The sequence below is a fragment of the Martinezella paranaensis genome, from assembly GCF_014200235.1.
GTDB classification, from domain to species: Bacteria; Pseudomonadota; Alphaproteobacteria; order Rhizobiales; family Rhizobiaceae; genus Rhizobium; species Rhizobium paranaense.
Genome location: NZ_JACHBI010000001.1, coordinates 449,538 through 506,457, shown reverse-complemented (window position 1 = coordinate 506,457; position 56,920 = coordinate 449,538). Strand labels below are relative to the sequence as shown.

53 protein-coding genes and 1 pseudogene (2 of these 54 only partly in view) are annotated in these 56,920 nt (G+C 60.5%); 21 read left to right on the top strand and 33 right to left on the bottom strand.

Features of this window, described 5'->3' with window-relative positions:
• Positions 1–237, bottom strand: the start of a protein-coding gene (locus tag GGD50_RS02480) for an Lrp/AsnC family transcriptional regulator (RefSeq protein WP_107107521.1). Its footprint begins 237 nt before the window's first position; 237 of the gene's 474 nt are visible here — the first part of the coding sequence; the start codon lies at positions 235–237; its stop codon lies off the left edge, out of view.
• Positions 238–382: 145 nt separating this feature from the next.
• Here GGD50_RS02480 and GGD50_RS02475 point away from each other — a divergent pair, with 145 nt between their 5' ends.
• The gene (locus tag GGD50_RS02475; protein WP_107107520.1) at positions 383–1,285 is read left to right on the top strand and encodes a DMT family transporter; all 903 of its coding nucleotides are present in this window, start codon (positions 383–385) and stop codon (positions 1,283–1,285) included.
• A gap of 89 nt (positions 1,286–1,374) precedes the next feature.
• Here GGD50_RS02475 and GGD50_RS02470 read toward each other — a convergent pair whose 3' ends face one another.
• Both GGD50_RS02470 and GGD50_RS02465 read right to left on the bottom strand, forming a co-directional pair.
• A complete protein-coding gene (locus GGD50_RS02470; protein ID WP_245407438.1) occupies positions 1,375–1,908 on the bottom strand; it encodes a GNAT family N-acetyltransferase in 534 nt (177 codons plus the stop codon).
• Entirely contained in the window at positions 1,908–3,572 is a 1,665-nt protein-coding gene (locus GGD50_RS02465) for an electron transfer flavoprotein-ubiquinone oxidoreductase (RefSeq protein ID WP_107107519.1), read from the bottom strand. Before GGD50_RS02465 ends, GGD50_RS02470 begins: the two co-directional genes overlap by 1 nt.
• 287 nt (positions 3,573–3,859) lie before the next feature.
• Here GGD50_RS02465 and GGD50_RS02460 point away from each other — a divergent pair, with 287 nt between their 5' ends.
• From GGD50_RS02460 to GGD50_RS02435, 6 genes are all read left to right on the top strand, one after another.
• On the top strand, positions 3,860–4,648 hold the full coding sequence (locus GGD50_RS02460; RefSeq protein ID WP_107107518.1) for an SDR family oxidoreductase: 789 nt from the start codon (positions 3,860–3,862) through the stop codon (positions 4,646–4,648).
• A 429-nt stretch (positions 4,649–5,077) separates the two neighbouring features.
• Positions 5,078–6,322 carry an efflux RND transporter periplasmic adaptor subunit gene (locus GGD50_RS02455; RefSeq protein WP_107107517.1) on the top strand — a complete coding sequence of 415 codons (1,245 nt, stop codon included), beginning with the start codon at positions 5,078–5,080 and terminating at the stop codon, positions 6,320–6,322.
• Positions 6,319–9,438: an efflux RND transporter permease subunit gene (locus GGD50_RS02450; RefSeq protein ID WP_107107516.1), complete on the top strand. Its 3,120-nt coding sequence runs from the start codon at positions 6,319–6,321 to the stop codon at positions 9,436–9,438. Before GGD50_RS02455 ends, GGD50_RS02450 begins: the two co-directional genes overlap by 4 nt.
• Positions 9,439–9,676: 238 nt before the next feature.
• The gene (locus GGD50_RS02445) at positions 9,677–10,966 is read left to right on the top strand and encodes an Hsp70 family protein (RefSeq protein ID WP_107107515.1); all 1,290 of its coding nucleotides are present in this window, start codon (positions 9,677–9,679) and stop codon (positions 10,964–10,966) included.
• A 55-nt stretch (positions 10,967–11,021) separates the two neighbouring features.
• A complete protein-coding gene (locus GGD50_RS02440) occupies positions 11,022–11,909 on the top strand; it encodes a uracil-DNA glycosylase (RefSeq protein WP_107107514.1) in 888 nt (295 codons plus the stop codon).
• Between the two features lie 142 nt (positions 11,910–12,051).
• Entirely contained in the window at positions 12,052–12,243 is a 192-nt protein-coding gene (locus GGD50_RS02435) for a hypothetical protein (protein WP_107107513.1), read from the top strand.
• Between the two features lie 274 nt (positions 12,244–12,517).
• On the opposite strand, the gene GGD50_RS02430 is transcribed toward GGD50_RS02435, so the two are convergent.
• Entirely contained in the window at positions 12,518–13,393 is an 876-nt protein-coding gene (locus GGD50_RS02430; RefSeq protein ID WP_107107512.1) for a hypothetical protein, read from the bottom strand.
• Positions 13,394–13,728: 335 nt separating this feature from the next.
• Between GGD50_RS02430 and GGD50_RS02425 the strand changes: the two genes are divergently transcribed.
• The 4 genes and pseudogenes from GGD50_RS02425 to GGD50_RS02415 all read left to right on the top strand — a co-directional run bounded on the left by GGD50_RS02425 (position 13,729) and on the right by GGD50_RS02415 (position 20,537).
• Entirely contained in the window at positions 13,729–14,970 is a 1,242-nt protein-coding gene (locus GGD50_RS02425; RefSeq protein ID WP_107107511.1) for an MFS transporter, read from the top strand.
• A gap of 52 nt (positions 14,971–15,022) precedes the next feature.
• Positions 15,023–15,217, top strand: a pseudogene (locus GGD50_RS33325) (hypothetical protein); the annotation flags it as partial.
• 125 nt (positions 15,218–15,342) lie between these two features.
• Positions 15,343–17,991, top strand: a complete 2,649-nt coding sequence (gene pepN / locus GGD50_RS02420; RefSeq protein WP_107107510.1) for an aminopeptidase N — start codon at positions 15,343–15,345, stop codon at positions 17,989–17,991.
• Positions 17,992–18,221: 230 nt separating this feature from the next.
• Positions 18,222–20,537: a PAS domain-containing sensor histidine kinase gene (locus GGD50_RS02415; RefSeq protein WP_107107509.1), complete on the top strand. Its 2,316-nt coding sequence runs from the start codon at positions 18,222–18,224 to the stop codon at positions 20,535–20,537.
• A 1-nt stretch (position 20,538) separates the two neighbouring features.
• Here GGD50_RS02415 and GGD50_RS02410 read toward each other — a convergent pair whose 3' ends face one another.
• The 13 genes from GGD50_RS02410 to GGD50_RS02350 all read right to left on the bottom strand — a co-directional run bounded on the left by GGD50_RS02410 (position 20,539) and on the right by GGD50_RS02350 (position 35,604).
• Entirely contained in the window at positions 20,539–23,496 is a 2,958-nt protein-coding gene (locus GGD50_RS02410) for a bifunctional [glutamine synthetase] adenylyltransferase/[glutamine synthetase]-adenylyl-L-tyrosine phosphorylase (RefSeq protein WP_107107508.1), read from the bottom strand.
• A gap of 133 nt (positions 23,497–23,629) precedes the next feature.
• Positions 23,630–25,045 (bottom strand): sensor histidine kinase, encoded by a 1,416-nt coding sequence (locus tag GGD50_RS02405; RefSeq protein ID WP_183937655.1) that lies wholly within the window; start codon positions 25,043–25,045, stop codon positions 23,630–23,632.
• Complete coding sequence (locus tag GGD50_RS02400) at positions 25,042–25,800, bottom strand: response regulator transcription factor (RefSeq protein ID WP_183937653.1); 759 nt, start codon at positions 25,798–25,800, stop codon at positions 25,042–25,044. The genes GGD50_RS02405 and GGD50_RS02400 overlap by 4 nt, the downstream gene beginning before the upstream one ends.
• A 140-nt stretch (positions 25,801–25,940) precedes the next feature.
• A complete protein-coding gene (locus GGD50_RS02395; RefSeq protein WP_183937651.1) occupies positions 25,941–27,494 on the bottom strand; it encodes a Do family serine endopeptidase in 1,554 nt (517 codons plus the stop codon).
• Between the two features lie 174 nt (positions 27,495–27,668).
• Positions 27,669–28,124 (bottom strand): cytochrome c-type biogenesis protein, encoded by a 456-nt coding sequence (locus GGD50_RS02390; protein ID WP_183937649.1) that lies wholly within the window; start codon positions 28,122–28,124, stop codon positions 27,669–27,671.
• Positions 28,121–30,109, bottom strand: coding sequence for a heme lyase CcmF/NrfE family subunit (locus GGD50_RS02385; RefSeq protein WP_183937647.1), 1,989 nt, complete (start codon positions 30,107–30,109; stop codon positions 28,121–28,123). The genes GGD50_RS02390 and GGD50_RS02385 overlap by 4 nt, the downstream gene beginning before the upstream one ends.
• Positions 30,106–30,555, bottom strand: coding sequence for a cytochrome c maturation protein CcmE (gene ccmE, locus GGD50_RS02380; RefSeq protein ID WP_183937645.1), 450 nt, complete (start codon positions 30,553–30,555; stop codon positions 30,106–30,108). Before ccmE ends, GGD50_RS02385 begins: the two co-directional genes overlap by 4 nt.
• Positions 30,552–31,703, bottom strand: coding sequence for a c-type cytochrome biogenesis protein CcmI (ccmI, locus tag GGD50_RS02375; RefSeq protein ID WP_183937643.1), 1,152 nt, complete (start codon positions 31,701–31,703; stop codon positions 30,552–30,554). Before ccmI ends, ccmE begins: the two co-directional genes overlap by 4 nt.
• Positions 31,704–31,799: 96 nt before the next feature.
• Entirely contained in the window at positions 31,800–32,228 is a 429-nt protein-coding gene (locus GGD50_RS02370; RefSeq protein WP_183937641.1) for a hypothetical protein, read from the bottom strand.
• Between the two features lie 91 nt (positions 32,229–32,319).
• A complete protein-coding gene (locus tag GGD50_RS02365) occupies positions 32,320–33,717 on the bottom strand; it encodes an ATP-binding protein (RefSeq protein WP_183937639.1) in 1,398 nt (465 codons plus the stop codon).
• Entirely contained in the window at positions 33,707–34,378 is a 672-nt protein-coding gene (locus GGD50_RS02360; protein WP_028750821.1) for a response regulator transcription factor, read from the bottom strand. The genes GGD50_RS02365 and GGD50_RS02360 overlap by 11 nt, the downstream gene beginning before the upstream one ends.
• A gap of 136 nt (positions 34,379–34,514) precedes the next feature.
• The gene (locus tag GGD50_RS02355) at positions 34,515–34,763 is read right to left on the bottom strand and encodes a hypothetical protein (protein WP_133706776.1); all 249 of its coding nucleotides are present in this window, start codon (positions 34,761–34,763) and stop codon (positions 34,515–34,517) included.
• A gap of 532 nt (positions 34,764–35,295) precedes the next feature.
• Positions 35,296–35,604 (bottom strand): Dabb family protein, encoded by a 309-nt coding sequence (locus tag GGD50_RS02350; protein WP_183937637.1) that lies wholly within the window; start codon positions 35,602–35,604, stop codon positions 35,296–35,298.
• Positions 35,605–35,800: 196 nt separating this feature from the next.
• Between GGD50_RS02350 and GGD50_RS02345 the strand changes: the two genes are divergently transcribed.
• The gene (locus tag GGD50_RS02345) at positions 35,801–36,130 is read left to right on the top strand and encodes an MmcQ/YjbR family DNA-binding protein (protein ID WP_183937635.1); all 330 of its coding nucleotides are present in this window, start codon (positions 35,801–35,803) and stop codon (positions 36,128–36,130) included.
• On the opposite strand, the gene GGD50_RS02340 is transcribed toward GGD50_RS02345, so the two are convergent.
• Positions 36,108–36,593 carry a YcgN family cysteine cluster protein gene (locus GGD50_RS02340; protein WP_183937671.1) on the bottom strand — a complete coding sequence of 162 codons (486 nt, stop codon included), beginning with the start codon at positions 36,591–36,593 and terminating at the stop codon, positions 36,108–36,110. The two genes, GGD50_RS02345 and GGD50_RS02340, sit on opposite strands and share 23 nt — an antisense overlap.
• 268 nt (positions 36,594–36,861) lie before the next feature.
• Between GGD50_RS02340 and GGD50_RS02335 the strand changes: the two genes are divergently transcribed.
• The 3 genes from GGD50_RS02335 to GGD50_RS02325 all read left to right on the top strand — a co-directional run bounded on the left by GGD50_RS02335 (position 36,862) and on the right by GGD50_RS02325 (position 40,346).
• Positions 36,862–39,057 (top strand): PBP1A family penicillin-binding protein, encoded by a 2,196-nt coding sequence (locus GGD50_RS02335; protein WP_183937633.1) that lies wholly within the window; start codon positions 36,862–36,864, stop codon positions 39,055–39,057.
• A gap of 160 nt (positions 39,058–39,217) precedes the next feature.
• Entirely contained in the window at positions 39,218–39,805 is a 588-nt protein-coding gene (locus GGD50_RS02330; protein WP_183937631.1) for a DUF1214 domain-containing protein, read from the top strand.
• Entirely contained in the window at positions 39,798–40,346 is a 549-nt protein-coding gene (locus GGD50_RS02325; protein ID WP_183937629.1) for a DUF1254 domain-containing protein, read from the top strand. Before GGD50_RS02330 ends, GGD50_RS02325 begins: the two co-directional genes overlap by 8 nt.
• 135 nt (positions 40,347–40,481) lie before the next feature.
• Here GGD50_RS02325 and GGD50_RS02320 read toward each other — a convergent pair whose 3' ends face one another.
• Positions 40,482–40,649, bottom strand: a complete 168-nt coding sequence (locus tag GGD50_RS02320) for a hypothetical protein (protein WP_183937627.1) — start codon at positions 40,647–40,649, stop codon at positions 40,482–40,484.
• A gap of 534 nt (positions 40,650–41,183) precedes the next feature.
• On the opposite strand from GGD50_RS02320, the gene GGD50_RS02315 reads away from it, so the two are divergent.
• The 3 genes from GGD50_RS02315 to GGD50_RS02305 all read left to right on the top strand — a co-directional run bounded on the left by GGD50_RS02315 (position 41,184) and on the right by GGD50_RS02305 (position 43,501).
• Positions 41,184–41,390, top strand: a complete 207-nt coding sequence (locus GGD50_RS02315) for a hypothetical protein (RefSeq protein WP_183937625.1) — start codon at positions 41,184–41,186, stop codon at positions 41,388–41,390.
• Positions 41,391–41,865: 475 nt separating this feature from the next.
• Positions 41,866–42,879 (top strand): DUF2336 domain-containing protein, encoded by a 1,014-nt coding sequence (locus tag GGD50_RS02310; RefSeq protein ID WP_183937623.1) that lies wholly within the window; start codon positions 41,866–41,868, stop codon positions 42,877–42,879.
• Positions 42,880–42,979: 100 nt separating this feature from the next.
• Entirely contained in the window at positions 42,980–43,501 is a 522-nt protein-coding gene (locus GGD50_RS02305; protein WP_183937621.1) for a GFA family protein, read from the top strand.
• On the opposite strand, the gene GGD50_RS02300 is transcribed toward GGD50_RS02305, so the two are convergent.
• Genes GGD50_RS02300 through GGD50_RS02290 form a run of 3 tightly spaced genes read right to left on the bottom strand, consistent with a single transcriptional unit; the run spans position 43,498 to position 46,470 of the window.
• A complete protein-coding gene (locus GGD50_RS02300; RefSeq protein WP_183937619.1) occupies positions 43,498–43,857 on the bottom strand; it encodes a DUF1491 family protein in 360 nt (119 codons plus the stop codon). The two genes, GGD50_RS02305 and GGD50_RS02300, sit on opposite strands and share 4 nt — an antisense overlap.
• Before the next feature lie 47 nt (positions 43,858–43,904).
• Positions 43,905–44,945, bottom strand: a complete 1,041-nt coding sequence (locus GGD50_RS02295; protein ID WP_183937617.1) for a peptidoglycan-binding domain-containing protein — start codon at positions 44,943–44,945, stop codon at positions 43,905–43,907.
• Positions 44,917–46,470, bottom strand: a complete 1,554-nt coding sequence (locus GGD50_RS02290; RefSeq protein WP_183937615.1) for an ATP-binding protein — start codon at positions 46,468–46,470, stop codon at positions 44,917–44,919. The genes GGD50_RS02295 and GGD50_RS02290 overlap by 29 nt, the downstream gene beginning before the upstream one ends.
• A 449-nt stretch (positions 46,471–46,919) precedes the next feature.
• Between GGD50_RS02290 and GGD50_RS02285 the strand changes: the two genes are divergently transcribed.
• Complete coding sequence (locus tag GGD50_RS02285; RefSeq protein WP_183937613.1) at positions 46,920–47,396, top strand: DUF5330 domain-containing protein; 477 nt, start codon at positions 46,920–46,922, stop codon at positions 47,394–47,396.
• Positions 47,397–47,535: 139 nt separating this feature from the next.
• Positions 47,536–47,958 carry a SufE family protein gene (locus GGD50_RS02280; RefSeq protein ID WP_183937611.1) on the top strand — a complete coding sequence of 141 codons (423 nt, stop codon included), beginning with the start codon at positions 47,536–47,538 and terminating at the stop codon, positions 47,956–47,958.
• A 159-nt stretch (positions 47,959–48,117) separates the two neighbouring features.
• On the opposite strand, the gene GGD50_RS02275 is transcribed toward GGD50_RS02280, so the two are convergent.
• The 8 genes from GGD50_RS02275 to GGD50_RS02240 form a co-directional block, all read right to left on the bottom strand.
• Positions 48,118–48,549, bottom strand: coding sequence for a Ros/MucR family transcriptional regulator (locus GGD50_RS02275; RefSeq protein WP_104822432.1), 432 nt, complete (start codon positions 48,547–48,549; stop codon positions 48,118–48,120).
• A gap of 535 nt (positions 48,550–49,084) precedes the next feature.
• Positions 49,085–49,447 carry a monovalent cation/H(+) antiporter subunit G gene (gene mnhG / locus GGD50_RS02270; protein WP_183937609.1) on the bottom strand — a complete coding sequence of 121 codons (363 nt, stop codon included), beginning with the start codon at positions 49,445–49,447 and terminating at the stop codon, positions 49,085–49,087.
• The gene (locus GGD50_RS02265) at positions 49,447–49,815 is read right to left on the bottom strand and encodes a cation:proton antiporter (RefSeq protein ID WP_183937607.1); all 369 of its coding nucleotides are present in this window, start codon (positions 49,813–49,815) and stop codon (positions 49,447–49,449) included. The genes mnhG and GGD50_RS02265 overlap by 1 nt, the downstream gene beginning before the upstream one ends.
• Positions 49,812–50,285 carry a Na+/H+ antiporter subunit E gene (locus tag GGD50_RS02260; protein WP_183937605.1) on the bottom strand — a complete coding sequence of 158 codons (474 nt, stop codon included), beginning with the start codon at positions 50,283–50,285 and terminating at the stop codon, positions 49,812–49,814. The genes GGD50_RS02265 and GGD50_RS02260 overlap by 4 nt, the downstream gene beginning before the upstream one ends.
• On the bottom strand, positions 50,282–51,847 hold the full coding sequence (locus GGD50_RS02255; protein WP_183937603.1) for a Na+/H+ antiporter subunit D: 1,566 nt from the start codon (positions 51,845–51,847) through the stop codon (positions 50,282–50,284). Before GGD50_RS02255 ends, GGD50_RS02260 begins: the two co-directional genes overlap by 4 nt.
• Before the next feature lie 4 nt (positions 51,848–51,851).
• Positions 51,852–52,229, bottom strand: a complete 378-nt coding sequence (locus GGD50_RS02250; RefSeq protein ID WP_183937669.1) for a Na+/H+ antiporter subunit C — start codon at positions 52,227–52,229, stop codon at positions 51,852–51,854.
• Positions 52,229–52,648, bottom strand: coding sequence for a Na(+)/H(+) antiporter subunit B (locus GGD50_RS02245; RefSeq protein ID WP_183937601.1), 420 nt, complete (start codon positions 52,646–52,648; stop codon positions 52,229–52,231). Before GGD50_RS02245 ends, GGD50_RS02250 begins: the two co-directional genes overlap by 1 nt.
• A complete protein-coding gene (locus GGD50_RS02240; protein WP_183937599.1) occupies positions 52,645–55,020 on the bottom strand; it encodes a putative monovalent cation/H+ antiporter subunit A in 2,376 nt (791 codons plus the stop codon). The genes GGD50_RS02245 and GGD50_RS02240 overlap by 4 nt, the downstream gene beginning before the upstream one ends.
• A 226-nt stretch (positions 55,021–55,246) precedes the next feature.
• Between GGD50_RS02240 and msrB the strand changes: the two genes are divergently transcribed.
• On the top strand, positions 55,247–55,672 hold the full coding sequence (msrB, locus tag GGD50_RS02235) for a peptide-methionine (R)-S-oxide reductase MsrB (protein ID WP_183937597.1): 426 nt from the start codon (positions 55,247–55,249) through the stop codon (positions 55,670–55,672).
• On the opposite strand, the gene GGD50_RS02230 is transcribed toward msrB, so the two are convergent.
• From GGD50_RS02230 to GGD50_RS02220, 3 genes are all read right to left on the bottom strand, one after another.
• A complete protein-coding gene (locus GGD50_RS02230; protein WP_183937595.1) occupies positions 55,669–55,821 on the bottom strand; it encodes a hypothetical protein in 153 nt (50 codons plus the stop codon). The genes msrB and GGD50_RS02230 overlap by 4 nt on opposite strands.
• Before the next feature lie 81 nt (positions 55,822–55,902).
• The gene (locus GGD50_RS02225) at positions 55,903–56,334 is read right to left on the bottom strand and encodes a YybH family protein (protein ID WP_183937593.1); all 432 of its coding nucleotides are present in this window, start codon (positions 56,332–56,334) and stop codon (positions 55,903–55,905) included.
• 104 nt (positions 56,335–56,438) lie between these two features.
• On the bottom strand, positions 56,439–56,920 hold the 3' portion of the coding sequence (locus GGD50_RS02220; protein WP_107107489.1) for a GNAT family N-acetyltransferase. 25 nt of this gene lie beyond the right edge of the window; the window shows 482 of its 507 coding nt (coding positions 26–507); its start codon lies off the right edge, out of view; its stop codon occupies positions 56,439–56,441.

Below are 56,920 nucleotides of genomic sequence, written 5' to 3'. Positions count from 1 at the left end.
CTTGGAGTGATGCCCGACCTTGAGTTCGACGAAAACGGTCAAGCCGAGGCCAGCTTCCTTGCGGTCGATATCGGCGCGATAGCCGCGCAGCAGACCCGATTTTTCCAGGTTGCGGATGCGCCTCAGACAGGGCGAAGGCGACAGATTCACCCGCTCGGCGATCTCGACATTCGTAGCGCGTGCGTCCTCCTGCAGGCAGTTGAGGATGGCAATATCGAATTTATCCAGTTTTGGCATTTCTATAAACTTTCTTCGCCTGTATTGGCAGATAATTGCTCATAGCACTTTCTTTGAGCCATAACTAGCAAGGACATGCCTCGGCCTTCGGAGCTATCTTTTCTTCAACCGGATAATGATCCCAACGGTTCGAAAGGATACGTCGATGAGTGCCTTGACCTTCTCCTCCCGCAAGACAATGCCCGCTACGGCCGGCTATGCCGGCGCCATCATTACGGTGCTGATCTGGGCCAACTGGATTCTTGCCACGCGCCACACCGCCGAAACGCAGATGGGCACGATCGACCTCGGCTTGATCCGCTACGGTATTCCGGCGCTGGTGCTCTCTCCCGTCTGGCTGCGCACCGGGCTGTTGCCGAAAGGCGTGCCGCTGAAACTATTGGCGCTCATGGTCTGCGGTTCGGGTGCGCTTTTCTTCCAATTGACCACTTTCGCCATCCACTCCACGCCCGCCGCATCGGCTGGCATTCTGCTCGGAGGCTCGATGCCGCTGGCGACCGCGCTGATCGGGGTGCTGCTGTTTCGCGAGCGGCCGGACATCACCCGTTGGCTCGGCCTCGGCGGCATCGTCGCCGGCGTCGCCATCCTTTTGGCACGCAGCCTTTCCAGCGCGGAAATTTCCTGGGTCAGCTTTACGCTGCTGCCGCTTGGTGCCCTGCTCTGGGCCGGCTACACCCACGCATTCCGCCGCTCTGGCCTGAACGCCATTCAGTCAAGCGCGATCATCGCCATCTGGTCGTTCCTCATCCATGTCGGCCTGGCCCTGATCTTCGGCAGCTCGCTCGCCTCCGTCCCGCTGCCGGAAATCGGCCTGCAGGTCGTAAGCCAGGGCCTGCTTTCCGGCCTCGCCGCCACGCTTGCCTACGGTCTCGCCGTCCAGGCCCTTGGCGGCACGCAGGCTGCCGCCTTCACCGCCATCACCCCGGTTCTCGCCACCTTCGGCGGCGGGCTGCTGCTCGGCGAGCCGCTTGGCATGACGGAGATTGCCGCCGCTGTCGTCACCGGCATGGGCGTTGCGCTTTCAACGGGAGTCTTGTCGAGGAAATAAGGGCAACAATCGGCAAAGGAGAGATGGAAGGCTGCCATCGGCAGCCTTCTGCATTGAGAAAGGCATAATTTGATGCCTGGCGGAAAATCTCAGAACCACAGCGCCATGGCGACCCGCCGATCGGGGTCCGCGCCATGGTCGATCTCGAATTTCAAGGTTTCAAGCAGTCCCGCCGGCATCTCGCCTTCATCCAGCACACGTAATCCAAGCGAGACGTAGAATGGCGCGTTGAACGGCACAAAACGGTCTGTCGTCAGTGTGACGCCTGATGCGCCCCGCTGCCGCGCCGTCTCGATCACGGTCTGCATCAAGCGCCGCCCGACACCCTTCTGCTGCCAGCGCCGCATGACATCGATCTCCAGGACATAGATCGCGCCATCGAGCTCGGAACTCGCGACGAAGGCAAAGGGGTGATCCAGATGATCGACCGCCACGAATAGCAGCCTTGCATCGAGCGACATCTCCAGCGTCTGACGCGGCACGGTCCTACCCTCGTCCTCCCTGCCTAGGGCACGGCCGAGGGTTGCGAAGGCATCGATCTCGATTTCCGCCAGGAAATCCAGGTCAGTGGAACGAGCAAGGCGAATAGTATAAGCGTCTCGCTCCATCTTCCCCGCGCTCATCACATGTTCGGATAAACTGGCCCCTCACCGCCCTGCGGCGGGACCCAGTTGATGTTCTGGTTCGGGTCCTTGATGTCGCAGGTCTTGCAGTGGACGCAGTTCTGGGCGTTGATGACGAAGGTATCCTGACCGTCCTTCTCCACCCATTCATAAACGCCGGCCGGACAGTAGCGGGTCGACGGACCAGCATAGATGTCGTGTTCCGACCGCTTCTGCAGGCCCATGTCCTTGACCTGCAGATGCACCGGCTGGTCTTCCTCATGATTGGTGTTCGACAGGAACACCGAGGACAGCCGGTCGAAGGTCAAAACGCCGTCCGGCTTCGAATAGGCGATCGGCTTGTGCTTGGCCGCCGGCTCCAGCGATTGAGCATCGGTCTTGCCGTGCTTCAGCGTGCCGAAGAAGGAGAAGCCGAACAGCGTGTTCGTCCACATATCGAGCCCGCCGAGCGCCACGCCGACCGCCGTGCCGAACTTCGACCACAGCGGCTTGACGTTGCGCACCTTCTTCAGGTCCTTGCCGATATCGCTGGCGCGCCATTCGTTTTCGATCTCGACCACTTCATCATTGGCGCGGCCGGCCGCGATCGCTGCGGCGATCTTGTCGGCCGCCAGCATGCCGGACAGCACCGCATTATGACTGCCCTTGATGCGCGGCACGTTGACGAAGCCGGCCGAGCAGCCGATCAGCGCGCCGCCAGGGAAGGAGAGCTTCGGCACCGACTGATAGCCGCCCTCGGTGATGGCACGGGCGCCATAGGAGATGCGCTTGCCACCTTCGAAGGTGCCGCGGATCGCCGGATGCGTCTTGAAGCGCTGGAACTCCTCGAAGGGATAAAGATAGGGGTTCTTGTAGTTGAGGTGGATGACGAAGCCGACGGCGACGAGATTGTCCTCGAGGTGATAGAGGAAGGAGCCACCACCGGTCTTCATGCCAAGCGGCCAGCCGAAGGAGTGCTGCACCAGACCCTGCTTATGGTTCTCCGGCTTCACCTGCCAGAGCTCCTTGATGCCGATGCCGAATTTCTGCGGCTCGCGGCCTTTCTGCAGGTCGAACTTGGCGATGAGCTGCTTGGCAAGCGAGCCGCGCACGCCTTCGCCGATCAGCACATATTTGCCCATGAGCGCCATGCCGCGCGTATAGTTCGGGCCAGGCTCGCCGTTCTTCTCGATGCCCATGTCGCCGGTGGCAACACCGATGACGGCGCCCTGGTCGTTATAAAGCACTTCGGTCGCGGCAAAGCCGGGATAGATCTCGACGCCCAGCCCCTCGGCCTTTTCGGCGAGCCAGCGACAGACATTGCCAAGCGATACGATATAGTTGCCGTGATTGTTCATCAGCGGCGGCATCAGCGCATTCGGCAGGCGCACCGAACCAGCAGGTCCGAGGAACAGGAAATGATCGTCCGTCACCTCGGTCTTGAAGGGATGGCCTTCCTCCTGACGCCAGCCGGGCAGCAGGCGGTCGATGCCGATCGGATCGACGACGGCGCCCGACAGGATATGCGCCCCGACTTCTGCGCCCTTTTCGAGCACGACGACGGTGAGATCGGGATTGACCTGCTTCAGGCGGATCGCCGCCGAAAGACCTGCTGGCCCCGCACCGACGATCACAACGTCGAATTCCATGCTCTCGCGTTCAGGCAGCTCGCTAGCGTCAGTCATTCACTCTGTCTCCGATTGGCCGGGCTCCCGTTGATTGGGTGCGGCCTTCTCCCCATTTTGGGCGTCTTCCCCGTTGGCTATCTCTTGTCAAAACGGGAGGGGATTGTCGAGCCGGGAAGCGACAGCCGATCCTCCAATTCGCACAACTGGCGTGAAAATTAAATTCACCTTACGTCAACGTCAATGCCTAGGCGTTGTCCGCTTGCTGTTTATCGGCTTCCAAAAAGCATTCGCGGCATTCTATAAAACTCATTGGAACAATCCGGACAGCATAAGGGGTGAACAAGATGGATCTCGGCATCAAGGGAAAGCGGGCGCTGGTTCTGGCTTCGTCCAAGGGGCTTGGCCATGGCATTGCCGTGGCGCTGGCACGCGAAGGGGCAAATGTCCTGCTCTGCGGCCGCAGCGGCGAGAGGCTGGAGAGCAATTGCAAGGCTATCAATGCGGAAGGGAAAGGTCGGGCGGATTGGATCTGGGCCGATCTCAATGATGAGATGTTCGTCGAAACCGTCAGCAAGGCGGTCACCGAAAAGCTCGGCGGCCTCGACATTCTCGTCAACAATACCGGCGGTCCGACGCCGGGAACTTCGGAAGATATGACCGCCGATAAGCTGGAAACCTATTTCCTGTCGATGGTGGCGCGGGTCATCACGCTGACCAACGCGCTGCTTCCGGCCATGAAGGCGCAGGGTTGGGGCCGTATCCTCACCGTTGCCTCCTCCGGCGTCATCGAACCGATCCCCAATCTGGCCCTTTCCAATACGCTGCGCCCTGCCCTTGCCGGCTGGAGCAAGACGTTGGCGGCGGAGGTGGCGGCACATGGCATTACCGTGAACATGCTGCTGCCGGGCAGCATTGCCACCGACCGGCTGGCCGACCTCGACAATGCGGCTGCCAAACGCAGCGGTAAACGCCTGGAGGAGATCGAAGCCGAGCGGCAACAGCGTATTCCCGCGGGTCGCTACGGCCGGGTCGAGGAATTCGCGGCGACGGCCGCCTTTCTTTGCAGCGAACCCGCAAGCTATGTCACCGGCTCGATGATCCGCTGCGATGGCGGCGCGGCGCGTTCTCTTTGAATACGCGCCCAACGAATGAGGCATTCGTCCCCAGAAAAGCGATCTTCTGAACACAATTACGTGAGAGACGAATTGGCTGGCGCCAAGCCCTAACCCTGCCGCTTCCGGGTAGGTGAAGGCAAAAGACCAGCATTTCTCCGCTTTTATTACATAGCGGCAATCAAAAAATAGTCATTTCGGCCATTTATTGCACTGCAAACGAAAGCATACCGGGAAAGCTTTCCAACTGTTAATTTTTCACCCTGTCGAACAGGTGGTAGGTTACTGCGAACTGGCGTTCATCCATTCACGTTATAGGGACAGAATACCGAACGTTAGCGGTAACGGCGATGTGATGGATTGCGGCGAAACGCGTCTTTTTCGCGCTGCAATAAATCCACCTCAAGGTCACCGCATTTCCTGCAACTCGCCTCGACCGGTTTTTTAAATATGAAGAAATTTTGGCTCTCTCTCGGCCTTCTCGTTGTCGCAGCTCTTGGAGTCTGGAGCTACCGCGACCGTATCCCCTTTATGTCCGCTTTAATCGACAGGGCATCCGCCAAGACCGAGGATAGCAGCAAGGCAGCAGATGCCGGCGGCCACGGCAAGCGTCAGACGGCGGCCCAAATGGTCAAGACCGTGGCGGTCACGAAAACGACGCTCGCCAACGACGTTACCGCCACCGGCTGGGCCGATGCGCAGGATACGACGACGATCGCCGCACAGGAATCCGGCATCATCACCTCGATAGCGGCTGAGGATGGCGCCATGGTCAAGGCCGGCGATCTGATCGCGAAGCTCGATCCGCGCACGGCTCAGGCCGCGGTCGACAAGGACCAGGCAACGCTTGCCAAGGATCAGGCGACGCTCACCGAAGCAGAAGCGGCACTGACGCGGGCCAAGACCCTGCTGAATGGAGCCGGCACGCAGCAGACGGTGGACCAGGCTGTCGCAGCGCGCGATACGGCTGTTGCGACGGTCAACGGCGACAAGGCACAGCTCGCGGCCGATCAGGTTCTGCTCGAGCACACCGAAATCCGCGCGCCCTATGATGGCCGTCTCGGCAATGTCGCCCTCAGCGTCGGCGCTTATGTGAGCCCCGGCACGGCAATCGTATCGATCGCCCAATACGATCCGATCTACGTCAAGTTCCATCTGCAGGAGAGCCACCTGCGCGAGTTGGAGGAGGCGATGAAGGCCGGGACTGTTCCCGTCAGCACCGTACCCCGGTCGGAACAAGGCAAGTCGCGCCAGGGCGCGATGAGTTTTTATGACAATCAGGTCGATGCGGCATCCGGCACGATCCTCGCCAAGGCGAAGTTCAACAATGCCAACGGCGCCCTCTGGCCCGGCCAGTCGGTCAACATCGTCGTACATTTCAACGACAACCAGCCTGTTCTCGTTGCGCCCACCGTTGCGGTCAGCCCCGGCCCGGACGGCTTCTTTGCCTTTGTCGTCAAGGACAACAAGGTGCATATGACACCGGTCACCGTTGCGCGTCAGAACGGTGGATACAGCGCGATCGCCAAGGGCCTTTCGGAAAGCGACCACGTCGTGACCGAAGGACAGGTGCAGTTGAACGACGGCCAGAGCGTCGTCGAGCAATTCAGCGATGCCACGCCGCAGAAAGTCGCCTCGGCTGACGATCAGTCGGGTCAGAAAACCGAAACGATCTCTGTCGGAGCGCAGCAATGATCCCCAGCTTCTGTATCAGGCGGCCAGTGGCGACGACGCTTTTGGCCTTGGGGGTCGTCATGGCAGGCTGGGCAGGCTATCGCCTTGTGCCCGTTGCGGCTCTGCCGCAGGTCGACTTTCCGACCATCAACGTCACCGCACAGTTGACCGGCGCCTCGCCGCAAACCATGGCAACATCAGTTTCGACGCCGCTGATCAAGCAGTTCGAGACCATCCCCGGCATCAGCGAAATCTCGTCGACGAACTCGCTCGGCAACACCAGCATCGTGCTGCAGTTCGACCTCAACCGCGATATCGACGCCGCGGCCGCCGACGTCCAGGCCGCAATCTCGCATGCAACGCGCCAGTTGCCCGACAACCTGACTGTGCCGCCAAGCTATCGCAAGACCAACCCGGCCGATGCGCCGGTCATGCTGCTTGCCGTGCAGAGCGATACGATGCCGCGCAGCAAGCTCGACGAAATCGCCGAAGACATCATCTCGCCGTCGCTGTCGACGCTTCCGGGCGTGGCGGAAGTGACGGTGTTCGGCGCCCAGACATATGCAGTACGCGTCGAAGTCGATCCGGCCAAACTGCAGGACCGCAGCATCGGCATCGATACTGTCAACAATGCGCTGGTCAACGCCAACAGCCAGGTTCCGGTGGGCACTCTGCAGAACAATTCGCAGAGCATGACCATCAACTCGAATACGCAGCGTACCAATGCCGCGGAGTTCCGTTCGCTTGTTATCGCCAACCCGAACGGCGCGCCGATTCACCTCAGCGATGTCGCAGACGTTCAGGACAGCGTGGAAAATACCAATGCCGGTTCCTGGTATGACGGCAAGCGAGCGATCATTCTTGCCATCCAGCGCCAGCCGGATGCCAATACGGTCGATGTGGTCGACGCCATAAACGCCAAATTGCCGCAGCTACACGCGGAAATACCGGCCTCGGTGAAAACAACAGTCATGAACGATTCAGCGCAGCCGATCCGCGACGCGATTTCGGACGTTAAATTCACGCTGCTGCTGACGATCGGCCTCGTCGTGCTGGTGATCTATCTCTTCACCGGTCATGTCACGGCAACGATCATCCCTGGCCTTGCCGTGCCGCTATCGCTAATCGCGACCTTCGGCATGATGTATATTCTCGGATATAGCATCGACAATATCTCGCTGCTCGGATTGACCCTCGCGGTCGGTCTCGTGGTGGACGACGCCATCGTCATGCTGGAGAACATATTGCGCCATGTCGAAGAGGGCATGCCCGTGCTTCAGGCGGCGCTCAAAGGGTCGGCGGAAGTCAGCTATACGATCATATCGATGTCGATTTCGCTGATCGCCGTGTTCATTCCGATCCTGCTGATGGGCGGCGTCGTCGGCCGCATCTTCAACGAATTCGGCATGGTCGTCGCGATCGCCATTGTATCTTCCGCGATCGTGTCGCTCACCGTCACCCCGATGCTCAGCTCGCGCCTGTCGGCGGGCCATGGAGAGCCCCCTTATCCAGTGCGTCTCTTCAACGCAGGCTTCGATTGGACCCAGCGCGGCTATGACAAGGGCGTCGCCTGGTGCCTTCGCCATCGCGGAACGGTGTTGCTGAGCTTCTTCGGCTCGGTCGCCCTCTCGGCGTATCTCTTCAATGTACTACCGGCAAGCTTCTTCCCGACGGAAGACATTGGCCGCCTGACGATCTCGACGCAGGCGCGGCAGGATATTTCCTATCCGGCAATGCAGGATCTGCAGAACCAGGCCGCCGCAATCGTAAAACAGAACTCTGCCGTCGCTCACGTCATGTCGATCGTCGGCGGCAATGTGCGCCAGCCGCTGAACAACGGCACGATGTATGTCGAGTTGAAGGCAAAGGATCAGCGTGAGCCGCTTGACAACACCCTGCGGGAGTTGCGCGCTGGTATCAGCAAGATTGCCGGCCTGAAGGCCTATATCACGCCGCAGCAAAGCCTGCGCTTCGGCGGCCGTCAGACCGCCAGCCAGTATCAGCTCGTCATTCAGGCGCTGAGCGCCGACCAGACCAATCTCTGGGCCAACAAGATCCAGGATGAGATGCGCCGCGACCCGCGCTTCACGGACGTTGCCTCGGACGAGCAAAACAACGCGCTGCAGGCCAATATCGTCGTCGATACCGAAAAGGCCGCGGCCTACGGCATCAACAACAATCAGCTACGCACATCACTGGAAGAAGGCTTCGGCGGTTATGCCGCCGCTCAGATCCAGTCCACCGGCGACAGCTACGACGTCATCGTCGAATACGATACTAGCAAGCCTTGGGATGACCAGAAGCTGCAGGAAATCCAGATTGCCTCGTCAAGTGGCACCCTGGTGCCGCTGTCGAACTTCGCCCATGTCGAACGCACGACCGGCCCGGTCACCATCAACCAGACCGGCCAGCTCGTTTCGACCACGGTGTCCTTCAACCTGCCGGCCGGCGAAGCGCTCGGCGACGCCACCGCGCAGATCGACCAGATTAAGAAGGACATCAACATGCCGGCGGACGTCTTCACGTCCTATGGCGGCACCGCCCAGATCTTCCAGCAGTCGCAAGGCAGCACGCCTTACCTGATCCTTGCCGCTGTCCTGACGATCTATGTGGTCCTCGGCGTTCTCTATGAGAGCTTCATCCATCCGCTGACCATCCTCTCCGGCCTGCCGGCCGCCGCTCTCGGCGCGCTGCTAGCCCTGAAGGTCTTCGGCTTCGACCTGTCGATTATCGCGCTCATCGGTTTGCTGATGCTAATCGGTATCGTGAAGAAAAACGCGATCATGATGATCGACGTGGCGCTGGAAACGCTTCGATCGAGCGCTGGCATATCGCCTGCGGAAGCGATCCATGAAGCCTGCGTGCGCCGCTTCCGTCCGATCATGATGACGACCTTCTGCGCCCTGCTCGGCGCGCTGCCGATCGCCATCGGTGGTGGCGCCAGTTCGGAGTTGCGCCAGCCGCTTGGCATTGCCGTCGTCGGCGGTCTTGTCGTCTCGCAAATCCTGACGCTGTTCATCACGCCGGTGATCTTCCTTGAGATGAACCGCCTGAACGACTTCGTCGGCCGTCTCGGCAAGCGCAAGGACAAGCACCAGCACGAAGAAGAAAGGCCGACCGCCATCGCGGCCGAATGACATCAGACGGGCGCCACGAGGCGCCCGTTTCAGTTTGGCATGATCCGGAACCCGAAACTGCGCAGCCAAAGCTGAGAGCGTTTTTCGGACAAGATCATCGCAAAACAAATGCGCGCTCCGTCTTGCACTTGCAGTCCAGCCATGCCATGACGCGCCCTCTTTACGAAAGGGCGCGTCTCGCGTTCCATAAGGGGCGTTGCCCCATTCCAAAAAATTTTCAGCAGAAGGGAGTGCGGGCATGGCTCGGGCGCTTGGTTTCGACTTCGGCACAACGAACACGGTTTTGGCGATGGCCGATGGCCCGGCGACGCAATCGGTCGCCTTCACCAGCGTCGCCGGCACCGCTGACAGCATGCGTACGGCCCTGTCCTTCATGAAGGATCCGGGACTAGGTGCCGCGGCACTGAAGGTCGAGGCAGGGCATGCCGCCATCCGCCAATTCATCGACAATCCCGGCGATTGCCGCTTTCTGCAATCGATCAAGACCTTTGCGGCAAGTGCGCTTTTCCAGGGCACGCTGATCTTTGCGAAGCGCCACAGCTTCGAGGATCTGATGGAGATCTTCGTGCGCCGGCTGCGCGCTTACGCCGGCGAAGGCTGGCCGGCGGATGTTGGCCGCATCGTCGCGGGCCGGCCGGTGCACTTTGCCGGCGCCAACCCGGACGCGTCCCTCGCCACGGCCCGCTATAACGAGGCGCTGTCTCGCTTCGGCTTTCCGGAAATCCATTATGTCTACGAACCGGTGGCGGCCGCCTTCTACTTCGCCCAGCACCTGAAAGCGGATGCGACCGTGCTGGTGGCCGATTTCGGCGGCGGTACCACGGACTATTCACTGATCCGCTTCGAGACCCATGGTGGAAAGCTGACGGCGACCCCGATCGGCCATTCCGGCGTCGGCATTGCCGGCGATCACTTCGACTTCCGGATGATCGACAACATCGTTTCGCCAGCCATCGGCAAGGGCAGCCTCTTCAAGAGCTTCGACAAGCTGCTGGAAGTACCCACCTCCTACTACGCCAATTTCGGCCGCTGGAACCAGCTATCGATCTTCAAGACCTCGCGCGAATATGCCGATCTGAAGACGCTGGTGCGCAGCTGCCTGGAGCCGGAAAAGCTCGAGACCTTTATCGAGCTCGTTGAACACGACGAAGGCTATCCGCTCTATCAGGCGGTGTCGGCGACGAAGATGGCGCTTTCGGCCAACGAGGAAGCTGAATTCAACTTCCCGCCGCTTGGCAAGGCCGGCCGCAAAACCGTGCGCCGCAGCGATTTCGAAAGCTGGATCGCCGACGATCTCGCCCGCATCGAAGGTGCGCTGGACGACGTTCTGGCGACCACCAACACAGCGCCGGAGGCCATCGACAAGGTGTTCCTCACCGGCGGCACCTCTTTCGTGCCCGCCGTGCGCCGCATCTTCACCGAACGCTTCGGTCAGGAACGGATCGAAACCGGCGGCGAGTTGCTGTCGATCGCCCACGGCCTCGCCTTGATCGGCGAGCGCGACGACATCAGCCAGTGGACGGCGTGAGGGTGGGGAACACCCTGCCCTTTCGTTCTTCCGCTGCTTTGGCTAGAGTTCGCCAATGATCTCCGCCAACGACCTCACTCCGGCCGAACTTGCCGCCCTTCTGCATTTTCATGCGGATGCAGGCGTCGAATGGCTGCTCGAAGAGGAGGCCGTTGACCGTTTTGCCGAATTCGAAGCGATGAAGGCAGCTCGCCAAGGCGCCCGGCCGGTTCAGCCGCGCGTCGAGGCACCCCCGCTCGCCACACGGCCTGCTACGCAGCCGGAACGTCGTCAGGCCATACAGCCGGCCGCCCCGCCGATATCGGCGCGAAGCGCGCCGGCCATCCCTGACGAACAAGCTGTCGAACAGGCCCGATTCGCCGCCGAAAGCGCCCGGTCGCTTAGCGAACTCAAGACGGCACTGGAGGCCTTCAACGGCTGCAACCTGAAAAACAGCGCACGCTCGACCATCTTCGCCAGCGGCAGCGCCGAGGGCCGTATGATGGTGATCGGCCCGATGCCCAGCGCCGACGACGACCGCGAAGGCCTACCCTTTGCCGGACGAACCGGACAATTGCTCGACAAGATGCTGGGCGCCATCGGCCTGCAGCGTGACGGAATCCTGCTCACCAATGTCATTCCGTGGCGCCCGCCGGGGAACCGTGCGCCGTCGGCGCCGGAAGTCGAGATCTGCCGCCCCTTCATCGAACGGCAGATCGCGCTGGCGGAGCCGAAAGCCCTGCTGCTGCTCGGCAATTTCACCGCTCGGCACTTCTTCGAAAGCAACGAAACGATTCACGGCCTGCGCGGGCAATGGCGGGACGTCACGATCGCCGGCCGAACGATACCAGCGATTGCCAGCCTCCACCCTCAGGAATTGCTGACGGCTCCAATCAACAAGCGATTGGCCTGGAATGATCTTTTGACCTTCAAAAATCGCATCACTGCCGAAGTTTCAGGCTAATTTTTCATCAGTGTTAACGGAAGATGAAACTTGCCATGCGTTATTTGCATGGCAGTGTTCCAGCCTTGTGCATTGCAGAATCAATGCTGCATTGCAATATATGCGATGTGTCTTGGGAGGAAATTTGAAAGGAACCAAGGCCATGACTGCTCGTTTCCGTCCTATCCATAGCGGGTTTGATACCCTGCGCCGCGTCATCGTACCTGTGCGCGCCACCAACGGCCATCGCAGCCTCGGCATTGCCGCTAATGAGCAAATGACTGCTCGCGGCACCGGCCTCTCTGCTCGCGTTGCTCGCCCGACCGCTATATTTGCCGACTTTCGTGAGTACTGATACCGTGTCTCTAGGCTTGCGCTCTTTTTTCACCCTTCTCGACTCCGTCGGGCATATCGGCTCCGCCGTGCGCGCAGCCGAGGAATTCGAGCGCTCGCGTGGCCTGCGCACGGCTGACAAAAGCGAAATCAGCCGCGCGCGTGCGGCGGCTGCCGGCATCCCCTTATAGGTTTGAAAAGGGTGGGATCGATGATCCCGCCCCTTTTTGTTTCGGATTTCATAAGAGATTTTCATGAAGAACAGCGCCGGGCCCAGCTCGGCGTTTTTATTTGGCTCACTGCTCTGAAACCGCACACGCGGCTGCCGATTGCGCCCATGCAAACGCTTCATCCACAGTAGCGAGTTTCTCGGCCTGCCAGCGGCAATATTCGTCAAGAAAGTCGCGGGACATCCAAAGGTGAGTCTTTTTCGATTCGTCGTACCAGCCCAAACTGCCACCATCGACGGCCTTGCGCAAAAGGCGCTGTAGATGGGTGCGCGACATCATGAACTGTGCGGCGATTGCCCGTGTATCGATGCGGCCAAGATTGACGCGTCCATCCACTTCGGTGCTCATATCCAGCCGAGAGACGAGATGGTCCATCACCAGTCCCCCGGCTTCCGTCCAGAGAAACAGGCCGACGCGCTCCGGCGGCTCCCGCCAGGCTGTCGTTTCCAGGCAGCGGCGCGCCATACGCGGCTGCGCCAGATCGATCAGCTCCGGATGAGTGGCCAATGTGGCGGCGCGGTTGCCGTCATCGAGCAGATCGAGTGCGGCGAGATTGGCAAGATACCAACTGATCATCGCGGTGTGACTGACTTCGGCCGGCCCATAGCGGCGCGGACGTTTGACAACGCCAGGGACAGGAACGAGGAAGCGATACGTCAGCAGTTCCTCGACATAGCTCAACACGGTGTTGCGGCTTGCGACGCGGTATTGAGTGATCACGTCGCGAAGCTTGACAACGGTGAGGCCCGAACCGGGAACGGCAGGATCATATTCGAGATGAAGCGCATAGGCCGTCTGGGTCAAGAGCCAGCGCTGATGCGAGGCCAACAGGCGTGCGATCCGCGGTCCGCTGTCGTAGCGATCCCGCAAAGCCTCCGCTAAAAAACGCAGGGAGGATACGAATTTGGGATGGCAAGCAAGTTGCTCGACGGAAAAGCTCAATCGGGCCTCCTTATGGCGCCCTTCTAAAAGACCGATCGGAAGGAATTGTTCTCATTTTTTTGAATAAATCTGCGGCTTCAGATCGCAGCTCCGACATCAGATAGCATGCTATAGTTATGTGAAAACACTGTTATCACAAGAAGTTAAACAAATAATTTAACTTTAAAACCATTCTTTCACCATCATCTTTTTTAGACTAACTTGCGAGGTGGGCCACAGATCAACCAACCGCGCCATATGCCGTCGCGATTGATCGCGCATCGTTGCTGGGTTAGAGCAAGATGCGCTTTCACGACGCGCATCTGCTTTAACCAATCGACCGGAATCCCGCTTCAATGCTGGCCAGCCTCGTCTCGATCGCCAGTCTGATGTTGTCAACGCTGTTGATGATGGTCGGCTATGGCTTGATGAACTTCGTCGTCCCGATCCGCTCCGTGGCGGAAGGCTGGTCGACTTTCACCATTTCGGTGATCGCGACTGGTTACACCTTCGGCTTCACCATATCCTGCATCGTCACGCCGCGCTTCGTGCAGCGGGTGGGACATGTGCGCGTCTTCGGCGCCCTGATCTCACTTCTCAGCATCGGCATTCTGCTGTGCGCATTGATGGTCGATTGGCGCGCCTGGCTGGTTTTCCGCTGCATCAGCGGCTTCGGCATCGCCGGCGCCTATCTTATCATCGAAAGCTGGTTGAACGAGCGGGTCACCAACGACAATCGCGCGACGATCTTCTCGGTCTATATGATCACCTGCCTAGTCGGCTCGATCGGTGGGCAATATCTGGTGCCGCTCGGCGATCCCAGCAATACCTCGCTTTTCATTCTCTGCGGCGTCATCTTCGCGCTCGCGATGCTGCCGACGGCGCTATCGACCGCCAAGTCGCCGACGCCGATTCATCAGGCCAAGTTCGACCTGCCGAAACTTTATCGGCTATCGCCGATCGCCTTCGTCGGTTCGCTGCTGTCGGGCGCTCTTTCCGGCACATGGAGCAGCCTTGGCGGCGTCTATACCCAGAATGTCGGCATGAACACGGCCGAGGGTGCGACGCTGCTTGCCTGCGTGCTCGCCGGCGGTGCAGTATCGCAAATGCCGATCGGTCGCATATCGGACCTGATGGACCGTCGCTACGTGATGATCGTCTGCGGCGTCGTCGGCGTCCTCGCCTGTGCCATCATGACCTTGTTCGACGTGCATGCGCAGTTGACGCTCTATATCGCCGGCTTCTTCATCGGCACCGTGCTCTATCCGATCTATGCGCTCAATGTCGCCCATGCCAACGACCGCGCAGCGCCGGATGAATATGTCACCATCTCCAGCGGCATCATGCTGCTTTATGGACTCGGCACGGTCTCCGGGCCGCTGGTCGGCGGCGCGATGATGGAAGTTGCCGGCCCATCCGGCCTTCTCTGGTTCCTGGCTCTCGCCTTTGCGCTCTATGCCGGCTATGCCGGCTGGCGCATCGCCATGCGCAAGCCGAACGAGGGACGCGTCGAAAAGACGGACTTCCAGTCCATATCTCTGCCCGTCCGTGGCAGCAGCGAATCGACGGTCCGCACGATGCAGTCGACGGCCGACTGATCGCCTCGGATCTGTCGGCCAGGAGCCGAACCAAGGACGATCGCATAACGCGGGTAGCTACTACGACAATAACGACACCATCGTCGCTTGTGCCAAGACGCTCGGTTGTGAAGACCATGATGGGCTTGGATGGTATGGTGTCGTCGCAGAGCAAACGGAAGCCGACGACGCGATCAAGGCGGCGTTCAACCTGAAATCAAACGTGGCCTTCCCGATCAAATACTTTGCTCGCCATCACGAATTGTAGCGGCGCCACGATATGACTTTAACTTTGGTTCAGATTTCGATGTAATGATGCGCGCGGATTTGCTTCCGGAGCGCTGCTTCGGATCAACGCCGCCCGCCGCAGTATAAGCCTGATCAGGATAGACCATGCGAACAGACACCGGCCAGATCGTCCATCTGGCAGACTATCGTCCCACCGACTTCGTTCTGGAACGCGTGGACCTTACCTTCGATCTGCATCCGACCGAGACCAAGGTCGAAGCGCGGCTGATCTTCCATCGCCGCGAAGGTACCGACCCCAAGGCACCGCTTGTGCTCGATGGCGACGATCTCAGCCTTTCCGGGCTGCTGCTCGATCAGGTCGACGTTCCGGCCGGGCAATTCGAGGCGACGGCGGAAAGCCTGACAGTTCGCGACTTGCCAGAGAGCACGCCCTTCGAGCTGACGATCACGACCATCATCAACCCCGAAGCCAACACGCAATTGATGGGGCTTTACCGCAGCGGCGGCATCTATTGCACCCAGTGCGAAGCCGAGGGCTTCCGCCGCATCACCTATTTCCCCGATCGCCCCGACGTCCTTGCTCCCTACACGGTCAACATCATCGCCGACAAAGCCGCCAATCCGCTGCTGTTGTCGAACGGCAATTTCCTTGGCGGTGCCGGCTATGGCGAAGGCAAGCATTTCGCCGCCTGGTTCGATCCGCATCCGAAGCCGAGCTATCTCTTCGCGCTCGTTGCCGGCGATCTCGGCGTGGTTGAGGACACGTTCGTCACGATGTCCGACCGTGAAGTGGCGCTGAAGATCTATGTCGAACACGGCAAGGAGCCACGCGCAGCCTATGCCATGGACGCGCTGAAGCGCTCGATGAAGTGGGATGAGGAGCGGTTCGGCCGCGAATACGATCTCGACATCTTCATGATCGTCGCCGTCTCCGATTTCAACATGGGGGCGATGGAGAACAAGGGCCTCAACGTCTTCAACGACAAATACGTGCTGGCTGATCCGGAAATCGCTACCGATGCCGACTATGCCAATATCGAGGCGATCATCGCGCATGAATATTTCCACAATTGGACCGGCAATCGCATTACCTGCCGCGACTGGTTCCAGCTCTGCCTCAAGGAAGGCTTGACGGTCTATCGCGACCACGAATTTTCCGCCGATCAGCGTTCGCGGCCGGTCAAGCGCATCGCCGAAGTCCGCCATCTGAAATCGGAGCAGTTTCCGGAAGACAGCGGGCCGCTTGCTCATCCGGTTCGCCCGACGAAATACCGCGAAATCAACAACTTCTATACGACGACGGTCTACGAGAAGGGCAGCGAAGTCACTCGCATGATCGCCACGCTCCTCGGCCGCGATCTGTTCAAGAAGGGCATGGATCTCTATTTCGACCGCCACGACGGCCAAGCTGTGACGATTGAGGACTTCATCAAATGTTTCGAGGATGCGAGCGGGCGCGACCTGACGCAGTTCTCGCTCTGGTATCATCAGGCTGGCACGCCGCTGGTGACCGCTTCGGGCACCTATGACGCGGCAGCCAAGACCTTCGCTCTTTCACTCGAGCAGATGGTCCCGGCCACTCCCGGCCAGGCGACCAAGGAGCCCATGCATATTCCGCTACGCACAGCGCTTTTCGCCGCGGACGGGGCATTGTTGACGCCGACATCGGTGACCGACGCGGAACTGACCGACGATGTCCTGCACCTGACTGCGCGGACGCAGACGGCCGTCTTCCACGGCATTCCTTCCCGGCCGGTGCTGTCGCTGAACCGCAGCTTCTCGACGCCGATCAATCTTCAGCTCAGCCAGAGCGCCAAGGACCTGGCGCTGATCGCTCGCTACGAAACCGACCATTTCGCCCGCTGGCAGGCGCTGATCGACCTTGGCCTGCCCAACCTGCTGCAGGCTGCCCGCGACGCGCGGCAGGGTAATCCGATCACTTGCGACGCAGCCTTCGTCGACGCGCTTTTGGCGGCTGCAAATGATGAGAGCCTGGAGCCCGCTTTCCGCGCCCAGGCGCTCGCCCTGCCGAGTGAGGCCGACATTGCCCGCGAACTCGGCGGCAATAATGATCCGGACGCAATCCACGCCGGCCGTCAGGCGATCCTCGCACTGGTTGCCGAAGCCGGGAGAAGCGTCTTCGCCGCCCTCTATGACAACATGCAGACATCGGACCCCTTCAGTCCGGATGCCGCCAGCGCCGGACGGAGAGCCTTGCGGAATGCCGCGCTCACCTATCTGTCGCAGTCGGACAACGCGCCGGCTCGCGCCAAAGCAGCCTTTGACGCGGCGAATAACATGACCGACCTCAGTGCTGCCCTGACGATCCTTGCCCACCGGTTTCCGGAGTCGGCGGAAGCCAAGGCAGCCCTCCAGGGCTTCCACGATCGCTTCGCAGAGAACGCGCTGGTCATCGACAAGTGGCTTGCCATTCAGGCGGCTATCCCTGGCGCCGCGACCTTGGAGCGCATCCAGGGCCTGATGGAAACGCCGCTTTTCAAGCGCACCAATCCGAACCGCATGCGCGCCCTCGTCGGCACCTTCGCCTTTGCCAATCCCACCGGCTTCGGTCGTGCGGATGGAGCCGGCTATCGCTTCCTCGCAGAGCAAATCCTCGACATCGACCAGCGCAACCCGCAGTTGGCTGCCCGCATCCTGACCTCCATGCGCTCCTGGCGCTTGCTGGAGCTAGTGCGCGCCGATCACGCCCGCTCCGCCTTGATGCAAATCGAACGCGCCGGCAGCCTTTCGACGGATGTTCGTGATATTGTGGACCGCATCCTCAAGGAATGAATTTTTGCTTGCTCTTGCGAGATCGAGGCGGGTGATTTGAGCCCGCCTTTTTCAGCCGGAACGAGTCCCTTGTAGCCGCGGCTTACCATTGCGAGTACAAAAAAGCACGAAATCGCATATGGTTAAGAAAGTTTTACCCTGCCCTCTGGACAAGGCGAATCACGAGTGATTCATTAGGGTAGATTCGGGCGAGCGGCGCTGCGAATCACACGAGGGACAAGGCTAGAGCGATGGTGGACGTGCGGCGGGCAACCGCGGCCGATGGACGGCTGCGTGTTAATTTCGACGGTCTGAAATCCTGGCATAGCGGCGTTACCGATCGAGCGGGCGTACGGGCGGAGACAGTTTCGCGCCGTTTTCCGCAGGCGGAACATATACTCAAGCGGGTGATCCCCGTCCTCATCGTCTCCTTTCTGATGGTCGTCGCCGCCTCGCATTTCTTCGGCATGATGATGGAGCATGGGCGGATGACCGCGGCCGCTCGCCAGGCGACGTCACTGTCCATCGCCGCGGCGTCCGCAGCCTTCTCCAACGATGCCAGCCTCTTCCAGTCCGGCGACCGAAACGGCGCTGAAAAGAAACTCGCGGCTTACCTTCCGCAGGACCGGCTCGACACCGGCGCATTCATCCTGCTGGTGCAGGCGAGCGGCCGTGTCTTCGGCTCGTCGGCCGCCGGCTCTCCCTATATCGGCCTGACGATCTCGGATTTCTTCCCCGAGGTTTCGACAATCAGAAGTTTTGGCGACCATGCTGGTGTGATCGAGACGATGATCGACGGCGCGCCCTTCTATGCGGCGATTTCTTTAATCGGAGACAAGGGCGATTTCGTCCTCTCGGCCGCCTCAATGGACCAGATCGACAAGCTCTGGCGCGATGAGCTGACGCTCAATGTCACGCTCTTTGCGGGCATTTCCTCCATCCTGCTCGTCATTCTCTACGCCTATTATACCCAGGTGAAACGGGCACGCGATGCCGATGAGATCTTCCTCGAATCCAATCTGCGCGTCGAAACCGCCCTGTCGCGCGGACGCTGCGGTCTCTGGGATTTCGATTTCGCCAGCCGCGAATTCTTCTGGTCGCGGTCGATGTACGACATGCTCGGCCTGCCGGCCGCCGATCGGCCGCTGTCCTTCGTCGATGCAGCCCGGATGATGCATCCGGATGACAACAGCCTGCATGTGCTGGCACGATCGGTCACCCGCGGCACCGCCGGCCAGGTCGATCAGATCCTGCGGATTCGTCACGCTAAGGGACACTATGTCTGGATGCGTGCCCGCGCCCAGGTCATCCGCACCAATTCCGGTCATGTCCACATGATCGGCATCGCCATGGACGTCACCGAACAGCATCGGCTGGCGCAGCGCTATGCCGAGGCCGACCAGCGTTTGGCCGATGCGATCGAATGCACTTCGGAAGCTTTCGTACTCTGGGACAAGAACGACCGCCTGGTCATGTGCAATGGCCACTTCCAGCAAGCTTACGGCCTGCCGGACAATGTGCTGGTGCCAGGCACCGAACGTGCCGTCGTCAACGCCGCCGCGGCCCGCCCGGTCATCGAGCGTCGCATTGTCGATCCCGGCCGCTCCAACCACTCGCAAACGACGGAAGTGCAGCTTGCCGACGAGCGCTGGCTGCAGATCAACGAACGCCGCACCCGTGACGGCGGCCTCGTTTCCGTCGGCACCGACATCACGCAGTTGAAGCGCAACCAGGAGCGTCTGCGCGAGTCCGAGCGCCGGTTGATGGCAACCATCAACGATCTTTCCGCCTCCCGGCAAACCCTCGAGCGGCAGAAGGCGGAGCTTTCGACCGCCAACACCAATTATCTCGCGGAAAAGGAACGCGCCGAAGCCGCCAACAAGGCCAAATCCGAATTCCTCGCCAACATGTCGCATGAGCTGCGCACGCCGCTCAACGCCATCCTCGGTTTCTCGGAAATCCTGCAGGATCAGATGTTCGGCCCGCTGGGCTCCGCGAAATACAATGAATATGCCAAGGATATCCACGACAGCGGCAAGCATCTGCTGAACGTCATCAATGACATTCTCGACATGTCGAAGATCGAGGCCGGCCACCTCAAGCTCTCCTGCGAGCGGATCGATCTTGCACCATTGATCGAGGAATGCCTGCGCTTTACCGCTATTCCGGCCGCCTACAAGAACATCCTCGTCGAACAGCGCATCTCCTCCGGCATCAAGCTGACGGCAGATCGCCGCGCCATGAAGCAGATTCTTCTCAACCTCCTCTCCAATGCCGTCAAGTTCACCAATGACGGCGGGCGCATCGCGGTGCGCACACGCAAGGTCGATGACGCGGTGACGCTGACGATCGCCGATACCGGCATCGGCATTCCAAAGTCGGCACTCGGCAAAATCGGTCAGCCGTTCGAGCAGGTGCAAAATCAATATGCCAAGAGCAAAGGGGGCTCGGGCCTCGGGCTTGCCATTTCACGGTCGCTGACGACCCTGCATCGCGGCCGCATGCGCATCCGCTCACGCGAGGGCATCGGCACCGTGATTGCCATTCGAATTCCTGATCGGAGCTGAGCTACGCCTTCACAACCGATTGGAAAACTTTACGCACCGCTTTCGAAAGCCGCTTGAGTTCCGCTTCCAGCGTCTTGATATCGGGGCAATCGCCGGCGCGGCAAACCAGCTCGATCAGCCCGGAAGGGGCCTTCTCCGGATCGAACGGTCCGTCGACGCAGAGCCGGATCAACTGCGACAGTTCGGTATAAAGATGCAGCGCCTCCAGGGCGAGGTCGAGATCGTTGCGGTCCATCAAGCTGCCGCCGAGCAGTTTCAGCGCCTCGCCGGTGCTGAGGCCATTGGCGTCGATGCCCACGCCCCGGGCGGGCGCGATCAGCCGCAGATATTGCGCGATGAATTCGATATCGATCAGGCCGCCGGGGATGAGCTTCAAGTCCCAAATGCTCACAGGTGGCTTTTCCTCTTCGATCAAGCCCCGCATCTCGGTGACATCCTTGGCGATCTTCGGAATATCGCGCTTGGCCGAAAGCACCTCGCCGATGATCCGCTCCGCATTCAGCACGAGGTCCTCATCGCCGCAGATCAGGCGAGCGCGCGATAGCGCCATATGCTCCCAGGTCCAGGCCTCCCCGCGCTGATATTTCTCGAAGGAGTTGATGCGCGTTGCGACCGGGCCCTTATTGCCGGATGGGCGCAGGCGCATGTCGACTTCGTAGAGCACGCCCTCTGCCGTCGGCGCGGAGAGTGCGGCCATCAGCCGTTGGGTGATGCGGGTAAAGTAGCGCGTCGCGTCGAGCGGCTTCGGCCCGATGGATTCGCTGGCGTCATCGTCATAGTCGTAAAGCAGGATAATATCGATATCCGAACCGGCGGTGAGTTCAAAGCTGCCGAGCTTCCCCATGCCGACAACCGCCACGCGGCCGCCAGGATAATCGCCATGGACAGCCTGGATTTCCTTCATCACCGCCTTCAACGCCGCTTCCACGATCAGATCGGCAAGATAGGTGAAGGCACGGGCGGCCATGGCGCCGGCGATAGCACCCGTCAGCAGACGGATGCCGATCAGGAAGCGCTGCTCCGAGGCGAAGATGCGCAGCCGGTCCAGCACCTCCTCGTAATGCCCCGCCGGCGCCAGAAAGCTGTTGATCCGTTCGGCCAAGTAATCGCGCGTCGGCAGCTCCGCCATCAGGCCGGGGTCCAGCATGCCATCGAAGACATGCGGCTTGGCGGCGATGATTTCCGCAAGTCGCGGCGCCGATGACATGATGTTGACGATGAGCGAAAGCAGCGCCGGATTGGTGCTCAGCAGCGAAAAAAGCTGGATGCCCGCCGGCAGACCCGAGATGAAACTGTCGAAGCGCAGCAGCGCCTCGTCTGCCCGCTTGCTTTCGCCGAACACGCGCAGCAATTCCGGCGTCAATTCGGTCAATCGCTCGCGCGCCTCCACCGATTGCGTGGCCCGATAGCGTCCATAGTGCCATGTGCGGATGACATGGGAGATATCGGAGGGACGCTCGAAGCCGAGGCGGTGCAGTGTCTTCAGCGTATCGGGATCATCGCCCTGACCGGTGAACACGAGGTTGCCGGTCCCGGTCGAAAGCTTGGTCTCCTGCTCGAACAGACGGGCATAGCGCCGCTCCACCGTCTTCAGCGTGGCAACCAACGCCTCGGAAAAGCTGGACAGATCGGAGAAGCCCATCAGGAAGGCGATGCGCTTCAGCTCGGCATCCGTTTCGGGAAGCAGATGTGTCTGCTCGTCCCGCACCATCTGGATGCGGTGCTCGACATCGCGCAGAAACCAGTAGGCCTCCGTCAGTTCGTCGCGCGTTTCCGCGTCGATCCACTTCGCCTTGGTCAGCTCCGCCAATGTTCCCTCGGTGGCACGGCCACGCAGCGCCGGCATGCGGCCGCCGGCGATCAACTGCTGCGTCTGGACGAAGAACTCGATCTCGCGGATGCCGCCGCGGCCGAGCTTGACATTGTGGCCCTTGACCGCGATCGCGCCATGACCCTTGTGCGCATGGATCTGCCGCTTGATGGAATGGATATCCGATATCGCCGCGTAGTCGAGATATTTGCGGAAGACGAAGGGCACGAGGTCTCGGATGAAGACCTGACCGGCCGCAATATCCCCGCCGACGGCGCGCGCCTTGATGAAGGCGGCACGCTCCCAGTTCTGCCCCCGGCCCTCGTAATAGATCATTGCCGCATCAACGGGGATGGCAAGCGGCGTGGAACCCGGATCGGGGCGCAGACGAAGATCGGTTCGGAAGACGTAGCCATCGGCAGTGCGCTCCTGCAGGATGCGCACCAGCCGGCGCATCAGCCGCGGGAAGATGTCGATCGCATCGTCGGGATTGGGAACGATGCCTGCCATTTCGTCGAAGAAAACGACAAGGTCGATATCGGAGGAATAGTTCAGCTCCTCGGCGCCCAGCTTGCCCATGCCGAGCACGATGAGGCCAGAGCCGCGGCTCGGCGTCGAAGGGTCGCGGACCACGATCTTGCCGGCCTCGTGCGACGACAGGAGCAGATGGTCGATCGCTGCCGAAATCGAGGCTTCGGCAAGGGCGCTCAGCCAGCGCGTCGTCGTTCTTCCGTCGAAAATGCGGGCGAGATCGGCAAGCGCGATCAGGAAGGAGGCGCGGCGTTTGGCGATGCGCAAACGGCTCATGACCTCGGATTCCGCAGGCGACGATGCACCGTCCTGTGCCGGCAGCCAGGCACGGCAGGCCTCGGCCACCAGGGCCTCTATCTGCGGTGACAGCGGTTTGCTGATGGCTGAGACAAGAAGCTTCGGGTCGAGATTGGCCGTTTCGCGCAGATAGGGTGAGAGCGTCAATGCGGCGGAGATGAAATCGCGTAAGGGACTGTCCCCTCCGAGAAGCGCGGCAATTGCCGGTTCCGCTGCGGCGATGTCCTTGAGGTCGGCGAGCGTCGCTTTCAGCTCCGTCTGATTGAGCGGGCGAAGCCGCCCGGGCGGAACATCCTGCAGAAAATCGCTTTCCGTCGTCATCCAGCTCTCCTCCTACGGCGCCGCGTCCGATCGGACGTAAGGCACGCAGTAACATCTTGAATCGTGCATGATCTCTAAAATCGGAAGCCGATATAGAGATCATGATGAAGCAATCCGGTAGGGCAGGATTAATCTATTGTTCCTGCGTGGGGAAGATCATGGTTACCGTCAAGCCGCGGGCGTCGGGGCTGGTCGGGTCGGTATCGGAAAGTTCCAGCCGGCCGCCATGCAGCTCCATCACCGCTTCCACCAGGGCAAGGCCCAGGCCGGTGCCGGGCTTGGAGCGGCTCTCATCCAGACGGAAGAAGCGTTTGATCACTTCCGTCCGCTGGTGGGCAGGAATGCCCGGACCGTGGTCCGCGACGGCGAGGTGCACGGCACCCGGCGTACGCGAGAGTTTCAACACCACCGCCTGCTTGCCGGGACAGCCCGAGGCATATTTGACGGCGTTGTCGATCAGATTGAAGATCGCCTGGCCGATCAGCTCGCGATTGCCCTGCACCTCCACGTCGGGCTCGATATCGGTCGTCAGCGCCAGACCCGCCTCCTCGGCCACAGGCTCATAAAGCTCGGCAGTGTCCGCGACGATGGTGGAGAGGTCGACGCCGGTCATTTCGGCGGCGACGGAACCGGCTTCGACGCGGGAGATCATCAGCAGCGCATTGAACGTGCGGATCAACTGGTCGGACTCGCCGATAATGCCCTCCAGCGCGACACGGCGACCTTCGCTGTCGGCATTGTCGAGTGCGTCCGCCGCCTTGTTGCGCAGCCGTGTCAGCGGCGTTTTCAAATCATGGGCGATGTTGTCGGAAACCTGCCGCAAGCCTTCGTTCAGCTTCTCGATGCGCTCCAACATGGCGTTCAACGATGCCGACATGCGGTCGAATTCATCGCCGGAACCGCCGGCAGGCAACCGCTGCGAGAGATCGCCGGCCATGATCTTTCGGCTGGCTTCGGTCATGCGGTCGATGCGCTTCAGCGCGTTGCGGCCGATGCCGAACCAGATGACCAGTGCGCCGAGGCCCATGATCGCCAGCGCCAGCATCAAGGCCTGGCGCACGAGCACCCGGAAGCGCTCCGGCTCGCCAAGATCACGGCCGATCAGAATGCGCAGGCCATTGTCGAGAAGGAAGATATTGGCGATCGCCAGATGCCGCCGTTCGGGGTCGGTGCCGGAGTCGGTATAGCGCTCATAGATGAAAGGTAGTTCCGTCCAACCGGATTCGCCGAGGACGCCGGGCTGTACCGACGCGACGTTGCCGGCGAGGATATCGCCGGAGGGGCTGGCGATGACATAGAGGTTGGCGCCCGGCTGGCGCGCGCGGCGTTCCATCGTGCGCAGCAGCAGGTTCAGGCCGCCGACATCGTAGGCGCGCTTGACCTGATTGACCTCCTGCTGCACGGCATCGCGGATCTGCCCCGTCAATAGCCGCTCCGACATGGCCGTTACGTAGAAGACGAGCGTGGCGGCGCAAAGCGCAAACAGAAGAATGTAAAGGGCGGAAAGGCGGACTGCGGTAGACTTGAAGAGAACGCGAAAGCGGCTCATCCCTCGTCCTTGATCATGTAGCCGGCGCCGCGGATCGTCTTCAGCAACGGCTGGCTGAAGTCCTTTTCGATCTTCGAACGCAGGCGCGAGACGTGCACGTCGATCACGTTCGTCTGGGGATCGAAATGGTAATCCCAGACGTTTTCGAGAAGCATGGTGCGCGTCACCACCTGGCCGGCATTCTTCATCAGATATTCGAGCAGGCGGAACTCGCGCGGTTGCAGAAGGATCTCCTTGCCGCCGCGACGAACCTCATGCGACAGCCGGTCGAGCTCCAGATCGCCGACGCGGTAAAGCACATCCTGTTCCGGCGTGCCCTTGCGGCGGCCGAGAACTTCGACGCGGGCGAGCAATTCGCTGAACGCGTAGGGCTTCGGCAGGTAGTCGTCGCCGCCGGCACGCAGGCCGGTGACGCGGTCGTCGACCTGACCGAGAGCGGAGAGAATGAGAACCGGCGTATGCACGCCCTTGCGGCGCAGTTCGCTGATGACGGAAAGGCCATCGCGGCGCGGCAGCATGCGATCGATGATGGCGACATCGTAGGCGTTCTCGGTGCCCATGAACAGGCCGCTCTCACCATCGCTCGCATGGTCAGCAACAATGCCGGCCTCGCGAAACGCCTTGGTGAGATAGGCGGCAGCCTCGAGATCGTCTTCGATAATCAAAATCTTCATGTGGGCGACATTACCCGTCGGCGATGCCTCAGCACAACCAGAATCGGAGGAGTTAACAGCATGTTGGCCAGCGGTTGTCATCTTCTACCTGCCCTGAAAGCAATTCGTCGATAAGCCATGACCTCGCGCCATCGCGCATGTTTGAGGACCATGCCCTGGGAACAAAGGAGCCGCGCAGCCGTGGCCTGCGCGGCTCCCCATGCACTCAATTGGCCGAAAAATCAGCCCGCGGTGATCGGCAGAGCGACGAAGCGGCTGCCATCATTGGACTGGATCTGGAACAGCGCACGGGTGCGACCGTCCTTCTTCGCCTGGTCGATAACCTTGGCGATGTCACCGGCGTTGGAGACCTGCTGGTTGTTGACCGAGGTGATCTTCTCGCCTTCCTTCACGCCCTTGTCGGCGGCATCGGAGTCCGGATCGACACCCGTGATCGCGACACCCTTGCCGTCATCGGACGGACCGACGGTGAGGCCGAGATCGGCAAGCGCCTTTTCCGAGGACGGCTGCGGCGGCTGGGCTGGCTGCGAGTTTTCGTCGTTCGAAGCCTGGTTCTGGTCGGCCGGCAGCGTGCCGAGTTCGACGGTGACCGACTGAGCCTTGCCATTACGCCACAGCGAGACATCGACCTTGGAGCCCGGCTGCATCGCGCCGATACGGCGGGCGAGATCGCGCGGATCTTTCACCGGATCGCCGTTGACAGCCGTTACGACGTCGCCGTTCTTGATGCCGGCCTTCTGGCCCGGAGAGCCGTCCTGCGGGGATACGACGAGCGCGCCGCTTGCTTCGGACAGGCCGAGGGATTCAGCGATATCCTTGGTTACCGGCTGGATCTGAACACCGAGCCAACCACGCGACACGGTACCGCTCTTGATCAGATCGGTGACGACGTTCTTGGCGGTATCGGCGGGGATTGCGAAGGCAATGCCGACGCTGCCGCCCGACGGCGAGAAGATGGCGGTGTTGATGCCGACGACCTGGCCGTTGAGGTTGAAGGTCGGGCCGCCCGAGTTGCCGCGGTTCACGGCTGCGTCGACCTGGATGAAGTCGTCATAGGGGCCAGAGCCGATATCGCGACCACGCGCCGAAACGATGCCGGCGGTGACCGTGCCGCCAAGGCCGAAGGGGTTGCCGACGGCAACGACCCAGTCGCCGACGCGGACCTTGTCGTCATCGGCCCAATTGACATAGGTGAACTTCTTGCCCTTGCCATCGACCTTCAGCACGGCGAGGTCGGTGCGCGGGTCCTTGCCGATCAGCTTGGCATCGAGTTCCGTGCCGTCATTGAGGATAACGACGAAGGCCGCACCGTCGGAAACGACGTGGTTGTTGGTGACGAGATAGCCGTCTTCGGAAATGAAGAAGCCGGAGCCCTGCGCGACCGGGCGCAGGCGGCCCTTGTTGTCGGGCTGGCCCTTCTGCTGGCCCTGTTGCTGGTTATGGCCCTGCTGCTGTTCGAACTGCTTGAAGAACTTCTTCAGCGGATGATCGTCCGGCAGTTCGTCGAAGCCACGGCCGAGGCCGAAGGAATCGTCTTCATCAGCAACCGGATTGACGCGGGATTCGACGCGAACGGAAACGACTGCCGGAGATACGGCGTCGACGACGTTGGCGAAGCTCGGAACCTGCGGAGCCTGGACATTGACGGCATCGGCATAGGAGCTGCTGATTTGAGCCGGAACACCGGTGGCGAGAGCAGCGACTGCGAGGCCGGCGACGACAGAAGCTTTCATAGCGGTGCTACGGGACAGAGCGTCCTTGATATTCCTGAACATATGCGAGTTACCTTTTCTTCTCTCGTCCGATTTTCTTATGCCGACAGAACCGGCGGCGATGGGTTATGGGAAAGATATAGAACCTCCGACCTTACAGCGAACTGTCCGACCCATGAAAAATTCGTAATGTAGCGAAATGTTTTCGATGGGGTAAAGACAACTTGTCGTGCAACGTCACTTGCCGAGGAGGTCGTTGAGACGCGCTTCTTCCTCTGCCGTCAGCGGCGTACCCGTCGGTTTGCCGGCGCGGCGGCGGGCATAGACGACAAGAGCGAGCCCGCCTAGAATGAAGAGAGCAATCGGCGCACCCCAGAGCAACAGCGTCTTTTCGCTGAAGCGCGGCTTCAGCAGGACGAACTCGCCATAGCGTGAGACGATATAGTCGAGCACCTGCTGGTCGCTATCGCCATTGAGGAGGCGCTTGCGCACCAGCAGGCGCAGATCGCGGGCGAGATCGGCGTTGGAATCGTCGATCGACTGGTTCTGGCAGACCATGCAGCGCAGTTCCGCCGAGATCGCCCGCGCCCGTGCCTCCAGTGCCGGATTGGGCAAGACCTCATCCGGATTGACGGCAAAGGCGGCGGCGGGAGCGAGGAGCAATGCCAGAGCCAGGAACAAACGTCTGATCATTCCGCCGGCTCCATCGCCGGACGGGCCGGCTTTGCTTTGCGGCTTGGTGCGCCGATGCGCAGACGGCGGTCGCTGAGCGAGACGAAGCCGCCGAGCGCCATGACGATGGCGCCGCCCCAGATGCAGATGATGAACGGTTTCCACCAGAGCCGCACCACCATGCCGCCATCCTGGATGGGATCACCAAGCGAAACGTAAAGCTGGCTGAGGCCCAGCGTCAGAATGCCGGCCTCGGTCGTGGCGGTGCGGCCGGCGGTGAACAGCCGCTTGGCCGACGAGACATTGGCAACGGCAACACCGCCGCGGCTGACCGTGAACTGGGCGCGATCCTCGGTGTAGTTCGGCCCGACCCCCGGCTGAATGCCATCGAAGCGCAGCGTATAGCCGCCGATCTCGGCCGTGCCGCCCGGCTTCATCTCGGTGATGTTTTCCAACTGGAATGTCGTGACCGCGACGATGCCGAGCACGGTGATGCCAAGCCCGGCATGGGCAAGCGCCGTTCCGAAGGCCGAACGCGGCAGGCCGATCAGCCGCCGCCAGGCGACGTTCCCAGCCACCTTGCCGATCCCGGCGCGATACCAGAGATCGGTGAGCGCGCCGAAGAGCAGGAAGAAGCCGGCAGCCAGGCCGAAGACGGCCAGCACCGGTCCGCCATGGCGGATGTAGAACAGGGCAAGGCCGGCGACCAGGGCCAGGCCGGCGGCGACATAGAGCCGCTGCAGCACGCCAAGCAGATCGCCGCGCTTCCAGGCCAGCAGCGGCCCGAAGGGAACCGCAATCAGGATCGGCGTCATCAGCAGCCCGAAGGTCATGTTGAAGAACGGCGGCCCGACGGAAATCTTGTCGCCGGTCAGCGTCTCCAAGGCCAGCGGATATAACGTGCCCGTCAGCACCGTGCCGCAGGCAACCGTCAGGATGAGGTTGTTCAGCACCAGCGATCCCTCACGCGAGATCGGCGCAAACAGGCCGCCGGCGGCAAGCCGCGGGGCGCGGAAGGCAAACAGCGCCAAAGAGCCGCCGATGAAGAGCAACAGGATGCACAGGATGAAGATGCCGCGGGTCGGATCGCTGGCAAAGGAATGCACCGAGGTCAGCACGCCGGAGCGCACCAGGAAGGTGCCGAGCAGCGACAAGGAGAAGGTGAGGATCGCCAGCAGCACCGTCCAGATCTTCAAGGCATCGCGCTTCTCCATCACCAGCGCCGAATGCAGCAGCGCCGTGCCGGCAAGCCAGGGCATGAAGGAGGCGTTCTCCACCGGGTCCCAGAACCACCAGCCGCCCCAGCCGAGTTCGTAATAGGCCCAATAGGAGCCCATGGCGATGCCGAGTGTCAGAAAGGTCCAGGCCGCCAGCGTCCAGGGGCGAACCCAGCGCGCCCAGGCGGCATCGATGCGGCCTTCGAGCAAGGCGGCAACCGCAAAGGAGAAACAGACGGAAAAACCGACATAACCGAGATAAAGCAGCGGCGGATGGATCGCCAGGCCGATATCCTGCAGCACCGGATTGAGGTCCTTGCCCTCGGCCGGCGCCGGATTGAGACGGAGAAACGGATTGGAGGTCAAAAGGATGAAGATCAGAAAGGCGGCCGAGATCCACGACTGCACGGCCAGCACATTGGCGCGCAGCGTATCCGGCAGATTGCGCCCGAACAGCGCCACCAGGGCACTGAACAGCGCCAGGATCAGCAGCCAGAGCATCATCGATCCCTCGTGATTGCCCCAGACGCCGGAGAGCTTGAAGATCAGCGGCATCAGCGAATGGGAGTTCTCCCAGACATTCAGCACGGAAAAGTCCGAGACGACATAGGCATAGGTCAAGACGCCGAAGGAAAAGGCAACCAGCGCAAACAGCACGATGGCGCCGACCGGTGCGATGTCCATCATCGACACTTCGCCGCGCCTTGCACCGATCACCGGCAGGATCGAGACGATGATCGCGGTCGCAAGCGCCAGCACCAGCGCATAATGTCCGAGCTCGATGATCATTGGCTTTTGTCCTCGCCCTTCCAAACGCCGTCCGCCTTCAGCTTGTCGGCGACCTGCTTCGGCATATAGCGCTCATCATGCTTGGCAAGGACGCTGTCGGCGACGAAGACGTTGCTGCCCGCCTCGAACCTGCCTTCGGTGACCACGCCCTGCCCCTCGCGGAAGAGATCCGGCAGGATGCCATTATAGGTGACCTTGATCGCATCGGTGCCGTCGGTGACGGCAAATTGCACCTGCGTCCCCTGGCCGCGCACCAGGCTGCCCTCACCGACGAGGCCGCCGAGGCGGATCAGCGTGCCGGCGCTGACCGGGGTCTTGGCGAGGTCGGCCGGCATATAGAAATAGGCGACCGACTGGCTGAAGGCGAAGAGCACGAGCAGCACGGCGGCGGCGATAAAACCCATGCCGCCGGCAATGACGGCCAGACGTTTCTGCTTGCGGGTCATTGCTGCGTCACCTCCGTCGGCAGTCCCAGCGTCTTGGCCAGCGCCAGAAGCTGCTTGCCTTCGTCGCCATCGGCGGGGAAGGTCGCAAGGCCGCGCTTCAGCGCATCGAGCGCGCGCTCCTTGTCGTTCAGCACGGCATAGGAGCGGATCAGCCGCATCCAGCCTTCGAAATTCTTCGGGTCTTCCTTCAGCTTGGCGTCAAGGCTGTCGACCATGCCGCGGATCATCTGCTGACGATCGCCCGCGTTCATGGCATTAGCGGCGGCCACCTGATCGGCCGTCGGATTGCCGGGTGTTTTGGCATCGGCCGAGCCTGCCGCCGTCCCATCGGCCGCGCCGCCATTCTTGGCGATATGGTCGTTGACGGCCATCATCCACGGCGCCTCTGGCGGCGATTGCTGTGCCAGCGCCTCGAAGGCCGCCTTCGCATCCGCCGCCTTGCCGTCCTGCTCCAGGGCAAGCGCCAGGTAGAAGAGCGCACGGGGGTTGTTCGCATCGAGAGCAAGGGATTGCTGCAATGAACTGCGCGCCTCCGCCGTCACGATGCCGTCGGCCTTCATGATCAGAATTTCGCCGAGGTTGCCAAGCCGCTCCGCATTGGGGCCGAGTAGGCGGATGACATTCCGATAGGCGAGTTCCGCGTCGCCGATGCGGTTGGTCTTCAGGTAGATCGGTGCAAGCACTTCCCAACCCTTGCCATCATCCGGATTCTGCGCCAGATGCCGCTCGACCTTGACGATCGAGATGGCGAGATCATTGCCGGGATGGTCAAGACGCGCTTGCAGCGGCTGCGACGGCAGGCCGGGATCGCCCTTCACGAGATAGAGACAGAGACAGATGATCGGCAGCAGGATGATGATGAAAGCCTGGGAAAAGTAGTGGCCCCGCGCCGGCGTTTTTGCGGCACCCGGTACATCACTCGAAACGGCCAAAAGGCGGCGGCCGATTTCGGCGCGGGCATAGCCGGCCTCTTCCGGGGAAATCAGGCCGCCCGCGAGATCACGGTCCAGCTCCCGAAGTTGATCGCGATAGACGGCAGCTTCGCCGGCACGACCGTCGGCAACCACCTTTGCTCCACGCAAAAGGGGATAGAGCAGGACGGCACCGACAACGGCCGTCAGAACGGCCACGAGAATCCAGAACAGCATAGACGCCCAATACTTTAACGGGGCGCTTATTCCAACCGTGAAAGCCCCGCTGACGAAGATTTGAGGCGTTTAGCCGCGATTTCCAGCGCGCGGACTTTAATTCAGCGGCGTCCAGGTACCATCGTCGTTGCGGCAGGCAGCGCCCCTCGCCTGGGTCGGCTTGTCGTCGACCGTAATGGTATGGGTATATTGGCGGCAATTTTGCGAGCCGACCTGATAGGGAGCGGCGGCCACGACCTGGCCGCTGACATTCTTGCCGATCCAGGCGACGGGTTGACCGAGCGGTGCCGTTTCCAGGGCACGATATTCTGCTTCCAGCGCCCGTTGCATATCATTGTCGCTGAGCTTGATGCCGGTGCGGCCGACAATGCCACCCTCCAAGGCCGTGATATAGCGCGCCGAGGCCGCCGGTTTACCGGACGACGAAAAAAAGCTCCCGCCTTTGCCGCTCGTGGTCGAGCAGCCGGAAAGGGCGGTGGCGGCAACGAGGGACGGAGCAATCAGAAAAAAAGTACGAAGCTTCATACAACCGAACCAGTATCAACGAGTACAACTATAGGTACTGCAATGTGGCATCACCGTGGCGCCCCAAGTCTTTCTGGCATCATGCCTCGCATCACGCAACATCCTTTGTTACCCCCGGTAGAATTAGGCTGGCGCGAAGTCCACCCCAGGAACCGCGGGACAGCTCGAACCGTCCCTGATATTCATTGGTGATCTCGCTGACGATCGACAGACCGAGACCCGTGCCCGGCTTGCTTTCGTCCAGCCGGCGACCGCGCTTCATCGCCTCGCGGATCTGATCCGGCTCCAGGCCAGGCCCATCATCCTCAACCACCAGTTCCACCCAGTGGCGCCGCGCCGGATCGATGCCCTTCACCTCGGCCGGTGCCTCGTTGGCGGCGACGCGCACCTTGCGTTCGGCAAAACGCGCGGCGTTTTCCAGGAGATTGCCGACCGTTTCCTCCAGATCCTGCTGCTCCATGGCGAGCGACAGGTGCGGCGAAACGGAAAGCTCGAATTCCTTATCGGCATTGAGCCGCCGCATGACGCGCACCAGCCGCTCCAGCGCCGGCTCCGCGTCGGTGCGGGCAAGCACGGATTCGCGCTGCGCAGCGATGCGGGCACGATTGAGATAGGATTGCACCTGCCCCTGCATGACCTCGGCCTGGTTTTTGACGAGGTCGCCATGCGAACGTTCCAGCACGCGGGATTCGTTCAACAAAACCGCGATCGGCGTCTTCAGCGAATGGGCAAGGTTGCCGACCTGCATGCGCGCCCGTTCCACGATACGACGGTTGCTGTCGATCAGCGCATTGACCTCATTGGCAAGCGGCAGGATTTCGCGCGGGAAATCCCCATGCAGTCGCTCGCTCTCGCCGGCGCGGATGCGCTCCAGCGCCGCGCGCGCCTTATCGAGCGGCATCAGGCCGTAGAGAATGGCCAGCGCGTTGACGATGAGGCTGCCGACGCCGAAGCCGACAAGAGCGAAATAGAGGCTGTGGGAGAAGTTGCGGACATCGTCCTCCACCACGGCGATGTTGCCGGTGACGCGGAAGCGCGCGGCGCGTCCGTCGGTATCGAGCACGACCTCGGTCTCGGCCACCTGCACCTGGTTTCCGAAGGCGTCGGTGACGATATAATAGCGCTCGTAATTCTTGTCGAAAGGCGCTTCCAGAACCGAAAGAACCGGCAGGCTCGATGCGCCGAGCGAGGGCGAAACCAGTGGCGTCGCCGTGTAGGTGCCAAGCGGTTCGACCATCCAGTACCAGCCGGTCTTCGGCTGGGCAAAACGTAGATCGCCAAGCTGCGGACTGCCCGACAGCGCGCCCTGGTCACCGATCGTCACGGAGTTGATGACGTTATAGAGCTGCGCTCTCAGCAGGTCCTGAAACCCGCGTTCGGCGCTCTTGCGATAGATATTGGAGATGACGAGGCCGATCACCACCAGCGCTACGGCGGACCAGAGTGTGGTCAACAGCAAAACGCGGGCGGTGAGTGACTTAATTCGCATTGGTCGGCGCTTGGATACGATAGCCGAGACCCCGTACTGTTTCGATCAAATCGACGCCCATCTTCTTGCGCAGACGGCCGACGAAAACTTCAATCGTATTGGAATCGCGGTCGAAATCCTGATCGTACATATGCTCGACCAGTTCCGTACGCGAGACGACTTCGCCCTTGTGATGCATGAGATAGGCAAGCAGCCTGTATTCGTGCGAGGTGAGCTTCAGCGGCTTGCCGTCGACGGTAGCCTTCGAGCTCTTGGTATCGAGGCGGACTGGGCCGCAGATGATTTCAGACGAGGAATGGCCGGCGGCGCGGCGGATCAACGCCCGGATGCGGGCCAGCACCTCTTCTACGTGAAACGGCTTGGCGACGTAGTCATCGGCACCCGCATCGATTCCGGCGACCTTGTCGCTCCAGCGGTCGCGGGCCGTCAGGATCAGTACCGGCATTCCCCGGCCTGCACCACGCCATTTTTCCAGTACGGTGATCCCGTCCATTTCCGGCAGGCCGATATCGAGAATGATGGCGTCATAGGGCTCGGTTTCACCGAGGAAATGCCCCTCCTCGCCGTCGAAGGCGGTATCGACCACATAGCCTGCCTCTTTCAAAGCTTCGGCAAGCTGCCGATTCAAATTGACGTCGTCTTCGACTATAAGAATGCGCATCTTTCGATCCAATTTCCCCGGTTCGAGAAATAGTACTGCAAATAAGGCCAGGGTGGAATCGCTCGGCCATAAAGATTTTAAGTGAGATTCAAAGCGTTAGAGAGTCCTTTGTGCATCGGTGTGAAAGTGTTTCCACCTACATCGGCACCTTCATGGTCACCTTGCGCGGCCGCTGGCCATTGCCCTGGACGAGAACGGTGATGACACAGCTATCGCCTGAGGGCTGCGCGGAAAGGAGCTGCCCTCCCGTCTTTGCAACCACTTCGGCGGCGGCCTCGCTGCAGTCGCTGTTCGCACGCGCCACCAGGGTCGGCGTCGGCGTCGGCAGAACAGCCGAGCCCGCCATGACGGCGGCCGCTGCTGCTATGCTCAGAAATGATGCCATGCTCGAGACTTCCCACGGGGACATTAACTTGAGCAAATATTTACCCAAACGCGTCTGAATGGCAAATGAATGGGGCGTAATTTTCCACGCGCAGAACGTGCGAGCGGACGTCCATTCCCTTTAAGTCTTTGTGTTCATTTGACCTGCCAGCGGCGATCTCAGCGATGTGACGGCAACGGCTCGTCAAACGCTCCAATCTCAGCCGCCGAAGCGCGTCGAAGGCGCGCACGACAAAAAGTCAGTCATTTTTAATCTATCTTGATTATCATCAACGCATAAGCTCGCCATGAGCGGCGATGCTCTATTGGCCAATGCAACCGGCCTTCAAGTGTTTTGCGCACGTAAAACACGGCGGTTTTCTTGAGTCTTTTGAATCGCTTCGCGCCATGTTTTCGAGCGCTAAGTCCAATCCGTGAAAAATTGATTCAGAAACTTCGCGCGATGAATCCGGATGCGGCGAACTTGATTCCGCGAGACTGTCCAGGCTCTTGAAAAGATTGACGAATAGCCATCCCTTCCGCGAAGGATCTTACTAGATTGGCTTCCGCACCGCGGTCGTGCTCTCATAGTCCGCCGCAATCCGCATTTCGCGCAATGGGCGGACGCGTTCGATGGAAAGCTGATAGTTCGGATGGGCCTTATAGGCCGCCAAGGCCGCTTCATCGTCGAATTCGCCATAGACCACAAGGTCGACATCAGTGCCGAGCTGATCGGTCTTTACATTCGTTCCGATCTCCAGCAGGCGCGCGTGCGGAATGGCCGTCAGGATCGACAGGCCGGACCGGACAGCTTCGAGATTGGCGCGATCGGGAACGGTGAAGAAGACGATATGACGGATCACTGCGGAGGCTCCCATGCATTGGCGAAGGCACCGCGCGATATCATGCGTACTCGGTTATTTCAACGAGGAGCCGGTCCCAGCGGGGCGGCCGTTTCGTCGCACGAGGTAGAGAGAGAGAGAGAGAGAGAGAGAGAGAGAGAGAGAGAGAGAGGCGGATGGCTACAGCGCACTCCGCTCCCATGCTAGTCTCTGGACCATGACCGACGAAGACCTCATTTCCCTTGCGCACGGCCTGCCGGAAACGGCGGAGAGCTCGCATTTTGGAAACCGGGATTTTCGCGTTCGCGGGAAAATTTATCTGACGCTTCCGAGCGCGGAATTCTGCGTTGTCAAGCTGACGCCCGACCAGCAGCAGATGGTGCTGGCAACCGTACCGGAACATATTCTCGCCGTGCCGGGCGCCTGGGGGCTCAAGGGCTGGACACGGCTTTTGCACCATATGCTGGATGACGGCACGATGCGCGCGCTCGTCCGGCAAGGCTGGCGAAACGTGGCGCCGAAAACTATGGCTTTGCCGGAGGACTAGCTTCCATATCGTCTTCCACCGTCAACGGCCAGTCGACGATAAAGTCTTCGAAATCATCGAGATCGACATCGTTTTCGCTGACCGTGCGGCCGCGTGCGGAGACGCGGGCTATATGAACCGTTTCCGGATCGCCCGATATCAGCGGATGCCACCAATAGAGGTCGCGCCCCTCATTGACGAGGCGATAGGCGCAAGTGGGCGGCAGCCATTCCAGCTCCGGAACTTTTTCGGGCGTCAGTTGCACGCAATCGGGCACGAAATCCCAACGGTTCGGGTAGCTGGTGCAGCGACAGCTTTCGCCGTCCATCAGCTTGCAGCGGATCGAGGTAAAATAGACATCACCCGAATCCCACTCCTCGATCTTGTTGAGACAACAGAGACCACAGCCATCACACAGGCTTTCCCATTCGGGCGTGGTCATCTCCGTCAGCGTCTTGGTTTTCCAGAAAGGTATGTCGTCCATCTCGTCGTCCTCGCCGCTCGCGAGGGAAATGCGGGCTGCGGCATGCATGTCTCTTGTTCTTTTCCCTAAATCAACCAATTATTCAATTCGCGCCTCTATGAGAGGATAGGCTTTGCGTGTCCTTCTGCATAATTCCTTACAATCGGAACCGATTTAAGGATAAAATTATGCAGCAGATTTAAAGTGCTACAGCGACCTTTACGCGTCACATGTGATGCGCGGCGCTGTAGGGGAAGCGCGATGCGGCATTGTGGTCGGGAAGTAGAGCGTGGAAGACCCATCCAACCCAGAGAACGGGCCAGAGACCAAGCCCGATGCACAGCCGGAAGGCCAAGCGAAGCAGCGGCCGCGCCGGAAGCGGCATTTTTTCCTGCGTATCGATTCCTGGATCGACTCTACCCTATGGAACGCAGGCTTTCGCCTCGCGGAACTCTGGGAAGATATCACCATTTTCTTCCGACGGTTCCGCACCCGCGGCTGGAAGCGCATCCTGTTCGAACTGCTTGGCGAAGGGCTGACGCTCGGCACCGCCGGTTCCATCGTCATGCTCGTGCTCGCAGCGCCGGCTTTCGAAGCCACGCAAGGGGACTGGCGCAACCGCGGCAATTTCGCCGTCACCTTCCTCGATCGCTACGGCAATGTCGTCGGCCATCGCGGCATCATTCATGAGAATTCGGTGCCGGTGGACCAATTGCCGGACTATTTCATCAAGGCGGTTCTCGCGACCGAAGACCGCCGCTTCTTCGACCACTTCGGTATCGACGTCTTCGGCCTGTTCCGGGCACTGACCGTCAATGCGCAAGCTGGCGGCGTTGTTCAGGGTGGCTCGACGCTGACGCAACAGCTCGCCAAGAACATCTTCCTCAGCAACGAGCGCTCAATCGACCGCAAGATCAAGGAAGCCTTCCTCGCGATCTGGCTGGAGGCCAATCTTTCCAAGAAGCAGATCCTGAGTCTCTATCTTGATCGCACCTATATGGGCGGCGGAACCTTCGGTGCGGCCGCGGCAGCACAATTCTATTTCGGCAAGAGCATCAGCGACGTCAACCTGGCCGAGGCGGCGATGCTGGCGGGTCTGTTCAAGGCGCCGGCGAAATATGCGCCGCATGTCAACCTGCCGGCTGCACGCGCCCGCGCCAACGATGTCCTCACCAACCTCGTGCAAAGCGGTCTGATGACCGAGGGGCAAGTCATCGCCGCCAGGCGCAATCCCGCCTCCGTCGTCGATCGTGCTCAGATCGAATCCCCGGACTTCTTCCTCGATTGGGCCTTCGACGAGGTGCAGCGGCTGGCTGTCCATTTCCCCGAGCGTTCGCTGATCGTCCGCACGACCATCGACATGGGCCTGCAGAAGGCTGCGGAGGATTCGATCGAATCCAGCCTGATGGAATACGGCGAGCGCTATCACGCCAGCCAGGGCGCGAGCGTCATGATCGAAAACGGCGGCGCGGTGCGCGCCATGGTCGGCGGCCGGGACTACGGCGAAAGCCAGTTCAACCGTGCCACCAAGGCACTGCGCCAGCCGGGGTCGTCCTTCAAGATCTACACCTATTCCGTCGCGATGGAGAGCGGCATGACGCCGACATCGACCATCGTCGACGCGCCGATCACCTGGGGCAACTGGAGCCCGCACAACTACGAAAACCGTTATGAAGGCAAGGTGACGCTGACCCAGGCGATCGCACAGTCGATCAACACCATTCCCGTGCGCCTTGCCAAGGAGAAATTCGGCATCCAGCCGATCCGCGACATGGCGAAGAACTTGGGCGTGGAAACCCCGATCCGCAACGACAAGACCATTCCGATCGGCACTTCGGAAGTGACCGTACTCGATCAGGCAACGGCCTATTCCGTATTCCCGGCTGACGGCATGCAGTCGCGCCGCCACGGCGTCGCGCAGATCATGGGCTATGACGGCAAGGTGCTCTACGATTTCAGTCGCGATGAGCCGCCGGCCAAACGGGTGCTCTCCGAAAAAGCCAATTCTTACATGAACCAGATGCTAACCCAGATTCCGATCATCGGTACCGGGCGCAAGGCAGCCCTCGAGCGCGGCATCGTCGTCGGCGGCAAGACTGGCACGACGCAAGCCTATCGCGATGCCTGGTTCATCGGCTTCACCGGCAATTACACCTGCGCTGTCTGGTTCGGCAACGACGACTATACTTCGACCAACAACATGACGGGCGGCACGCTGCCGGCGATGACCTTCAAGAAGATCATGGACTATGCCCACCAGGGCATCGTGCTGAAACCGATCCCCGGCATCGACAATCCCTTCCCGGTGCAAAAGCCGCAGACCGTGGCCGCCAAGAAAGCTGCGACGCCCGACGACAATCCCCTGCCCCCGCTCATCCGGCCGCGCTCGCTGTCGGTGGATTCCACGAAAATCCTGCGCGATATCGGCGAGAAGCTGAAGGCGGCAGCGCCGCCTGCCGCGCAGAAAATGGCAGCGGCGGAGTGAAATTGGGCTGCCCGCGGCTTTATGCTCGCCAAGTCCGAACCGACCTCTTGTTACCGCTGCTTTTGGTGCGGCAAGTCCGCTAAACAACCGCCTGCACTTCCCCCGCCCGTCAGAATCAGGGATAAATCGCCCTCTGATTGGTCACGAGGACGATCTTAGAGTGTTCCGGGTTCCCTTTCTTGTCGCGCTTTCACTGGTGATCGCCTTTGGCGGGGGAATCCTGTTCACGCTTTTTGCGCTGGATGCGACCTCGGGTTTCGGTGCGATCAAGCTCGGCGCCTGGCAGGCATTTCCCGAAATGCACACGGCCGACGCCGATCCTTACGCGAAATCGCATCGCGCCCGCGCCGGACGATTGCTTTATGGCACCGCGGAGGGGCTGGTGTTCACCGCCTCCGACGACGATGCCGGCGCGCGGCTGACGGCGGGATGCAGCTATCGCATCTCGGGCCAGACGCCGCCGGCGCGGCTGTGGACGCTGTTCATCGCAGGCGATGACGGCGAGCCGCTCAGCGAATCCACCGATCGGCCGTCTGCGCTCAATTCCTGGATCGTGCTGCGCAATCCGGATTCGAGCTTCTCCATTACCGTTTCACCGGACGCACAAGCGGGTAATTGGCTGGCGCTGCCCGCTTCCGGCAACTTCCGCCTGGTGTGGACGCTCTTCGATTCGCCTGCGGCCGGCAATTCCGGCCTTATCGATCTATCCATGCCGAAGCTCCAGAAAATCGGGTGCGGCCATGTTTAGGGTCGTCTTCACCATTCTGACAGGCCTGCTTGGCGCTACACTCCTGCACGTCATCATCATCCTCTCCCTGCCGCATTTTTCCGACCGCGACGCCTATACCCGCGTCGAGGATGAGGGCGATGAAAACCACTTCTATATGCTTGATTACAAGGATGACGATGCGGGGCTTTCCAACAGCGATCCCTACATCCGCACGGCTGTCTGCGCCTTCGATATCGAGACTCAGCCGATCCGGCTGACGGCCAAGGGAAAGGTGCCCTTCTGGTCGCTGTCGGTCTATGATGCCGCATCGAACGAGGTTTTCAGCATGAGCGACCGCACCTCGGTCGGCGGCGTGCTGGATTTGCTGCTCGCCTCGCCGATCCAGCTCACGGGTATCCGCAAGGCCTTGCCGCCGTCGCTCGCGCAATCGATCCTGGTCGAGGCGCCGCGCGCGCAGGGCTATGTCGTGCTGCGCACAATGGCGCCCCAGGCGAGCTTTGATGACGCCGCCCGAAGCTTCCTGTCGGAAGCCGGATGCGATGTGTTTGATGGACGCTAAGATTTAGTTGCAAAGCTCAAGGCCGAGCCCGGTAAGAGCCGGCAAGTGGCTCGCACGCGTATCGTGGCTCGGGCCACAGTACCGAAACCGCCCAGGCGGGGTCGCGCCGGCGCATCTCGCCGGCACTCTGCCGAACTACTTGCCCTTCGCCCGCTTCGATCCCGTTCCGGGACGATGGGAGCTGACGTCGAGGCGTTCGTAACGCACGCCGGTGAACAGAAGAATCTTCGCCTCGACCGGCTCCTTCTGAGCCCGTAGCGGCAAGCGCGATCTTCGATCCAAAAGGGATATGATCTCTGCCATTCTCGTCTCCATTTACGGCCCGAGACGGATGAAGCGACTAATTTCATCCTGCCCGCTATTCCAAAGCGGGCTAGCGTTCCCCAAAGTCTTCGCCGCCTCCTGCGGCTATGACAAAAGGGCATTCACGCCATTCTCACGGCATTCCCCAGACACCGTGACATGGACGCCCAACTGTGGCGGCCATGCGAATAATCATGCGACTAAACTCTGCAAATCGCCGTTATCACCCGAATTGAGACATACTGTAGTTAACAGAATGCTAATCATCGCCGCGCCTCGCTTCGGCATTTCCTCTGCTCTCGCGGCACCGTGATCATCTAACGCTGAGAAGACGGATTTGGTTTCATATGCGATGTAAAAATCTCTGGAATCATTTGAGCCGTAAAACATTGCAGAATCATAGTTTTAGACAAACAAAGGCCATTATTCGCAAATAGCCGCGCAACCCGTGCGTTGCAGAAAAGTGTCACGCAAATATTATTTGCTGCAGCAAAAATTTAACGTATTGTAGAGGGCGAAATTTGAGGGCGGGCAATGTCAGTGACGACCAATTCCTTCTTTTCTCCGGAGGACGTTATCGTGCTGCGCGGCGCGTTGGATAAATGGTGCCTGGAAAAGCGCATCGATATCAAAAGCACCGAGGCGCAGTTCGCGGCAACGGCGGCGATCGGCCTTTTTCAATCCGGCTACAATACCTCGGAAAGACTGCTAGCCGCCTTGCGGGAGCATAAGGGGCTCTGAGCCTTTGATGCTGCGAGCAAAGCTCTGAGAACTCCCCTCTTCAACGAAAATCGGCCTCAGACTGTCGAGTCCATCCACGGGGCAACCTCCCTACGCCTATGGCAAACCGACGAATCCCCTATAAGTTGAGCGCAACCTTCAGCGGATGGCGGCGAAGCAGTTTTCGTCAGGGTTGAATGCCCGCAAACGCAGACAGTCCGGCGAAAATTCGCTCGCTACCTTGGCGCAAGCTTAACGCGCAATTTTTATTTGGATTTTAATAAAGTCTTCACCAACCGTTAACTCTGCGCCCCTTACTCTTCCGAAAAAGCCAGATCAGGACGACCGTGTCCACGCCCGTTTCGATAGCCATAGCTGATTGCGCCCGCGAGAACCAAAGCGCGATCCGGCTCGGCCAAAGAAAGAGGCAGCGCCGCATGGATTTGCCGATCCGGTTCCCGTCTTTTTTGTTTTGCGTATCAGTATGGGTGTTGGCGTGCGTGACCGGTTTCGAGATCTCGAAGAGCCTGCGACAGTCCGCAAGAAAGACGTGGTTCTGATGGCGACGGTCACCAGTTTCGAAGGCCTGAAACATCCGTCGAAATCTGAGCTTCGCCAGTTTGCCGAACTCTTCACGCCTGTCTTCCAGGCCTCATCCGAGGAAGCAAAACGTCAGGCCGTCGCCGCACTCTCACAATGCGCGACCGTGCCGCCGCCCGTCTCCCTTTTCATCGGCTGCCAGCCGATCGCCATTGCCGCTCCGTTTTTGACGAGTTCGCAGGCAATCGACGACGATACGCTGATCACCATCGCCCGCACACAGGGTGCCGCGCATGCGAAAGCGATCGTCCGCCGGCCGTCGCTATCTCCGAAAGTCATCGACGCCCTTGTCAGCCTGCACCAGGCTGAGCCGGAACGCGGCATGACCCTATCGGCTTCCTCAGTGGCCGCTCCGGCCCCGCAGCCGGAACCGAGCGCCGTCGATGTCGAGGCCGAGCGTCTCGCCCGTGAAGAAGCCCTGCGACAGAAGATCAAGCAGGTCGCCCGCCATCTCGCCCGAGACAATAACGACCGTCTGGGCCTTCGCAGTCTTTCCGATGTGCAGGAAGCATTGCTGGTGCGTTTCGCCCGTGAACGCGAGGCCCAGCAATTTGCCGCCACGCTTGCCGACGCGCTTTCCTCCAGCCGCTGGCTTGCCGAGCGCATCATGATCGATACATCAGGCCAGCAACTGGCGGTGACGCTGACCAGCCTTGGCATGGGCTTTGCCGATGCCGTGTATGCGCTGGAGCGCTTCTATCCGCATCTGGCCGAACAGCATGGCACCGTCAGCCGCGCCTGGTTGGTGCTCGACAGCATCGATGCGGAGGAAAGTCAGGCCCGTGTCGAGGCCTGGCGCCGCGCCGACCGCTATACCTATCTGCCGCCGGAACAGAAGCCTGCAGCGCCACTTTTTGGCCCCAAGGCAAGTCAGATCCGCGAATTGCGTGTGGTCAGCCGGTCACGGTGACATAGTCGTTCGCCAGTTCTTGGCGTGTCGCCTCTTCCCATTGCGTGGTAGCATTGCAGTCTGATCGCCAGCCTGCCGACCTCTCCACGCGGATAGCGACATGACCCGTGATACGACTGCCCATTCATTGACCGGTGGCTGCCAATGCGGCGCCATTCGCTTTGCCTGCGACCTTCCCCCTCAAAACGTGCATGTGTGCCATTGCCGGATGTGCCAGAAAGCGGTCGGCGGTCCGTTTGCCGTCATCTGCCCTGTCATGAAGACGGCGTTTCGGGTGACGCGGGGCACGCTTTCCTGGTTTCACAGTTCCGCCATGGCGCGACGCGGTTTCTGCAAGGATTGCGGCACGCCGATGATTTTCGAATATCCGGAATTCGAAGACATAGGCATTCTCGCGGGAACCTTCGACCAGCCCGATGGGGTGCCGCCGGTTGTTCAATATGGCAATGAGAGCCGGGTCTCCTGGTATTCCAGCTTGCATGAACTCCCGGGAGATCATTCGACCTACGCGGTCGATCCGAATGGATACCTGCCCCGCATCATCGCGTCGAACCGGCAGCATCCCGACCATGACACCAACGAATGGCCGCCGGGAACAGGCTCAAAGGACCGCCTACCCTAAAGCTTGTCGCGATCTTTCAGATTCGCCAGCGGCACGATGTCGGCGATATCATCGGTCTCCAGCTCGATGATCCAGAGATCGGGGTCGAATTTCAGCTCACGGTCCAGCGTCTGCCTGATATCTTCCGCTTCCTTGCGATCCAAGCGGACTTCGAACAGGCGCGTCCCGCTCTCCTCTTCATCGAAGAAGCTTTGCGGAGCGGGGGCATAGAGTGTTTCCAGCCCGTCGCGAAAACGCTGGCGGATGAAGATCGCTCCGGCCTCCTCCGCCCCCTTGTGCTCCACGGCGGCGAAATCGCCACGGGCAAAAAGACGGCGGGTCAAGGCGGAAACGAAGATGTCGCTGCGCAATCTCATGGCTGAGCTATAGCGAGCGGTTGGAAGCGAAGCAATCAAGGGAAGGATTAAAGCGCGCCGATGTCCTGCAGTTTCTTCAGGACCGCCAAGTCGGGCTCGCCGGTTTCCGGCAGTCGGTAGTGCTTCTGGAAACGGCGGATGGCGGCCTTCGTCTGTTCGCCGGCAACGCCGTCGACGCTGACATTGCTGTAGGCGATGTTGCTAAGGCCCTTCTGGATCTGCATCACCATGTTGACGGTATTGACCGCGTCGCTTGGCGCGCTTCTGGGCGCGGCACCCGGCCGGATATCCTTCTCCGCACTCTGAATGGCTGCGGCGACGGGATCGATGGCGGAAGCTTTGGCGGAAACATTGATAGGCCGCTCCGCCGGGACAGCCGCAACGCCCGTTTTGGCGGGGGCGTGGGTGCCGGCGTCACTGGCCTTTAACGCGGCCAGCAGATCCGGGCTTGCTACGCCGGTCTGCGCCAGGCCGGACGCTTCCTGAAAGAACAGAATGGCGGCAGTCGTGCGCGATCCGACGACACCGTCGGCGGCGCCGTCATAAAGGCCGTGGCGGATCAGTTCGGCCTGCACGTCGGCAACCAGCTTCGATGGGGCCGTTGTGGCCGCAGCCGGCGCTTGTGTTGCCGACAGGCTGGCGGTTTGAGCGGGTGCGCTGGGCGAAGCGGCATTCGCCGCCGTCGCATCCTGCCGCTCGATGCGGAATGTGGTGACATTGCCGGTATCGGCCTGCTGCGCATGCAGGAAGGGCTTGCGGCCGGGGATCTGATAGGGGGAGTTGGGGTCACGCGTGCGCAGCAATGGCGACGGGTGCGTGCCCGACTGATACCAGAGCGCATTGGCAGTCACGAAACCAAAGACCGCGAAAAAGATTGCGATACCGGCGGCGACTGCCGGATGCCGGCCGACAACACCGCCGCATAAGGTGGCTAAGGCACCGACGCCACGCACGCCGAGGCCGCCCAGCGCGCCAGCACCGCGCAGGCCAAGGCTGCCAACGGCAACCGCCCCCCGGGAAGCAAGGCCGGGCTGCTTGCGCTTGCCCCGGCCCTTTCCCTTAGGCGATTTTCGCTTTTGCGGGGCCATTCACCTCTTCCTCTTTGCGCTTCTCGCTCATCTCCAGATTATGTTTCAGACGTGGCGGAAAATCGACCGTGCGGTTGACATCCACAGGCTGTTGAACCGTCACGGCGCCGGAGCCGTCAAACGGGATAAGGATCGTGATAACAGTGCCCTCGCCGGGCGCGCTGGCAATGGCGAAACTGCCGCCATGGAGCGCCACCAGCCCCTTGACCAGCGACAGGCCAAGCCCGGTGCCCGCGTAGCGGCGGGTATAATCATTCTGAATCTGTACGAAAGGCTGGCCGAGCGAGGCGAGCCGCTCGGTAGCGATGCCGATGCCGGTGTCGCTGACCGAGAGCTTCAGCATCCCATCGGTCATTGCCGCATCGATGGTGACCGCGCCGCCCGCATCGGTGAACTTGATGGCGTTGCCGACGAGGTTGATGAGTATCTGCTGTATGGCGCGCTGGTCGGCGACGATCTCGCCGAGACCGCGCTGCACCCGGCTCGTCAACGTCAACCCCTTTTCCTTTGCCTGCAGAGCCAGCATCGCTTCGCAAGCGCCGATGGAGGCTTCGATAGGGAAAGGCTCGAGCAGAAGTTCGTAGCGGCCGGCCTCGATCTTGCTCATGTCGAGCATGGTGTTGACCACCGAGAGCAGGTGCGCGCCCGACTGGCGGATCAGGCCGACATATTCGCGCTGGCGATTGTTCTCGAGCTTGCCGAAATATTCGCCGCTGAGGATATCGGAAAAACCGAGGATGGCATTGAGCGGCGTGCGCAGCTCGTGGCTGACGGCGGCCAGGAAGCGCGACTTGGCGTCATTGGCCGATTCCGCTTCTGCCGCCTTGCGGGCAGCCTGCTCGCGAAGCTGCTGATCATAGGAAATGTCACGCGACTGGGTGACGATCCCGGTCAACCGGCCCTCGCTGTCGCGTCGCGCACTCAGTTCCATGCGGATATGGACAAACTGGTCGTTGCCCTCGACAACGGCCGAACGTTCCAGGCGCAAATCGACGCCGAGGGCTTCACTGCCCTGACGAAGCTTGTCGACCGCCTGCAGAAACAGGATGCGGTCGGAGACATGCACTTGCTCGACAAAACCGCGGCCGGAGGGATCGCGCATCCAGCTCAGGAATTCGGAACGATCGCGACCGCCAACAGCGGTGACGCTGCCCTGCGGATCGAACAGGAGCACAAGACCAGAAGCTGCTTCCAGCATCAGATCGCGATGCTCGACGACAACGGCCTCGACCGGCAGGGATGCGGGACGCAGGCGCGATAGAGCAATGCTGCCGACGGCGGAAAAGAGAAATCCAGCGCAGACGGTGGCGACGCCAACCGGCAGAGCCACGGCGGGGCTGGTAATAAAGGAGAGCCCTGCGGGAACGACGACAAGTGCCACAGAAGAGGCGAGCGCGAGCCGGCGCAGGATCGCCAACTCCGGTTCACGGACCTCACCGTTCCCGCTTGTCCGGGAGAGCCAGCTTCCGCCTGCCCGGTCCACGAGGGCTCCAGCCCTGCCAACAATGTTACTCAATACGCGCACACCAAAACCCGTACAAACGGTCTGTTATTCAACCGCACAATAGGCCTTTGCGACTTAAGGAAACAATAAAGGACGGGTGCGCGGATCCGTCGAAAAAGCCCGAAAATCTCGTTTTGACGCACATCGCGAGACCTTTGGTTTTTGTGGTTAACAGCGGGTAAGCAGCGGATTTTATTTAGATTTCCGTCACACGTTAACCTTTATGCGGAGGCCGGCGCCCGCAAGGCCCGGGATATCAGGCAGATCGGCCGAGACATACTTAACAGCAATCGCTACAATTCGACATAAATACGCGTGAAATGCCGATTGCTACAATTTGAATCAAATTTGCCGAAAATGCATCCAAGTTTTGAAAAGCGGTGTTGTCCTCTGTCGAATAGGGTCTGAGCACATCAGAAAAACGAATTCGATCGGCAGCAAGACCGAACGAAATAGAGGATGGCAAGACAATGTGGTTTCTCATTAGAGCAGGGTTCTGGTTTTCACTGGTTCTCATGTTCCTGCCGATCTTCGCGAAGCCCGAGGGTGCGCCGCGATCGGCGGACGAACCGAAGGTACAGGTTTCCGATGCCTTCTCGGCCGCAAGCGGCGTCATGCAATATGTCGGCGCCATGTGCACGGAGAAACCCGATGTCTGCCTGAAAGGCGGCGAAACGCTGACCGCACTCGGCTACCAAGCCCGTGACGGCGCCCGCGTCGCCTATGATCTCCTCGGCCAGCACTTTAAGGACGACAAGTCCGGCGAACAGGCGGCCGCCAGCCAGGCTGCGTCCGCCCCCGCCGTCAATCGTGAACAGGCTGTTGCCGTGGCACAGCCCATGCCCGCCAAGCGCACGCTCAACACCGAGACTGCCGATGCGGTCGTCACCGGCACCGTCAGGCTGCCGTCTTATATTCCGGTACCGCTGCCGAAGCCGCGCACCTGATATCCGCTTCCATCGATGACTATGCCTCCCCTTTATGCGCCGTGAGCCTGCCATCGCTCACGGCGTTCTTTTTTGTCATGGGTTCAAATCATCGGCCTTTTCACCTATATCCAAGCAAATAGACAATTGGACTGGCATGATGGCAACGCTTGAACAGATCATTGACGATTTCTCCTTCCTGGATGACTGGGAGGACCGCTATCGCTATGTGATCGAGCTGGGCAAAGCGCTGCCGGATCTACCTGAAGAGAAACGGACACTGGAAAACAAGGTGCAGGGCTGCGCCAGCCAGGTCTGGTTGGTGACCCATGCTGCGGGCGATCCGGAAAATCCTGTCCTGACCTTTGAAGGTGATTCGGATGCGCATATCGTGCGCGGGCTGGTGGCGATCGTGCTCACCACCTATTCCGGTAAGCAGGCGTCCGAGATCGCAGCACTCGATGCTCTCGACGTCTTCGGCAAGATCGGCCTCGTCGAACATCTTTCGTCACAGCGCGCCAATGGATTGCGCTCGATGATCAAACGTATCCGCGAAGAGGCGATAATACGCGCCGCGGCATAGATTGAGCCACATTGCCGATACGAAAAAACCCGGCTCGAAAGCCGGGTTTTTTGTCGATGGCATCGTTGGTTCAGGAACTTAGAGCGCTTCACCGCTCTATCCTATTGTTTTTACGCAATTCCGGACGGAAAACCGCTATGCACTTTTCCTGGAATTGCTCTAGCGGCTACCGCGCTTGCGGCGCTGGCCAAGGCCCATTTCCTTCGCGAGGCGCGAGCGGGCTTCGGCGTAGGCAGGCGCAACCATCGGGTAATCAGCCGCCAAATCCCACTTCTCACGATATTCTTCAGGCGAAAGACTGTGATGAGTCATCAGGTGGCGCTTCAACGACTTGAAGCTGCCGCCGCATTCAAGGCAGGTGATCTGATCATCCTGTACCGATTTACGAACGGATACGGCCGGCTTCTGCTTTTCAACCACGGTAACGGCAGGAGCCGGCGCCGAGGTGTTGCTCAAGGCGGAATGTACGTCGGAAATCAGATTCGGAAGGTCGCTGACCGGGACTACATGATTGCTGACATAAGCCGCCACGATGTCGGCGGTTAGCTCAACCAGCAAATCCTGGCCATTGCCAAGGGCCGTATCTGTCATTTTGTTCTCCTGTTCATCGGCTTGCCTACTGCGTTACGCCCCCCTGTGGAGCACGTTAAAACACAGCATTGCTTTACAAGTTGCGCACAATCATCGAAAACCGCCCTGATTTTCAAAGTGCATGCGCTGGACACACCGCGCGAACGGCATGGCCATATTCGTAGCAGCCAGCAAAAAAACGGGGCATTTCATGCCAATTTGCCCGCAATACGAAATCCACCCCTAGACTTCGTGCAACGAAACCCGTTTTTATACCGCCTGACGATAGAATCAGTGATGACGGAGGTAGGTCCGTCAATCCTTAACCGGAAGAAAGTTTTGCCCGCCGTTGTTTGAAAGAAAGATCAAAGCATTGGGCGCTTAAAGCCGGCTGAGACTAACTCAACATCAGAACTCTACTTGAATCTGGATTACCACTCTTTCTCCAAATGTCCAGTTTTTAATTCTATCATTTCTTTGCAAAATTCTCATCTATTAAAAATAGGTAACTAACGACGAGAATTTCTATTCACTTTTCTGGCAATCCACGCGTTTGTTAGCTTTTCATTTTGTAAGAACGCCGCTCCATCAGTCCTTTCGCAAGATCATCGCGCACGGATGGCGCCATTAACCTGTGACCAGCTTTGTGAGCGGCACGCGCGAGAAGATGGGCGGAAATCGGCGCGGTCAAGACGAAAAACACAAAACCTGCCAATGCCCGCGCCAATATCGGCAGTTCCTGGGAATGAAAACCGACTGCAAGTAGCAACAGACCGGAACCGACCGTGCCCGCCTTCGAAGCGGCGTGCATGCGGCTATAGAGATCCGGCAGGCGGACGATACCGATCGACGCAATGAGCGAAAACAACGCGCCCGCCAGCAGCAGGAAGGCGACGATGATGGCAGCGACCAGTTCCATTACCGCCCTCCTTTCTTGCGACGGCTATTCTTGCGAACCCGTTTTCTTTCCGCCGCAGTCGCTGCCGATGGCTGTCGTTCGGCATTCTCCGATGTGCCATGGGTCAGGATGAACCGGGCAAAGGCGATCGTGGCCAGGAACCCGACAAGACCGAGCGCGATGGCGATGTCGATATAGAGTGTAAAGCCGGTTTTGATGGCGATGACGGCGATGAAGCCGATGGCGATCGCCGTCAGCATGTCGAGCGCCAGCACCCTGTCCGGCAAAGTCGGACCAACCACCACACGAAAGACGGTGAGCAGCAGGGCCAGGCTGAGAATAGCAAGCGATACCGTGGCGGCAGCGGAAACGATGGAAGCGGCAATCATCGGAACGCCTCCATGATTCGGCGCTCGAACCCATCGGCTATGCCGCGTTTCACCGCCTCCGGGTCGGAGCAATCGAGCGCGTGCACGTAGAGCGTCTTGCGGTCGTCGGAAACGTCGACGGAAAGCGTGCCGGGCGTCAAGGTAATGAGATTGGCGAGCAGGGTGATCTCGAAATCGCGGTCCACCGTCAGTGGAAAGGCGAAGATGCCGGGCTTCACATCCATTTTCGGGCTCATGACGGTGACCGCGACTGCCCATGCCGATTTGGCGAGTTCACGCAGGAACAGCAGCAATAGCTGCAGAATCCGCCCGATACGCCCGAGATAGGGTACGCCGCCGTAGGACCCGCGCAGGGTCGCCAGAACGAGTGCCGCGAGGACGAAGCCAAGAACGAGATTAAGGAAGGAGGCGCTGCCAGTGACGGCAACCCAGACGATGGCGAGTAGCAGGTTGAAGACGAACAGGATCATTGGGCTCCCGCTCCTGCCGGAAAGACGGAATGCAGATAGGCCGAGGGGTCTTCGAGGCCACCGGCGGCAAGCTGCGTCAGATGCAACAGCCGCTCCGGAAACAGCCCAAAGCCTATGACCAAGGCGGCAAGGACGGCCAGCGGCAAGCCGGCCTGCCAGGCAATCGGCTGTGGCACCGCAGCGTCCTGTGCAGTTCCTGGACGCCAATAGACGAGGAGAAAGATGCGGCCAAAGACAATGGTGGTGAGAAAGCCGGTCAACAGGATCGCAGCGGCAATCCACCATGCGCCCATGTCGAGCGCTGCCTTCACTAGGATAACCTTGGGCCAGAAGCCGGAAAATGGCGGCAGGCCGCACGCGGCGAAAAACATCACGAGCGACAGACCGGCGAACCAGCCGCTTTGCCGGTAAAGCCCGCCAAGAGTGGCGAGCGAGAAACCGCCACCAAGCTTCGCCACCTGGCCGGCCAACAGATAAAGCGCCGTCATCAGCACCATGGAATGCAGTGCATAGAAGATCGTGCCACTGAGGCCGCTGGCACTGCCAAGCGCGACGCCCGCCAGCATCGTGCCGATACCGGAAATGACGACATAGCCGAACAGGCGGCGGAGATCGCTTTCGCCGAGCGCACCGAGCACACCTACCAGCATGGTTGCAATGGCAACGATGCTCGTGATCGGGCCGAGCCCGGCACGCTCGACGGGCAGCAGCATCACCAGAACCCTGATCAGGGCATAAATGCCGACCTTGGTAAGCAAACCGGCGAAGAGCGCCGAAACCGTGATACGCGGCGTATGGTAAGATGCCGGCAGCCAGAAATTGACCGGGAAAGCTGCGGCCTTCATGCCGAAAGCGAGGAGGAACAGGCCGGCAAGCGTCATCAATGGTGCCGCGTTGCCGGGCGCCCTCGCCTTCATGGCGATATCGGCCATATTGAGCGTGCCGAAGACTGCATAGAGATAGCCGACGGAAACGAGAAACAGTGTCGTGGCGATAAGGTTCAGCACTGCATATTTCAAAGCACCATCGATTTGCTCACGCTCCGATCCGAGGATCAGCAGGCCGAAGGAGGAAATCAGCAGCACTTCGAACCAGACATAGAGATTGAAGACGTCGCCGGTCAGAAATGCACCGCTGACGCCGGCAAGCAACAGCATGAGAAAAGGAAAGAAGCCGTAGCGACGGCCGCCCTCCGTAATCTCGCCAAGCGCATAGAGGCTCGCTGCCAGTGCCACGACGGCGGCCGCCAGCGCCATGACCGCGCCGAGAAGGTCGGCACTGAAGGCAATGCCGAATGGCGGCAGCCAGCGGCCCATGACCATGGTTACCGGCCCCTCGTTGGCGACCTTATGGAGCAAAGCGGCATCGATCAGCACCAGCAGGGCCAGGCCGGGTATGGCGATCCAGCCCTGCAACGCCGTGCGATCACGTAACATCATCAGAATTGCGCCGAGGCCGATGCATAGGGCCACCGGCAGGATCACCAGCCAATGACCGGCCTGCACCGGCGCTGTCACCAGCGCGGCGGAAAGATCGAGGGCGGTGTTGGTTGGTGCCGCCATATCGTCAATATCCCAAGGGCGGCAACGGCCGCTCTTTCGGTTCTGCCAGCCGCATCTCGCCGGTATTGTCGGTCTTCAGGTCTTGATAGGCCCGATAGGTCAGCACCAGCAGGAAGGCGAAGAAGGAAAACGATATGACGATTGCCGTCAGGATAAGCGCCTGCGGCAGTGGGTTGGCGGCGCTCGTACTGAGCGTGTCGGCGCCGGCCGGAATGATCGGCGGCACCTCGGGCGTCACCCGGCCGGCGGTGAAAAGCAGCAGGTTGACGGCGTTTCCGAGGATTGCGATGCCCAGCATGATGCGGATCGAAAACTTCGACATCATCAGATAGATCGCGGCGGCGAAGAACAGGCTGACGAGCGTCGCAAAGACCACCTCCATCATTCCACCTCCCGCTCTTCGAGCGCCAGCGCGATCGAGGTGATGGCGCCCACAACGACCAGATAGACGCCGGCATCGAACAGCATGACGCTTGAAAGCGGCACCTCGACGCCGAAGAGATGCGGATAGATCCAGAGCCCGGTCATGAAGGGCACTCTGGAGAAGACCGACAACAAGCCGGCAACCGTCGAGGCCAGTAGGCCAAAACCGGCAATCGTCAGCGGATGGAAGATGATGGCCCGGCGTACCGCCGCCACACCGCAGGCAATGCCATAGATCGCCAGCGCAGACGCCGCGATCAGCCCACCGATGAAACCGCCGCCGGGCTCATTGTGGCCGCGCAGCAGCACGAAGATCGAGAAGAGCAGCATCAAGGCGGTCAGGAACGGCGCGGCAGTCCGGAAGATGACAGTGTTCATGGGCGCTCGGCCTCCATCGTCCCTTTCACATCGGTGTCGGTGGCCGCAAGCTTGCGCTGACCGCCGGCGCGGATGCGGATCAGCGCCAAGATGGCGAGGCCGGTGATGGTGACGACGGCGATCTCGCCGAGCGTATCCGTACCGCGGAAGTCGACGATGATCACGTTGACGACGTTGGTGCCATGGGCGATCAGCTTGGAATAATGGTTGAAGAACGCCGTCAGCGTCAGGTCGAAGGGCGCCTGCGTGGCCTTCAGGAGCAGCAATCCGAAACCGAGGCCACAGGCGATGGCAAGCGCTCCATGAAACAGCATCTGCAGTGGCGAGCGGCGGTCGGCGGGCGACAAGCGGAGCCGCGTCATCACCAGCGCTAGGATGACGACGGAGAGAGTCTCGACCATGAACTGCGTGAAGGACAGATCCGGCGCACCGAAGAGCAGGAAGATGACAGCGACGGCAAAACCTTGAATGCCGAGCGAAACGATCGCCGTCAGCCGGTCGCGAGCCACGACGACGGCGGCAAGGCCGATGACGGCGATCAGGAAAATCGCCGCCTCATGCCACTGCATGTCTGGCCATGAGGGCATAACTGGCAGCTCGCCATAGAGCACCAGCGGCATCAGCAGCATGGCGGCAAGGCAGAGGAAGGTGACGGTGACGTAGATCTCCAACCGGCCGGGCTGCAGAAAACGGGAGACGGCATACGATAGGCGCACCAGCCCCGAGATGAGGCCATCGAAACCGCGATCCGGTCCCGGCCCGAGCTTGTGCAGCACCGCCGTCATCAGAAGGCGGGCGCGACCGAACTTCCAATAGACGAAGGTGCCGATCAATATCGTCAAGGTGGACAGCGCCAAAGGTAGGCCAAGGTGCGGAACGACCGAGATCGATATCTCCATGGCCTTGCCGCCGACCGCACTTGCCATAGGCGAGGATATGTAAGCGTGCCAAAAACTCGAGGCTATCGCGGCGGCTATACCCAGAATAGCGAGCAGAACCGGGCCGAGCCAGAGCAGCGGCGGCGCCTCATGGGGATGTTTCGGCGTCTCGACACGCGCGCCGATGAATGGTGTCAGCGCCACGGCGAAGGCGATGGCGAACATCAGGGCGTTACCGGCAATCGTAACAATTGTCAGGGCGATCGGCCAAGAAGAGGATTGGGCCAGTGCATCATAGATCTCCTCTTTCGCGAGGAAGCCGATGGCGGGCGGCAAGCCGCCCATCGAAATTGCTGAGGCCAGCGCCGCTACAAAGGTCAAGGGCATGGCGTGGCGCAGGCCGCCAAGATGAGTGATGTCGCGCGTGCCAGTCTCATGATCGACGATGCCGGCGACCATGAACAGCGCGCCTTTGAACAGTGAATGCGCCACCAGATAGAGCACAGCCGCCTCGACCGCATGATCGGAGTCGAAGCCTATAAGCAACACAAGCAGTCCGAGCGAGGAGACGGTGGTATAGGCAAGCTTCAGCTTCAGATCGGTCTGGCGAATGGCAAGCAGCGTCCCGGCCATCAATGTCATGCCACCGAAGACCGGCAGGATCGTCTCCCAGGCCGCGGTGCCGCCCATTGCCGGGTTGAGCCGCATCAAGAGATAGACGCCGGCCTTCACCATCGTCGCAGAATGCAGATAGGCCGACACGGGCGTCGGCGCCTCCATGGCGTTCGGCAGCCAGAAATGGAAGGGAAATTGCGCGGACTTGGTGAAGGCGCCGCCGAGCACCAGGATCAATACGGCGATATAAAACGGACTTTCGCGCAGCGCGCCGCCGGTCCTCAACAGACCGGACATGTCAGCAGCGCCGGTGATCTGCCAGATCAACAACAGGCCCGCGAGCAGCAGCAGCCCTCCCCCGCCGGTAACGACCAGTGCCTGCAAGGCACCGCGCCGTGCCGCCTCACGCTGATGATCGAACCCGATCAACAGGAAGGAGGTGATAGAGGTCAGCTCCCAAAAGACGAACAGCGTCAGGAAACTGTCCGACACGACGAGCCCGAGCATCGACCCCATGAACAGGAAGATGAAGGAGAAGAAGCGGCCTTGGTCTACATGCCCCTTCAGATAGCCGCCGGCATAAAGCACGATCAGCGCTCCAATGCCGGTGATCAGCAGCGCGAATGTCAGCGACAGCCCGTCGAGCAGCCAGGAGAAGCGCAAACCGAGGCTTGGCACCCAATCCAAGCCTTCCTGGACATTATGACCAGCCGCGATGTCGGGAAGAAAGCTCGCGAAATACAGAAAGGCGAGTGCGGGAAAAACCGCCAGCGGCCAGGCTGCATTATGGCCGAGATAGCGGACAGCGGCGGGCGCGATGATCGCGCCGAGAAAGGGCAGACACAAAGCCAGGAATGTCAGGCCGGTGACACTGGCCATGTCTTCTCCCTGCTGAACAATCGCGGAATCCGGTAAAGCCGAAAGTCTTCATTGGGATAGGCTAAAGGCCGAATTGCCTCAAGCCCCGCGCGAGAAAACCGCGCGGTAAACCACCGGAATCATCTTTGGCAGCACGGCCGGAGAGTTGAAGAAGCGGCGGGGCTGCGCCACATTGCGCCGACGGGGCTCGCCCAATAGATTGGGCGATGGGAAAGGGATGTCACTCATGTCTGCTACGATGACAGGGCCTAAAATCGAGAAGACCGATGCCGAATGGCGGGAACAATTGACGCCGGAGCAATATCGCATCACGCGGCAGCACGGCACGGAACGCGCCTTTACAGGCCCCTATTGGGACTCGTTCGAAACCGGCCTTTATCGCTGCGTTTGTTGCAACACACCGCTTTTCCGCTCCGACACGAAATTCGATGCAGGCTGCGGCTGGCCAAGCTATTTCGAACCGGCTTCACCCACGGCAGTCAAGGAATATCGCGACGAATCTCACGGTATGGTGCGCACCGAAATCCGCTGCGGCGCCTGCGACGCCCATCTCGGCCACGTCTTCCCCGACGGCCCGCCGCCAACCGGACTGCGCTATTGCATCAACGGTCACGCCATGGTGTTCGAGGCGGGGAACTACGCAGCACGTTAGCTGCCGTGAAAAACGCCTACGCTAAATCCCGGCACAAGCGTCGATTGCTGTCGTTCGATGATCTCTTCCATGGCGAGGCGGCCGAGCAACGGCGCCAAGATGACGCCGGGATGAGCGACGGCAATATAGACGCCGTCAACGCCAGGCAAAAAACCAAGTCTCGGAAACCCATCGGCGAAGACCGGGCGATAGCCGACAACCGCCTGCTTCAGCCGGGTCCGGCAACCCTTTTACTCTCCGACTATGGACGCCGGCGGGCGGGCTGAGGTGATCGGATCGGCGTGACGAAGGACGATCCTCCACGCGCCTTCTTCCCGCCGGAATATGGTGGTGACCCGAAGCGCGATCGGCACCAGTTTGTCGCCACCACCGACCTTGGATCGGAACCGCTCGACCTCAATGATGTACCCCAAGTCCGCCGTCGCGTACTCGGAGAGGCGCTCAAAGCCGGTGGCCTCGCCGTCCCGGTAATTGGTTGCAGCCCGTTCCATGGTCGCGGCGGCCTTTTCCCACCCCTTCGCCGGCGGCCCGAACGGATTGGCGATAATGACGTCATCCCGTCGCGAGTAGAGATCTTTCAGAGGTTCAGGATCGCCCTTCACGAAAGCATCTAAAGCCAGATGATCCTGCTCGATAAAATTCGTTAAGTCAGAGGCCAACATCTTAGTGCCCTCAGATGATCGGAAACAGAACTTTATCCGAAAAGTCGGCCCTCCGCTCGCGCTGTCTCACTTCCCAGTCGGCCAACCGTTAATGAGTTCACGCCTTAGACCGTTATGCGCAGTTCCATGCAGGTCAGATCCAGCCAGCGACCGAACTTGGTGCCGACTTCTGAAAACTGACCAACGATGCGGAAGCCAAGCTTTTCATGCAGGCGGATGGAGGTGGCGTTGCCGGTCTCGATGGCGGCGATCATGACGTGGACATTGCCGGTAGCCGCACGGGCGACGAGTTCGCGCAGCAGGCCTTCACCGATCCCGAGGCCGCGATGATCCTTGTCCACATAGATGGAATTTTCGACCGTGTGGCGATAACCGTCAAAGGCACGCCAATCACCATAGGAGGCATAGCCGGCGACCTTGCCGTCCTTCTCCGCAACGACGACCGGAAAGCCCTTCGCCTTGCGCGCCTTGAGCCATTCAATCCGATTGTCGACGTCGACCAGCGTGTCATTCCAGATCGCCGTCGTGTGCAAGACCGCGTCGTTGTAGATCTCACAAATCGCAGGCAGATCAGCCTCGGTGGCAT

Excerpts from the sequence above, each read along its gene's own strand:
- GGD50_RS02475 (WP_107107520.1), top strand. The coding sequence starts at position 383 with ATGAGTGCCTTGACCTTCTCCTCCCGCAAGACAATGCCCGCTACGGCC.
- GGD50_RS02470 (WP_245407438.1), bottom strand. The coding sequence starts at position 1,908 with ATGAGCGCGGGGAAGATGGAGCGAGACGCTTATACTATTCGCCTTGCT.
- GGD50_RS02465 (WP_107107519.1), bottom strand. The coding sequence starts at position 3,572 with ATGACTGACGCTAGCGAGCTGCCTGAACGCGAGAGCATGGAATTCGAC.
- GGD50_RS02460 (WP_107107518.1), top strand. The coding sequence starts at position 3,860 with ATGGATCTCGGCATCAAGGGAAAGCGGGCGCTGGTTCTGGCTTCGTCC.
- GGD50_RS02455 (WP_107107517.1), top strand. The coding sequence starts at position 5,078 with ATGAAGAAATTTTGGCTCTCTCTCGGCCTTCTCGTTGTCGCAGCTCTT.
- GGD50_RS02450 (WP_107107516.1), top strand. The coding sequence starts at position 6,319 with ATGATCCCCAGCTTCTGTATCAGGCGGCCAGTGGCGACGACGCTTTTG.
- GGD50_RS02445 (WP_107107515.1), top strand. The coding sequence starts at position 9,677 with ATGGCTCGGGCGCTTGGTTTCGACTTCGGCACAACGAACACGGTTTTG.
- GGD50_RS02440 (WP_107107514.1), top strand. The coding sequence starts at position 11,022 with ATGATCTCCGCCAACGACCTCACTCCGGCCGAACTTGCCGCCCTTCTG.
- GGD50_RS02435 (WP_107107513.1), top strand. The coding sequence starts at position 12,052 with ATGACTGCTCGTTTCCGTCCTATCCATAGCGGGTTTGATACCCTGCGC.
- GGD50_RS02425 (WP_107107511.1), top strand. The coding sequence starts at position 13,729 with ATGCTGGCCAGCCTCGTCTCGATCGCCAGTCTGATGTTGTCAACGCTG.
- pepN (WP_107107510.1), top strand. The coding sequence starts at position 15,343 with ATGCGAACAGACACCGGCCAGATCGTCCATCTGGCAGACTATCGTCCC.
- GGD50_RS02415 (WP_107107509.1), top strand. The coding sequence starts at position 18,222 with ATGGTGGACGTGCGGCGGGCAACCGCGGCCGATGGACGGCTGCGTGTT.
- GGD50_RS02410 (WP_107107508.1), bottom strand. The coding sequence starts at position 23,496 with ATGACGACGGAAAGCGATTTTCTGCAGGATGTTCCGCCCGGGCGGCTT.
- GGD50_RS02405 (WP_183937655.1), bottom strand. The coding sequence starts at position 25,045 with ATGAGCCGCTTTCGCGTTCTCTTCAAGTCTACCGCAGTCCGCCTTTCC.
- GGD50_RS02400 (WP_183937653.1), bottom strand. The coding sequence starts at position 25,800 with ATGACAACCGCTGGCCAACATGCTGTTAACTCCTCCGATTCTGGTTGT.
- GGD50_RS02395 (WP_183937651.1), bottom strand. The coding sequence starts at position 27,494 with ATGTTCAGGAATATCAAGGACGCTCTGTCCCGTAGCACCGCTATGAAA.
- GGD50_RS02390 (WP_183937649.1), bottom strand. The coding sequence starts at position 28,124 with ATGATCAGACGTTTGTTCCTGGCTCTGGCATTGCTCCTCGCTCCCGCC.
- GGD50_RS02385 (WP_183937647.1), bottom strand. The coding sequence starts at position 30,109 with ATGATCATCGAGCTCGGACATTATGCGCTGGTGCTGGCGCTTGCGACC.
- ccmE (WP_183937645.1), bottom strand. The coding sequence starts at position 30,555 with ATGACCCGCAAGCAGAAACGTCTGGCCGTCATTGCCGGCGGCATGGGT.
- ccmI (WP_183937643.1), bottom strand. The coding sequence starts at position 31,703 with ATGCTGTTCTGGATTCTCGTGGCCGTTCTGACGGCCGTTGTCGGTGCC.
- GGD50_RS02370 (WP_183937641.1), bottom strand. The coding sequence starts at position 32,228 with ATGAAGCTTCGTACTTTTTTTCTGATTGCTCCGTCCCTCGTTGCCGCC.
- GGD50_RS02365 (WP_183937639.1), bottom strand. The coding sequence starts at position 33,717 with ATGCGAATTAAGTCACTCACCGCCCGCGTTTTGCTGTTGACCACACTC.
- GGD50_RS02360 (WP_028750821.1), bottom strand. The coding sequence starts at position 34,378 with ATGCGCATTCTTATAGTCGAAGACGACGTCAATTTGAATCGGCAGCTT.
- GGD50_RS02355 (WP_133706776.1), bottom strand. The coding sequence starts at position 34,763 with ATGGCATCATTTCTGAGCATAGCAGCAGCGGCCGCCGTCATGGCGGGC.
- GGD50_RS02345 (WP_183937635.1), top strand. The coding sequence starts at position 35,801 with ATGACCGACGAAGACCTCATTTCCCTTGCGCACGGCCTGCCGGAAACG.
- GGD50_RS02340 (WP_183937671.1), bottom strand. The coding sequence starts at position 36,593 with ATGGACGACATACCTTTCTGGAAAACCAAGACGCTGACGGAGATGACC.
- GGD50_RS02325 (WP_183937629.1), top strand. The coding sequence starts at position 39,798 with ATGTTTAGGGTCGTCTTCACCATTCTGACAGGCCTGCTTGGCGCTACA.
- GGD50_RS02320 (WP_183937627.1), bottom strand. The coding sequence starts at position 40,649 with ATGGCAGAGATCATATCCCTTTTGGATCGAAGATCGCGCTTGCCGCTA.
- GGD50_RS02315 (WP_183937625.1), top strand. The coding sequence starts at position 41,184 with ATGTCAGTGACGACCAATTCCTTCTTTTCTCCGGAGGACGTTATCGTG.
- GGD50_RS02305 (WP_183937621.1), top strand. The coding sequence starts at position 42,980 with ATGACCCGTGATACGACTGCCCATTCATTGACCGGTGGCTGCCAATGC.
- GGD50_RS02300 (WP_183937619.1), bottom strand. The coding sequence starts at position 43,857 with ATGAGATTGCGCAGCGACATCTTCGTTTCCGCCTTGACCCGCCGTCTT.
- GGD50_RS02295 (WP_183937617.1), bottom strand. The coding sequence starts at position 44,945 with ATGGCCCCGCAAAAGCGAAAATCGCCTAAGGGAAAGGGCCGGGGCAAG.
- GGD50_RS02285 (WP_183937613.1), top strand. The coding sequence starts at position 46,920 with ATGTGGTTTCTCATTAGAGCAGGGTTCTGGTTTTCACTGGTTCTCATG.
- GGD50_RS02280 (WP_183937611.1), top strand. The coding sequence starts at position 47,536 with ATGGCAACGCTTGAACAGATCATTGACGATTTCTCCTTCCTGGATGAC.
- GGD50_RS02275 (WP_104822432.1), bottom strand. The coding sequence starts at position 48,549 with ATGACAGATACGGCCCTTGGCAATGGCCAGGATTTGCTGGTTGAGCTA.
- mnhG (WP_183937609.1), bottom strand. The coding sequence starts at position 49,447 with ATGGAACTGGTCGCTGCCATCATCGTCGCCTTCCTGCTGCTGGCGGGC.
- GGD50_RS02265 (WP_183937607.1), bottom strand. The coding sequence starts at position 49,815 with ATGATTGCCGCTTCCATCGTTTCCGCTGCCGCCACGGTATCGCTTGCT.
- GGD50_RS02260 (WP_183937605.1), bottom strand. The coding sequence starts at position 50,285 with ATGATCCTGTTCGTCTTCAACCTGCTACTCGCCATCGTCTGGGTTGCC.
- GGD50_RS02255 (WP_183937603.1), bottom strand. The coding sequence starts at position 51,847 with ATGGCGGCACCAACCAACACCGCCCTCGATCTTTCCGCCGCGCTGGTG.
- GGD50_RS02250 (WP_183937669.1), bottom strand. The coding sequence starts at position 52,229 with ATGGAGGTGGTCTTTGCGACGCTCGTCAGCCTGTTCTTCGCCGCCGCG.
- GGD50_RS02245 (WP_183937601.1), bottom strand. The coding sequence starts at position 52,648 with ATGAACACTGTCATCTTCCGGACTGCCGCGCCGTTCCTGACCGCCTTG.
- GGD50_RS02240 (WP_183937599.1), bottom strand. The coding sequence starts at position 55,020 with ATGGCCAGTGTCACCGGCCTGACATTCCTGGCTTTGTGTCTGCCCTTT.
- msrB (WP_183937597.1), top strand. The coding sequence starts at position 55,247 with ATGTCTGCTACGATGACAGGGCCTAAAATCGAGAAGACCGATGCCGAA.
- GGD50_RS02225 (WP_183937593.1), bottom strand. The coding sequence starts at position 56,334 with ATGTTGGCCTCTGACTTAACGAATTTTATCGAGCAGGATCATCTGGCT.